At 69.6% G+C, this 55,262-nt stretch carries 59 protein-coding genes, 2 tRNA genes and 4 pseudogenes (1 of these 65 running past the window's edge); 29 read left to right on the top strand and 36 right to left on the bottom strand.

The annotated features are described in order from the left end of the window. The 4 genes and pseudogenes from Mam01_RS08620 to Mam01_RS08605 form a co-directional block, all read right to left on the bottom strand. Positions 1-192, bottom strand: a pseudogene (locus Mam01_RS08620) (substrate-binding domain-containing protein) (its annotated part extends 105 nt beyond the left edge of the window); the annotation flags it as partial. A 98-nt stretch (positions 193-290) separates the two neighbouring features. After that, positions 291-1,457 (bottom strand): endo-1,4-beta-xylanase, encoded by a 1,167-nt coding sequence (locus Mam01_RS08615; RefSeq protein ID WP_204284857.1) that lies wholly within the window; start codon positions 1,455-1,457, stop codon positions 291-293. 396 nt (positions 1,458-1,853) lie between these two features. Beyond that, positions 1,854-2,699 carry a hypothetical protein gene (locus Mam01_RS08610; protein ID WP_239101147.1) on the bottom strand — a complete coding sequence of 282 codons (846 nt, stop codon included), beginning with the start codon at positions 2,697-2,699 and terminating at the stop codon, positions 1,854-1,856. Between the two features lie 159 nt (positions 2,700-2,858). Then, positions 2,859-3,326: a lamin tail domain-containing protein gene (locus Mam01_RS08605; protein WP_204284856.1), complete on the bottom strand. Its 468-nt coding sequence runs from the start codon at positions 3,324-3,326 to the stop codon at positions 2,859-2,861. A 335-nt stretch (positions 3,327-3,661) separates the two neighbouring features. Here Mam01_RS08605 and Mam01_RS08600 point away from each other — a divergent pair, with 335 nt between their 5' ends. Further along, complete coding sequence (locus Mam01_RS08600) at positions 3,662-5,122, top strand: MDR family MFS transporter (protein ID WP_239101145.1); 1,461 nt, start codon at positions 3,662-3,664, stop codon at positions 5,120-5,122. A gap of 57 nt (positions 5,123-5,179) precedes the next feature. Here Mam01_RS08600 and Mam01_RS08595 read toward each other — a convergent pair whose 3' ends face one another. Both Mam01_RS08595 and Mam01_RS37255 read right to left on the bottom strand, forming a co-directional pair. Further along, entirely contained in the window at positions 5,180-5,332 is a 153-nt protein-coding gene (locus tag Mam01_RS08595; RefSeq protein WP_275408925.1) for a helix-turn-helix domain-containing protein, read from the bottom strand. 3 nt (positions 5,333-5,335) lie between these two features. Then, a pseudogene (locus Mam01_RS37255) lies at positions 5,336-5,398 on the bottom strand (transcriptional regulator); the annotation flags it as partial. Here Mam01_RS37255 and Mam01_RS37250 point away from each other — a divergent pair. The 3 genes from Mam01_RS37250 (at position 5,378) to Mam01_RS08585 (ending at position 6,378) form a co-directional block, all read left to right on the top strand. Next, positions 5,378-5,503: a hypothetical protein gene (locus tag Mam01_RS37250; protein ID WP_275408922.1), complete on the top strand. Its 126-nt coding sequence runs from the start codon at positions 5,378-5,380 to the stop codon at positions 5,501-5,503. The pseudogene Mam01_RS37255 and the gene Mam01_RS37250 sit on opposite strands and share 21 nt — an antisense overlap. A gap of 20 nt (positions 5,504-5,523) precedes the next feature. Further along, complete coding sequence (locus Mam01_RS08590) at positions 5,524-5,907, top strand: MFS transporter (protein ID WP_204284854.1); 384 nt, start codon at positions 5,524-5,526, stop codon at positions 5,905-5,907. 153 nt (positions 5,908-6,060) lie between these two features. Beyond that, positions 6,061-6,378: a hypothetical protein gene (locus tag Mam01_RS08585; RefSeq protein ID WP_204284853.1), complete on the top strand. Its 318-nt coding sequence runs from the start codon at positions 6,061-6,063 to the stop codon at positions 6,376-6,378. A gap of 127 nt (positions 6,379-6,505) precedes the next feature. Here the strand turns inward: Mam01_RS08585 and Mam01_RS08580 are convergent, their stop codons facing one another. Then, positions 6,506-6,721 (bottom strand): hypothetical protein, encoded by a 216-nt coding sequence (locus Mam01_RS08580; RefSeq protein ID WP_204284852.1) that lies wholly within the window; start codon positions 6,719-6,721, stop codon positions 6,506-6,508. A 687-nt stretch (positions 6,722-7,408) separates the two neighbouring features. Between Mam01_RS08580 and Mam01_RS08575 the strand changes: the two genes are divergently transcribed. Beyond that, positions 7,409-8,314: a Sco1979 family transcriptional regulator gene (locus Mam01_RS08575; RefSeq protein WP_204284851.1), complete on the top strand. Its 906-nt coding sequence runs from the start codon at positions 7,409-7,411 to the stop codon at positions 8,312-8,314. Positions 8,315-8,676: 362 nt separating this feature from the next. Further along, positions 8,677-10,524 carry a pectate lyase-like domain-containing protein gene (locus Mam01_RS08570; protein ID WP_204284850.1) on the top strand — a complete coding sequence of 616 codons (1,848 nt, stop codon included), beginning with the start codon at positions 8,677-8,679 and terminating at the stop codon, positions 10,522-10,524. A gap of 60 nt (positions 10,525-10,584) precedes the next feature. On the opposite strand, the gene Mam01_RS08565 is transcribed toward Mam01_RS08570, so the two are convergent. The 9 genes from Mam01_RS08565 to Mam01_RS08525 all read right to left on the bottom strand — a co-directional run bounded on the left by Mam01_RS08565 (position 10,585) and on the right by Mam01_RS08525 (position 20,610). After that, entirely contained in the window at positions 10,585-11,319 is a 735-nt protein-coding gene (locus Mam01_RS08565; protein ID WP_204284849.1) for an alanyl-tRNA editing protein, read from the bottom strand. A 134-nt stretch (positions 11,320-11,453) separates the two neighbouring features. Beyond that, positions 11,454-12,737, bottom strand: coding sequence for a DUF4407 domain-containing protein (locus Mam01_RS08560; protein ID WP_204284848.1), 1,284 nt, complete (start codon positions 12,735-12,737; stop codon positions 11,454-11,456). Positions 12,738-12,837: 100 nt separating this feature from the next. Continuing rightward, entirely contained in the window at positions 12,838-14,067 is a 1,230-nt protein-coding gene (locus Mam01_RS08555) for a hypothetical protein (protein WP_204284847.1), read from the bottom strand. Then, positions 14,064-16,106 (bottom strand): hypothetical protein, encoded by a 2,043-nt coding sequence (locus tag Mam01_RS08550; RefSeq protein ID WP_204284846.1) that lies wholly within the window; start codon positions 16,104-16,106, stop codon positions 14,064-14,066. The genes Mam01_RS08555 and Mam01_RS08550 overlap by 4 nt, the downstream gene beginning before the upstream one ends. A 7-nt stretch (positions 16,107-16,113) precedes the next feature. Continuing rightward, positions 16,114-17,091, bottom strand: a complete 978-nt coding sequence (locus Mam01_RS08545; RefSeq protein ID WP_204284845.1) for a hypothetical protein — start codon at positions 17,089-17,091, stop codon at positions 16,114-16,116. A 95-nt stretch (positions 17,092-17,186) separates the two neighbouring features. Continuing rightward, the gene (locus Mam01_RS08540; protein ID WP_239101144.1) at positions 17,187-17,930 is read right to left on the bottom strand and encodes a Crp/Fnr family transcriptional regulator; all 744 of its coding nucleotides are present in this window, start codon (positions 17,928-17,930) and stop codon (positions 17,187-17,189) included. 278 nt (positions 17,931-18,208) lie between these two features. Beyond that, entirely contained in the window at positions 18,209-19,054 is an 846-nt protein-coding gene (locus Mam01_RS08535) for a PIG-L family deacetylase (protein ID WP_239101143.1), read from the bottom strand. A gap of 10 nt (positions 19,055-19,064) precedes the next feature. Then, positions 19,065-20,294 carry an MFS transporter gene (locus Mam01_RS08530; RefSeq protein WP_204284844.1) on the bottom strand — a complete coding sequence of 410 codons (1,230 nt, stop codon included), beginning with the start codon at positions 20,292-20,294 and terminating at the stop codon, positions 19,065-19,067. Positions 20,295-20,469: 175 nt separating this feature from the next. Next, entirely contained in the window at positions 20,470-20,610 is a 141-nt protein-coding gene (locus Mam01_RS08525; RefSeq protein ID WP_204284843.1) for a hypothetical protein, read from the bottom strand. A 64-nt stretch (positions 20,611-20,674) separates the two neighbouring features. On the opposite strand from Mam01_RS08525, the gene Mam01_RS08520 reads away from it, so the two are divergent. Then, the gene (locus Mam01_RS08520) at positions 20,675-21,544 is read left to right on the top strand and encodes an MBL fold metallo-hydrolase (protein ID WP_204284842.1); all 870 of its coding nucleotides are present in this window, start codon (positions 20,675-20,677) and stop codon (positions 21,542-21,544) included. 11 nt (positions 21,545-21,555) lie between these two features. Here the strand turns inward: Mam01_RS08520 and Mam01_RS08515 are convergent, their stop codons facing one another. From Mam01_RS08515 to Mam01_RS08495, 5 genes are all read right to left on the bottom strand, one after another. Beyond that, positions 21,556-22,650, bottom strand: a complete 1,095-nt coding sequence (locus Mam01_RS08515; RefSeq protein WP_345530710.1) for an MFS transporter — start codon at positions 22,648-22,650, stop codon at positions 21,556-21,558. A gap of 140 nt (positions 22,651-22,790) precedes the next feature. Continuing rightward, positions 22,791-23,915, bottom strand: a complete 1,125-nt coding sequence (locus tag Mam01_RS08510; protein WP_204284840.1) for a calcium:cation antiporter — start codon at positions 23,913-23,915, stop codon at positions 22,791-22,793. 335 nt (positions 23,916-24,250) lie between these two features. Next, complete coding sequence (locus Mam01_RS08505; protein ID WP_204284839.1) at positions 24,251-25,126, bottom strand: NUDIX hydrolase; 876 nt, start codon at positions 25,124-25,126, stop codon at positions 24,251-24,253. Between the two features lie 76 nt (positions 25,127-25,202). Further along, positions 25,203-25,430: a hypothetical protein gene (locus Mam01_RS08500; RefSeq protein ID WP_150933782.1), complete on the bottom strand. Its 228-nt coding sequence runs from the start codon at positions 25,428-25,430 to the stop codon at positions 25,203-25,205. A gap of 320 nt (positions 25,431-25,750) precedes the next feature. After that, positions 25,751-26,587 (bottom strand): M15 family metallopeptidase, encoded by an 837-nt coding sequence (locus Mam01_RS08495; RefSeq protein ID WP_239101142.1) that lies wholly within the window; start codon positions 26,585-26,587, stop codon positions 25,751-25,753. A gap of 177 nt (positions 26,588-26,764) precedes the next feature. On the opposite strand from Mam01_RS08495, the gene Mam01_RS08490 reads away from it, so the two are divergent. Genes Mam01_RS08490 through Mam01_RS36455 form a run of 4 tightly spaced genes read left to right on the top strand, consistent with a single transcriptional unit; the run spans position 26,765 to position 30,141 of the window. Further along, positions 26,765-27,595: a prolipoprotein diacylglyceryl transferase gene (locus Mam01_RS08490; protein WP_239101141.1), complete on the top strand. Its 831-nt coding sequence runs from the start codon at positions 26,765-26,767 to the stop codon at positions 27,593-27,595. Beyond that, positions 27,592-28,179, top strand: a complete 588-nt coding sequence (locus Mam01_RS08485; protein ID WP_204284838.1) for a hypothetical protein — start codon at positions 27,592-27,594, stop codon at positions 28,177-28,179. The genes Mam01_RS08490 and Mam01_RS08485 overlap by 4 nt, the downstream gene beginning before the upstream one ends. A 2-nt stretch (positions 28,180-28,181) precedes the next feature. Next, on the top strand, positions 28,182-29,744 hold the full coding sequence (locus Mam01_RS08480; protein ID WP_239101140.1) for a radical SAM protein: 1,563 nt from the start codon (positions 28,182-28,184) through the stop codon (positions 29,742-29,744). A 22-nt stretch (positions 29,745-29,766) separates the two neighbouring features. Then, positions 29,767-30,141, top strand: coding sequence for a hypothetical protein (locus Mam01_RS36455; protein ID WP_239101139.1), 375 nt, complete (start codon positions 29,767-29,769; stop codon positions 30,139-30,141). A 10-nt stretch (positions 30,142-30,151) separates the two neighbouring features. On the opposite strand, the gene Mam01_RS08470 is transcribed toward Mam01_RS36455, so the two are convergent. Continuing rightward, positions 30,152-30,817: a helix-turn-helix domain-containing protein gene (locus Mam01_RS08470; protein ID WP_204284837.1), complete on the bottom strand. Its 666-nt coding sequence runs from the start codon at positions 30,815-30,817 to the stop codon at positions 30,152-30,154. 93 nt (positions 30,818-30,910) lie between these two features. Here Mam01_RS08470 and Mam01_RS08465 point away from each other — a divergent pair, with 93 nt between their 5' ends. Beyond that, the gene (locus tag Mam01_RS08465; RefSeq protein WP_204284836.1) at positions 30,911-31,786 is read left to right on the top strand and encodes an aldo/keto reductase; all 876 of its coding nucleotides are present in this window, start codon (positions 30,911-30,913) and stop codon (positions 31,784-31,786) included. Between the two features lie 406 nt (positions 31,787-32,192). Next, positions 32,193-33,374, top strand: a complete 1,182-nt coding sequence (locus Mam01_RS08460) for an ATP-binding protein (RefSeq protein WP_117408895.1) — start codon at positions 32,193-32,195, stop codon at positions 33,372-33,374. A 103-nt stretch (positions 33,375-33,477) separates the two neighbouring features. Here the strand turns inward: Mam01_RS08460 and Mam01_RS08455 are convergent, their stop codons facing one another. Continuing rightward, the gene (locus Mam01_RS08455) at positions 33,478-34,335 is read right to left on the bottom strand and encodes a MauE/DoxX family redox-associated membrane protein (RefSeq protein ID WP_204284835.1); all 858 of its coding nucleotides are present in this window, start codon (positions 34,333-34,335) and stop codon (positions 33,478-33,480) included. A gap of 4 nt (positions 34,336-34,339) precedes the next feature. Beyond that, on the bottom strand, positions 34,340-35,290 hold the full coding sequence (locus Mam01_RS08450; RefSeq protein WP_239101138.1) for a hypothetical protein: 951 nt from the start codon (positions 35,288-35,290) through the stop codon (positions 34,340-34,342). A 274-nt stretch (positions 35,291-35,564) separates the two neighbouring features. Between Mam01_RS08450 and Mam01_RS08445 the strand changes: the two genes are divergently transcribed. Next, on the top strand, positions 35,565-36,065 hold the full coding sequence (locus Mam01_RS08445) for a SigE family RNA polymerase sigma factor (RefSeq protein ID WP_150933790.1): 501 nt from the start codon (positions 35,565-35,567) through the stop codon (positions 36,063-36,065). A 28-nt stretch (positions 36,066-36,093) separates the two neighbouring features. Here Mam01_RS08445 and Mam01_RS08440 read toward each other — a convergent pair whose 3' ends face one another. Beyond that, positions 36,094-37,095, bottom strand: a complete 1,002-nt coding sequence (locus Mam01_RS08440; RefSeq protein WP_204284834.1) for a thermonuclease family protein — start codon at positions 37,093-37,095, stop codon at positions 36,094-36,096. A 136-nt stretch (positions 37,096-37,231) separates the two neighbouring features. Next, a complete protein-coding gene (locus tag Mam01_RS08435; RefSeq protein WP_204284833.1) occupies positions 37,232-37,729 on the bottom strand; it encodes a MarR family winged helix-turn-helix transcriptional regulator in 498 nt (165 codons plus the stop codon). A 97-nt stretch (positions 37,730-37,826) separates the two neighbouring features. Between Mam01_RS08435 and Mam01_RS08430 the strand changes: the two genes are divergently transcribed. Both Mam01_RS08430 and Mam01_RS08425 read left to right on the top strand, forming a co-directional pair. After that, complete coding sequence (locus Mam01_RS08430) at positions 37,827-38,390, top strand: YceI family protein (protein WP_150933793.1); 564 nt, start codon at positions 37,827-37,829, stop codon at positions 38,388-38,390. Between the two features lie 311 nt (positions 38,391-38,701). Beyond that, a tRNA-Ser gene (locus Mam01_RS08425) sits at positions 38,702-38,791 on the top strand. On the opposite strand, the gene Mam01_RS08420 is transcribed toward Mam01_RS08425, so the two are convergent. Then, the gene (locus tag Mam01_RS08420) at positions 38,756-39,217 is read right to left on the bottom strand and encodes a tyrosine-type recombinase/integrase (RefSeq protein ID WP_204284832.1); all 462 of its coding nucleotides are present in this window, start codon (positions 39,215-39,217) and stop codon (positions 38,756-38,758) included. The two genes, Mam01_RS08425 and Mam01_RS08420, sit on opposite strands and share 36 nt — an antisense overlap. A 319-nt stretch (positions 39,218-39,536) precedes the next feature. Here Mam01_RS08420 and Mam01_RS36450 point away from each other — a divergent pair. The 3 genes and pseudogenes from Mam01_RS36450 to Mam01_RS08410 form a co-directional block, all read left to right on the top strand. After that, positions 39,537-39,800 (top strand): annotated as a pseudogene (locus tag Mam01_RS36450) (nuclear transport factor 2 family protein); the annotation flags it as partial. A 27-nt stretch (positions 39,801-39,827) separates the two neighbouring features. After that, positions 39,828-40,110 (top strand): annotated as a pseudogene (locus Mam01_RS08415) (YnfA family protein). Positions 40,111-40,340: 230 nt separating this feature from the next. Continuing rightward, complete coding sequence (locus Mam01_RS08410) at positions 40,341-40,883, top strand: hypothetical protein (protein ID WP_204284831.1); 543 nt, start codon at positions 40,341-40,343, stop codon at positions 40,881-40,883. A 36-nt stretch (positions 40,884-40,919) separates the two neighbouring features. Here Mam01_RS08410 and Mam01_RS08405 read toward each other — a convergent pair whose 3' ends face one another. After that, the gene (locus tag Mam01_RS08405) at positions 40,920-42,836 is read right to left on the bottom strand and encodes a hypothetical protein (RefSeq protein WP_204284830.1); all 1,917 of its coding nucleotides are present in this window, start codon (positions 42,834-42,836) and stop codon (positions 40,920-40,922) included. 21 nt (positions 42,837-42,857) lie between these two features. Between Mam01_RS08405 and Mam01_RS08400 the strand changes: the two genes are divergently transcribed. After that, the gene (locus Mam01_RS08400) at positions 42,858-43,184 is read left to right on the top strand and encodes a hypothetical protein (protein WP_204284829.1); all 327 of its coding nucleotides are present in this window, start codon (positions 42,858-42,860) and stop codon (positions 43,182-43,184) included. Between the two features lie 294 nt (positions 43,185-43,478). Here the strand turns inward: Mam01_RS08400 and Mam01_RS37610 are convergent, their stop codons facing one another. Together Mam01_RS37610 and Mam01_RS08390 are read right to left on the bottom strand one after the other, a co-directional pair. Continuing rightward, positions 43,479-43,847: a hypothetical protein gene (locus Mam01_RS37610; protein ID WP_204284828.1), complete on the bottom strand. Its 369-nt coding sequence runs from the start codon at positions 43,845-43,847 to the stop codon at positions 43,479-43,481. Positions 43,848-44,715: 868 nt separating this feature from the next. Continuing rightward, on the bottom strand, positions 44,716-45,084 hold the full coding sequence (locus Mam01_RS08390; RefSeq protein WP_204284827.1) for a bleomycin resistance protein: 369 nt from the start codon (positions 45,082-45,084) through the stop codon (positions 44,716-44,718). Positions 45,085-45,400: 316 nt separating this feature from the next. Here Mam01_RS08390 and Mam01_RS08385 point away from each other — a divergent pair, with 316 nt between their 5' ends. Both Mam01_RS08385 and Mam01_RS08380 read left to right on the top strand, forming a co-directional pair. After that, positions 45,401-45,763, top strand: coding sequence for a nuclear transport factor 2 family protein (locus Mam01_RS08385; protein ID WP_204284826.1), 363 nt, complete (start codon positions 45,401-45,403; stop codon positions 45,761-45,763). Between the two features lie 54 nt (positions 45,764-45,817). Continuing rightward, positions 45,818-46,006: a GNAT family N-acetyltransferase gene (locus Mam01_RS08380; RefSeq protein ID WP_204284825.1), complete on the top strand. Its 189-nt coding sequence runs from the start codon at positions 45,818-45,820 to the stop codon at positions 46,004-46,006. Between the two features lie 52 nt (positions 46,007-46,058). On the opposite strand, the gene Mam01_RS08375 is transcribed toward Mam01_RS08380, so the two are convergent. Further along, entirely contained in the window at positions 46,059-46,625 is a 567-nt protein-coding gene (locus tag Mam01_RS08375; protein WP_204284824.1) for a hypothetical protein, read from the bottom strand. A gap of 35 nt (positions 46,626-46,660) precedes the next feature. Between Mam01_RS08375 and Mam01_RS08370 the strand changes: the two genes are divergently transcribed. After that, positions 46,661-47,434, top strand: a complete 774-nt coding sequence (locus tag Mam01_RS08370) for an SDR family NAD(P)-dependent oxidoreductase (protein WP_239101136.1) — start codon at positions 46,661-46,663, stop codon at positions 47,432-47,434. A 43-nt stretch (positions 47,435-47,477) separates the two neighbouring features. Here the strand turns inward: Mam01_RS08370 and Mam01_RS08365 are convergent, their stop codons facing one another. Continuing rightward, the gene (locus Mam01_RS08365) at positions 47,478-47,939 is read right to left on the bottom strand and encodes a MarR family winged helix-turn-helix transcriptional regulator (protein ID WP_204284822.1); all 462 of its coding nucleotides are present in this window, start codon (positions 47,937-47,939) and stop codon (positions 47,478-47,480) included. A 403-nt stretch (positions 47,940-48,342) separates the two neighbouring features. Here Mam01_RS08365 and Mam01_RS08360 point away from each other — a divergent pair, with 403 nt between their 5' ends. Next, entirely contained in the window at positions 48,343-48,696 is a 354-nt protein-coding gene (locus Mam01_RS08360; RefSeq protein WP_204284821.1) for a putative quinol monooxygenase, read from the top strand. Positions 48,697-48,727: 31 nt separating this feature from the next. On the opposite strand, the gene Mam01_RS08355 is transcribed toward Mam01_RS08360, so the two are convergent. Continuing rightward, positions 48,728-49,108 (bottom strand): barstar family protein, encoded by a 381-nt coding sequence (locus Mam01_RS08355; protein ID WP_204284820.1) that lies wholly within the window; start codon positions 49,106-49,108, stop codon positions 48,728-48,730. Positions 49,109-49,117: 9 nt separating this feature from the next. After that, entirely contained in the window at positions 49,118-49,531 is a 414-nt protein-coding gene (locus tag Mam01_RS08350; protein WP_204284819.1) for a ribonuclease domain-containing protein, read from the bottom strand. Positions 49,532-49,761: 230 nt separating this feature from the next. Here Mam01_RS08350 and Mam01_RS08345 point away from each other — a divergent pair, with 230 nt between their 5' ends. Continuing rightward, complete coding sequence (locus tag Mam01_RS08345) at positions 49,762-50,277, top strand: DUF4142 domain-containing protein (RefSeq protein WP_204284818.1); 516 nt, start codon at positions 49,762-49,764, stop codon at positions 50,275-50,277. A 64-nt stretch (positions 50,278-50,341) separates the two neighbouring features. Here Mam01_RS08345 and Mam01_RS37245 read toward each other — a convergent pair whose 3' ends face one another. Further along, on the bottom strand, positions 50,342-50,464 hold the full coding sequence (locus Mam01_RS37245) for a hypothetical protein (protein ID WP_263641824.1): 123 nt from the start codon (positions 50,462-50,464) through the stop codon (positions 50,342-50,344). Positions 50,465-50,799: 335 nt separating this feature from the next. On the opposite strand from Mam01_RS37245, the gene Mam01_RS08340 reads away from it, so the two are divergent. Continuing rightward, a tRNA-Arg gene (locus tag Mam01_RS08340) sits at positions 50,800-50,872 on the top strand. Positions 50,873-52,174: 1,302 nt separating this feature from the next. Here the strand turns inward: Mam01_RS08340 and Mam01_RS08335 are convergent. Next, complete coding sequence (locus Mam01_RS08335; RefSeq protein ID WP_204284817.1) at positions 52,175-52,633, bottom strand: hypothetical protein; 459 nt, start codon at positions 52,631-52,633, stop codon at positions 52,175-52,177. 644 nt (positions 52,634-53,277) lie between these two features. On the opposite strand from Mam01_RS08335, the gene Mam01_RS08330 reads away from it, so the two are divergent. From Mam01_RS08330 to Mam01_RS08320, 3 genes are all read left to right on the top strand, one after another. Beyond that, positions 53,278-54,108: a peptidoglycan-binding domain-containing protein gene (locus Mam01_RS08330; RefSeq protein ID WP_204284816.1), complete on the top strand. Its 831-nt coding sequence runs from the start codon at positions 53,278-53,280 to the stop codon at positions 54,106-54,108. Between the two features lie 41 nt (positions 54,109-54,149). Continuing rightward, positions 54,150-55,046 carry a peptidase inhibitor family I36 protein gene (locus Mam01_RS08325; protein WP_204284815.1) on the top strand — a complete coding sequence of 299 codons (897 nt, stop codon included), beginning with the start codon at positions 54,150-54,152 and terminating at the stop codon, positions 55,044-55,046. A 17-nt stretch (positions 55,047-55,063) separates the two neighbouring features. Next, positions 55,064-55,262, top strand: a 199-nt coding sequence (locus tag Mam01_RS08320) for a hypothetical protein (protein WP_204284814.1), incomplete at its 3' end; no start/stop codon positions are given.

Below are 55,262 nucleotides of genomic sequence, written 5' to 3'. Positions count from 1 at the left end.
CGCGGCGGGCACCCGGACGGTGGTGAGCGCCGGGGTCGTGCAGGAGGCGGCGTGGATGTCGCCGAAGCCGGCGACCGCCAGGTCTTCCGGCACCCGCAGCCCCTTCTCACGCGCCGCTTCCATCGCGCCGATCGCCAGCTCGTCCGAGGTGGCGAACACAGCGTCCAGGTCCTGGTCGCCGGACAGCAGCTCGCGGGCCGCGGTCGATGCTCAGCTGGCGCAGGAGTTCTCCCCAGGAGTATGGCGTTGGGGCCGCCCTGCGGAGGGCGACCCCAGGTCTGTCGGTTCGGTCAGTGACCGGCGCCAGGGCCGGTCCGGCGCGGGGCGCCGGCGGCGAGTGCCAGGTCCTGCTGGATCACGTAGTACTGCGACTTGGGCTTCAGGTCCGCGTCGTACAGCAGCGCGGCACCCTCCTGCGGGTTGTCGAACCAGCCCGGGATCCAGGAGTACGTGTCGCCGAAGCCCCACGGGGTGAACGAGATGCACTCGCGCACCGCCAGGCAGGCCTTCAGGGCGCGGGACCAGTAGCTCTCCTGGGCGTACGGAGCCAGCGGGTCGGTCGGGGTGTTCACGTTCGGCGCGGCCTGGGTGAACGTACGGACGTCCACCTCGGTCTCGGCCACCTTCAGGCCGAGGTCGGCGAAGCGCTGCAGGTTGTTCTGCAGGTCCGGGAAGCCGTACTGCGTGTCGAGGTGGCCTTGGAAGCCGACGCCGTCGATGGGCACGCGCTGGGCCTTCAGGGTCTTGACGAAGTCGTACACCGCGTTGCTCTTCGGCCCGGTGAACTCGAGGTTGTAGTCGTTGTAGAACAGCAGGGCCTTCGGGTCGGCCTCGTGCGCCCAGCGGAAGGCGTCGGCGATGTAGCCGAGGCCGCCCCACGCCTTGTACCAGACGGTCTGGCGGGGCTTCCCGTCGTCGTCGAACGCCTCGTTGACGACGTCCCACTGCCAGATGTCGCCCTTGAAGTGCTTCGCCTGGTCCTGGACGTGCTTCTTGAGCAGGGCCTTCAGCTCGTCGTTGGACAGGGTGGTGGTGTAGCCGTCCGAGGAGAGCCAGGTGGGCAACTGGCTGTGCCATACCAGCGTGTGTCCGCGGACCAGCTGCTTGTTGGCCTTCGCGAAGGCGACCAGCCGGTCGGCCGGCGCCCAGTCGTAGGTGCCGCGGGTGGGCTCCACGAGCTGCCACTTCATCACGTTCTCCGGGGTGACGCTGGAGAACTGCTCGGCCGTGATCCGCGTGTAGTCGGTGTTGCTGCCGAGTTCGTCCATGTTCACGGCGGTGCCGATGCGCAGGCCGGTCCGGTCGCCGAGGGCGCGCAGCGAGTCCGCCGGGTAGCGGACGGCCTTGGGCGGTGCGGCGGCGGCGCCCGGCTCGGCCGAGGCCGAGCTGGTGAGAGCCACCCCGCCCAGCAGGACCGTGGCGCTCAGGACGCCGATGGACAGTGCGGAACGAACCACAGGAACTCCTCGGGTTGAGAACAGGGATGTGATGGCTCTGTGGATCAGGTCAGCCCCGCCGGGCGGGTGGCGGCAAGTCGTGACTCCATCTATGGGCGACGGGGGTGACCGAAAGTTTCGAGGCTGTTACGAAAGTAATGCAGACCATAGGAAGTTGCCAGTTGTACGTCAAGAGATCCGATCACCAGTGACTTCGCGGCCCATGGATGCTGCGGGGCGGAGAAGTGCGAGAGTGGGCTCTACGCCCGCGCCCAAGCTGATGGCGGGTTTTTCGAAACTTTTCGGTTCCGCTGCCTTGGCTGGAGAGATGCGGCAGGGCATGTCGTCAGGGTCACCGCGGTGGCGGGGGGCGCTCGAAAGAAGCCGCTCGGGCGGGCCGCAAGCGGGATCACGGTCTCAGGCGGACGTGGGGTCCGGGGGTGATCCAACGCTGCCGGTGTAAATTTCAAAGCCGCCGCCGCACGCTGGTCGAAAGCCGAGTCCCTGGAGCTCGGGCTCGTCGATCGCGGTGACCACGCGTAGGGCACCGGCCTCGGCTGCCTCGAAGACCGTGAGACGGATCAGCGCATCCCGTACCTCTGATGGGACCTCAGGCCGGATGTGCACCAGGTCGAGACGGGCGACGGTGTGCTGTTCGTCCTCCCAGGACGCGGCCGCCTGGCCGACGAAAGGTCTCCAACGGGCATTGTCGACGGAGGCCTGGAGCCAGCAGACGAGCTTTCCCTCGGCGATCGACTGCCTGGGGGTGGTCACATCCATTCCCGCCTCGGCCAACCAACAGCCGGCCGTGGCAGCCGCAACCTGTGCCGGAGGCGATCCGGAGGTCTTCTGCGACCGTGGGAGGGAGGGCACCGCGTCGTCGAGTGGAACCGGACTGATGGAGAACCCTGCGGGGCAGACGTCCGGAGCTTCATGGGTGTCCAGGAGAACGTACCCGTCGCGAACCAGCCGGCGGCCAGGACGAACCAGCCCTGTCCCGAGTTCCTCCGAGAGAAGAGCGGCGACGTCTGCGGCCCATGCATCCGGTGAGGTCACCGACAGGCCGGTCCAGGGACTCTCCGGCGCCGTCGGGAACGCAATCTTGAGGGCGTACGTGTTCGGATCTCGTCGCCAGCGGAAAAGCACCAGCATGCAGTCGGGCTCCGCGATCACGCCGACGACGGAGTACCCGTCAATTGTGGTGTCGGCGCGTAGCAAGCATGTCGTGACCGCTCTGACGACCTCCTGCCGAGACCACTGCATCGCCACGTATCAAGGCTCCCACAGCTTCCCGGACTGGATCGGTGTCCGCATGACCGGTCCCGAGCTGCGCGCCGGTGGCGCGCCTCGGCGTACTGGCCAGGGTCCCAGGCCGAGCGCTTCCACGGGGCGCGTGCCTGAGCGCCCGCGTGTCCCGGGCTTTCAGCAGGTGACGTAGGCCGCCTTGGGGTTGTTGTACGAGCAGGAGTCGATGAGCTTGCCGCCGGCGTTGTGCAGGTAGGCGGTGTCCTTGTCCTGGTTCCAGATGTAGGCGAAGGTGTTGCCGCTCCGGCCCCAGTAGAGGGTGGTGGAGGTGTTCTTCCCCTTGCCGGTGCGGAGGGTGACCGTCTTCCCGGGCTTGAGGGTGAACGCCCCGAACGTGTAGACGTGACCTGCCTGCTTTGTCTTGTCGCGCATCGTCCAGCCCTTGAGGCTGACGACCTTCCGGGTGGTGTTCCTGATCTGTACGTACTCGCCGTTCAGGCTGCTGTTGGAGCCGGTGTCCGGCGAGCCGGGCGAGTCGTAGTAGATCTTGGTGATCTGGACGGCAGGTGTGGCGGCCTGGGCGGGGGCGGCGAGCAGGGGAACGGTGACGGCCGCTGCCAGCAGGCCAAAGGGGACCTGACGCACGATGTGCTCACTCCTGAGATATGGGATGCGACAGAGTGTTGACGCCTCGCTCGCGGATCCGGTTGACCTCTACCGCTCGGGTGAGGCCGCGTACGGCGTGAGCGCCTTGGAGGCGCGCCCCGGGCGGCTGCGTAGGGACCGGCAGCGGGCCGTCGGTGTCCGTCTCAGGTGAAAACCATGTGACATTTCATGGCACGTGCCGTAACTCTGGGCATGGGCGATGAGTTTTGTCGGTGGCGTCCGTCAGGCTTTCCATGAACGCAACTTCTTGCGGGGCCCAGGGCTGAGCCCCAGCTATGCCCGCGTCATGTTCCGACGATCCTGATCGAGGTACCGTGTCAATCGCACAGACTGATTCACCCGCCAAGCCTGTGGCCCCCGCCGCCTCGGGGCGCACCCCGGCCGTGATCCGGTTGCTGGTGCTCGCCACGTTCGTGGTCATCCTGAACGAGACGCTCCTGATCAACGCGATTCCGCGGCTGATGGGCGCACTGCAGATCACGGAACAGACGGCGCAGTGGTTGTCGACCGCCTTCATGCTGACCATGGCAGCCGTCATCCCGATCACCGGGTGGTTCCTGCAACGGGCGTCCACCCGTGGTGCGTACGCCACCGCGATGGCGTTGTTCCTGCTCGGCACGACGCTGGCCGCCGTCGCGCCGTCGTTCGAGCTGCTGCTGGGCGCCCGCATCATCCAGGCGTCCGGGACGGCCGTGATGATGCCGCTGCTGATGACGACGTTGATGCAGGTTGTGCCTGAGTCGGACCGCGGCCGTGTGATGGGCAACGTCACGCTGGCCATCTCGGTCGCGCCCGCCATGGGCCCGGCGGTCTCGGGGGTGATCCTCCAGTTCGGGTCCTGGCGGCTGCTGTTCGCCGTGGTGCTCCCCATCGCCGCGTTGATCACCTGGGGCGGCCTGCGGCAGCTCAAGAACGTCGGGGAGCCCCAGGCCGGCACCATCGACTGGCTGAGCGTGGTGACCGCCGCCGCCGGCTTCGGCGGCCTGGTCTACGGGCTCAGCCGGTTCGAGGGTGGCGACGTCCGCGTGGCCGCCTCGATCGTCGCGGCGGGCCTGGTCGCCATCGTGCTCTTCGTCGTCCGCCAGCTGTCGTTGCAGAAGCGCGGCGTGCCGCTGATGGACCTGCGCACCCTGCGCCACCGCACCTACACGATCGCGCTGATCATGATGTCGGTCTCCTTCATGGCGATGCTCGGCGCGATGATCCTGCTGCCGCTGTACCTGCAGAACGTCCGGCAGCTCAGTCCCCTGGAGACCGGGCTCCTCGTGATGCCGGGCGGCCTCGCGATGGGGCTCCTCGGCCCGATCGTCGGCCGCCTGTTCGACCGGTTCGGCGGCCGGGTTCTGGTCGTTCCCGGCGCGGTCGGCATCATGATCGCGCTCGCCGGCTTCACCCAGGTCACGATGACCATGCCGTTCTGGCAGCTCCTGGGTCTGCACGCACTGCTGATGGTGAGCCTGGCCGCGACCTTCACCCCCGTGTTCACCCTCGGGCTCGGCGCGGTTCCCCCGCACCTGTACTCCCACGGCAGCTCGATCCTGAGCACGCTGCAGCAGGTCGCCGCGGCCTTTGGCACCGCGCTCGTGATCACCGTGATGAGCGCGCGGGCCGACGCCCTGAGGTCCGCGGGAACGACGGAGATGCTCGCCAACCTCGGCGGCATGAGGCTTGCCTTCGTCATCGGCGCGGTGCTGTCCCTGGCCGTGGTGGTCACCGCCGTGCTCCTGCCGGCCCGGGCGGACGCCGGAGCCGAGTTCCACGGACACGGCCACTGAGGCCGGCCTGACGGAATCCCTTGCCGGGTGGGTCGTGCCCGCTCGGCAGGCGGCAGCTCACAGGCGGACGACGTCTGCCACGTCGGCGCTTCCGACGCTGCGCCTGATCGTCTCGATGAGCCGGGCGATGCCCTCCTCGTCGCGCCGGTAGTGGGTCCACTTCCCGACGCGGGTGGAGCGGACGAGGCCCGCCCGTTCGAGCGTGGCCATGTAGGTGGAGACGGTGGACTGGGCGACCCCCGTCTTGGCCTGGATATGGCTGACGCAGACGCCCACGAGCTGGTGGCCGGCTACCTCGTCTCCGTCTACGGGTTGAGCGTCGCCGTCGGCGCCCTCGTGCTGACCGCGGGCATCGTCCGCTGGCGGCCGACAGGTCCCTGAACGCCTCGTTGATCGGCATCATGGCGCTCCTCACTGTCGTCATGGCCGCCCTCGCCCTCACCGCGGAGAACCGGGTCGCGACGATCGTCTCGCTGCTGCTGATGGGCACCATCGACCTCGCGAGCGCGCCCGGCCTGCAGGTGCGGACCATGAAGTACGCCCAGGATGCGCCCACCCTGGCCTCCGGCGCCGACATCGCCGCCTTCAACGTCGGCAACGCGCTCGGCGCCTGGCTCGGTGGTCTGGCGCTCGCCGCCGGGTACGGGTACGTCTCCCCGCTGTGGGTCGGCGCCGGCCTCGCCCTCGCCGGGCTCGTCGTGGTGACTGCGGGTTCCCTGCGCGGCCGGTCCGTGAGACAGGCCGATCCAGGGCTTCCGCTTCAGCCGCCGTACGCGGAGTGCTGAACGGCGCTTTCACCCGGAAGGGCGCCGCGGTTCCGAAAGGCTCGCCCGAAAAGGCTCGGTCCGGCATTCTGTCCGTACGGATGATTACGTACGGACAATGCTTTTCCACAACGGATGGACCGGCCAGGTGAATGCGGCCGGGACGGAGGACTGATGGGATTGTCTCCTGAGGCCCGGGCGTTCACCGCCGGACTGCTGGTGAGTAACAGCGCTCCCCACCTGGGGACGGCGGTGACGGGACGCCGGCACCTCACCCCGTTCGGCCGGAATTCCGGCCCGGCGGTCAACCTTGTTTGGGGTCTGGTCAATCTCACCGGTGGCCTGTTACTGCTCCGTACGGTGGCGCAGGCCGAAGGGACGGACCAGAAATGGTATTCGCGGCTCGTCGCATTCGAGAGCGGCTGCGCCGTCTTCGCGATGTGGATGGCGGTGACGGAGAAAGCCCTTTCGGTGATTCGCACTCGGGATTGACGGCTCGCTCCGGGTGGCCTGGTCGACGGCGTCCAGCCGGTCAGCCGGACGCCGTCGACCGCTCCCGGCGGCGGATCGGCACCGGTGCCTTGCCCCGCTTGGCCGATGCTCCGAGAGCCGAGCGCCGTCAGGAACCCGTCAGCTTGTGCAGGAGAGCCAGAGTGGTGAGGGCGACGCCGATCGGGAGCGCGAGCGCCGGGCTGACGGTCACGGTCACCCCGGTCTGCACGGAGACGAACACGAGGAGGAGGGCGCGGGAGGACAGCAGCGCTGGAGGGTGTCCGTCACCGGGCCCGCTGGCCTCCACGCGCCCGCGCGCCAGCCGGCATCTCCGTGGGCCCACAGGCTGATCGGTCGTCGCGCCGGGGTGGTCCGTCGTTTCCGACGGTGTCCTGTCCCGGGGACTCACGAGGCCGCGCCCGAAGCCGTGGCCGGCCTCGCGGCCCGTGATCTCAGCGGAATGGCCGGTGGGACCCACCGGCCGTGGGTCGCAGGGGGTATCTTCGTCATCGTTCATGTCCTTTCGTGCGGTGGAAGCGCGGGACCTGATCAGGAACGGCCCTCTGTCTCGTACACGGAGGGCCGTTCGTTTTCGTATGGCCTCTATGAGGCGCCATGCTCGATGGCGCTTATCCTCGCCCAGCGATCACCTCCGTGCAAGGGCCATCCGCACGTGATTATGACCGACCAGATGCACGTGCAGATGCTTTTTATCGGGTAGTGAGGCGTTCCTCATGGTCGACTGGAGTTTCGGTCCGTACGGTTAGGGAGTTTCGTTCGAGAGAGATTCCCTTGCTGCCTTCTGTCTGGTGCTCTCCTGCCGTTGTGCCCGCCCCTGGGGGAGCCCTGTAGAGTTGCACATGCGCATGAGCGGCTATTTGCACATGCATTGTGGATCCCGCGACGGACTGGGCTACCATGGGCGCCGGACAATTCGATGGCGTACTGTCCGGTCCGGGACGGTTCAACGTGCGCAGACCCTCATCGAGGCGTGGTTTCCCCGGTCAGGCATCTGCGCGGGAGAGAGTTCATGGCGGCGGTACTCGCAGGAAGCGGATGGCCGGCCGACGGGAATCCCGGTCAATCGGGAAGCGGACCGACCGTCCTGCGCATCACACTGGGCAGCCAGCTACGTCGGCTGCGTGAGGCGAAAGGTATATCTCGCTCTGAAGCGGGACATCTCATTCGAGGTAGTGAATCCAAGATCAGTCGGCTTGAGCTGGGCCGGAGCCCTTTCAAGGAGCGGGACGTCGCCGATCTCCTGACGCTCTACGGCGTGACGGACGCCGAGGAGCGCGCGGCGTTCCTCGGCCTGGTGAAGCAGGCCAACAATCCGGGCTGGTGGCACAAGTACAGCGATGTCCTGCCACCCTGGCTCAACGTCTATCTGGGACTGGAGGCGGGAGCCTCGGTCATCAGGACGTACGAGCCGCACGCCGTCCCCGCTCTCCTGCAGACAGAGGACTACGCCCAGGCGCACATCAGGCTCGCCCAGCCGGACGCGATGCCGCTGGAGGTCAAACGCCGAGTCGAGGTGCGGCGAGAGCGTCAGCGGATTCTGGCGGCGGCTGAACGGCCGACGTTGTGGACAGTGATCGAGGAGAGCGTTCTCCGGCGCCCGGTCGGAGGTCCTGAGGTGATGCGGGGCCAGTTGCGGCACCTCATCGAGATGGGGCAACGCGACCATGTGACTGTCCAGATTCTTCCGTACGGCGCTGCCGGCCATGCTCTGATCGGCCAGGCGTTCACGATGCTGCGGTTCACCGAGCCGGACCTTCCCGATCTGGTCTATCTCGAACAGCTCAGCAGCGCGCTCTACCTCGACAAGCGCGAGGACCTCGACATCTACACGAAAGTGATCGAGAGGCTGTGCGTGGAGGCCCGGCCTGGCCACGAAAGCGTCGCACTGTTGCGGGAGCTGCACGACCGTCTTTGACGCCTCCGACGAGAGCGTGTTCCGGACGGACCGCGACGCCGGACCGCGCCTCGCGCGGGCAAGAGGGGCGGCCGAGGACATAGCGCCAGAAGGGGTTCGCGGGGTACAAACGACTCATCACATTCTTCGCGGCTTGATACAAGCCCGCCCACCCAAGAGAGCGCTCTCACGAGCCTTCGCGGGGGGCCGGCCGGTGTCAGGCCGTCCACCCCCTGAGTAGGCAGGTCGATGACGATCGTGAGCCACCCCGGCACCGGAACGGGCCACCGCGCCCGTCGAGGGACCCCCCACGCGGTGTCCTCCTACCCGCCGTCCACCCCCACGTCCTCCGCATTCGGCATTCAGCGGGAAGGACGAACCGCATGACCGGCCGTCACCGGATCGGCCTCGTGTTCTCCACCGGCCTGCTGATGACGGCCGCCGCGCTGTCCGCGGCACCCCCGGCAGCCGTGGCCACCCCGCAAAACCCGGGCGTCGCGAACCTGGGCCCGAACGTCACCGTCTTCGACCCGAGCATGCCGGTCGCCGACATCCAGGCGACCCTCGACGCGGCCAACGCCGCCCAGGTGGACAACGAGATGGGCACGTCCCGGCACGCCTATCTCTTCCGGCCCGGCACGTACGGCACGGCGGAGCACCCGCTGCAGATCAAGGTCGGCTACTACACCGAGATCGCCGGTCTCGGCGCCTCCCCCGGAGACGTCGTCATCAACGGCAAGGTCGAGGTCTACAACCGCTGCCTGGAGAACAACGGCACCGGCAACTGCCTCGCGCTCGTCAACTTCTGGCGCACGCTGTCCAACCTGTCGATCAACATCAACGGGGCCGGGCAGGACGACTGCCGGAAGGGGGCGAACTTCTGGGCCGTCTCCCAGGCCGTCTCGATGCGCCGTCTCAACGTCACCGGCGGCACGTTGTCGCTGATGGACTACTGCACCGCCGGCCCGCAGTACGCCAGCGGTGGCTTCATCGCCGACTCCAAGCTGCCCTCCGTCATCAACGGCTCGCAGCAGCAGTGGCTGACCCGCAACACCGAGATCGCCGGCTGGTCCAACGGCGTGTGGAACCAGGTCTTCTCCGGGGTCGTCGGAGCGCCCGACGAGAGCGGGTTCCCCAACCCGCCGTACACGACGCTCGACACCACGCCGGTCAGCCGTGAGAAGCCGTACCTGTTCGTGGACGCGCAGGGCAGATACAACGTGCGGGTGCCCGCGGCGCGGAAGAACACCCGGGGCGTCTCCTGGGCGAACGGCCCGACCCCGGGCCGTACGCTGCCGATCGGCGACTTCTTCGTCGCCAGGCCGTCGGATTCCGTGCAGACCATCAACAGCCAGCTCGCCCGGGGCAGGCACCTGCTGCTCACGCCGGGCGTGTACGACATCGCGCGGAGCATCGAGGTCAGGCGTCCCGGCACGGTGGTCCTCGGCCTCGGGCACGCCACGCTCACCGCCGTCCACGGCTCGACTCCGATCGACGTCGCGGACGTCCCCGGCGTCGTCGTCGCGGGCGTGACCATCGACGCCGGAACGGAGAGGTCGCCGGTCCTGCTGCGCGTGGGCAGGGAGCACGGCGGGCACCGGACCTCGGCGAACGACCCGACGACCCTCTCCGACGTGTACTTCCGCGTCGGCGGGCCGCACGTCGGCAAGACCGACGTCGCGCTGCAGGTCGACAGCGACGACGTGCTCATCGACCACACGTGGGTGTGGCGCGCCGACCACGGCGTCGAGGGCTTCACCGACACGCAGCGCTGGCAGACCAACATCGGCCGCTACGGCGCCGTCGTCAACGGCGACCACGTGACGGCGACCGGCCTGTTCGTCGAGCACTTCCAGCGCTACAACACGGTCTGGAACGGCGACGACGGCACGACGATCCTCTACCAGAACGAGCTGCCGTACGACCCGCCGACCCAGGCCGACTGGATGAACGGCAAGGTCGAGGGGTACGCCGGTTACAAGGTCGGCGACCGGGTGCGGACGCATCGCCTGTACGGCGCGGGTGTTTACGTCTTCAACCAGAACAACCCGTCGATCCACACCGAGAACGGCTTCGAGGTGCCCCGCACCCCGGGCGTGCGGCTGCACCACATCATGACGGTCAACCTCAGCGCGGGCACGATCGACCACGTCGTCAACGGCGTGGGCGACGCGGCCGACACGACCAAGGTCGGCGCGCCGGTGTACGTCACGGACTACCCGGCCCCGTAAGGAACGAAGAACAGCGGAAAGGTGCGGGCCGTACGCGGTCCGCACCTCGCGGGGGACGGCTCAGTCGGAGACCGCGATGCGCAGGCGACGGAAGCCGCGGCCCTTGCTCTCGATCTTGGCGACCCTGATCCTGCCGATCTGCTTGGTCGAGGCGACGTGCGTGCCTCCGTCGGCCTGGGTGTCCAGCCCGGTGATGTCGATGATCCGTACCTCCGGGATGCCCTCGGGCACGAGGTTCGTCGCGGTGCGGATGATGTCGGGGATCGCGAAGGCCTCCTCGCGCGGCAGCACCCGTACGTCGATGCGGCGGTCGGCCGCGATCTCGGCGTTGCAGGCGTCCTCGACGGCCTCCTTGAAGCCCGGCGGCACCTCGGGGAGGTTGAAGTCCATCCGCGCGGTGAAGGGCTCCATGTTCCCGCCGGTCACGAGGGCGCCGTAGTCGCGGAACACGACGCCGCAGAGCACGTGCAGGCCGGAGTGGGTGCGCATGAGGGCCGAGCGCCGTTCGTCGGCGACGGCCGCCCGTACGACGGTCCCCGCGGGCGGGATCGGATCGTCCTGCGCCGGGATCAGGTAGAGGTCGTCTCCCTTGCGGACGCCCTCGATCCTGGTCTCGACGCCCTGCCACAGCAGCACGCCCTGGTCCGGGGGCTGACCGCCGCCGCCCGGATAGAAGGCCGACCGGTCCAGGACGACACCCTCGGGCGTGGCCTCCAGCACGACCGCCTCGAAGGACCGCAACTCCTGGTCGGCGAGTTCGAGCCGGCGCGTACGCCCATGTAGATCGAACGTCATCCCAGGAAGTCTACTTCTCCCTGCCGCGGAGTACGGGGCACTGGGAGGGCGGCGACCCGCCAGGTCCTCGCCTGACCACCCGCACGTAACACCGGAGAGGCCGGGCCTGCCGCGTGCCAGGCCCGGCCGGGCGGTCACTGATCGCGCGATCCGTCGCTACTCGTGCCTCGGCGGATCCTGGCGGCTAGCTTGTCGACCTCCTCCGTCTGGTGGAGGGTCTCCAGCCGGGTCTCGAGGTCGACCTGCTGCCGTTTCCGCTGGAAGCGCCTGTTCTCCTCGTGGAGCTGGTGCTCGTACTCGCCGACGACCTTCCTGTCCTCCGCCTGGCGCTTCGCTTCGGCCCTGTCCAGGTCGCTTCGCCGCTTCCTGTCAATCAGTTCGTCGTACGAGGTGGATCCGTTGATCAGCTTGCTGATCACGGGAAGGCAGTCGAACAGGACGAAGAAGATGCGCAACAGCCAGTGTACGAATGTAACGAAGCCGCTCTGGCTGGACAGCGTTCCCAATGCCTCCCAACGTTCGAGCAGGTCGATCCGCTGGTAGGACTCCTTCTTCTGCCGGACCGTGTCGGCGATCTTCTTGCTGATCAGGCGGCTCTCCTCGGCCTCGTTCTTGTTCTTCTCACCGGCCAGCGCGTTCAACTGGGTTTCGAGGCCGAGCAGCGTCTTCTGGCGCTGGTCGATCCTGCTGTCCGAGGCGAACTTGTCGGCTTCGGCGCGCAGCTTCCGGCAACTCGGCCCGACGCCGAACCGGCCTGTCAGCCCTTCGCCGGAAGTGCCGTTGCACTCCTTCCTGGCCGCGTTCTGGCGGTCCCGGAGTTCCCTTCTGTCGCGGGCGAGCCCGTCGCGCGCCTGCTTGACCTGGTCCTTGAGCTCCGTCAGGTTGGCCCCGGTCGCCACCGACGCCTGGCCGCCGGAAAGGACGTACTCGGCGCAGTCGGGGGCGGTCACGTTCTGGTTCTCCCCCGGTAGGGGGTTGCACCGCGTGAGCCTGCTCTCCAGCACCGTCACTTCCCGCAGCCGCGCGCTTCGGATCTCCTGATCCAGTCTCGTCTGGAAGATGGTCAGCGTGAGCGGCTCAGCGATGATCAGCCCGAGAACGACGGCCACGAAGATACGCGCGACGGCGCTGAGCGACCGGCGGCGAGCGCGTTCCTTGCCGTGCATGCCGCTGATCAGGAACCGGTCCAGATTGGCGACGGCGCACGACCAGGCAAGGGCGAAGGGCAGCAGGAAGAGCCAGAATACGCCGGTCACCAGCGTCGCCGCGCCGAGCAAAGACGCTCCGGCGACCAGTGCCGTACTGGCCACGATGCCGCCCAGGCTCGTGTAACGGGCGCGCTCCTGGCCCACCTCGCGAATCAGGCGCTCGTCGACTCCGGCCAGCCACCGGAGGAAGCGACCCGCCCTCCCGCGCACTGCGGAGACTCGTACGGGCTGCGGAGATGTGCCGCCACCCCGCCGCGTGGAGGGGATTCTCAGCGAGTGTCCGTTGAGAGGAGTCTGGCGGGTGGCCGTGTCAGGCACGCATGTCCTCCTCCATCAGCGGGTCGTCACGGAACGGGTGCTCCTGGCCGTCTCCGGCGCGTCTGCTGTGTCCGTCTCCGTCGACCGGATGGCGTGGTTCCGCCGGACCGGTCGGCTCCACCGCCGCCTGGTTCGTGCCTGCCAGGCTGTTCCCGTCCACCGGCGCGGTCGCGTCGCCGGCCTCCAGCATGCGCAGGAGATCCTCGCCCGCTGCCTGGTCGAACAGCCCGCGGTGGATGGCGGCCCGGATAACCTCGATACGGCCTTCCGCGCGCTTCACCTGCATCTCGTAGCTGACCTTCCGGCTCCAGCGCAGGTCGTCCAGTGCCGTCGCCACCCGTGCGAGAGCGTCCTGCCGGGCGTCCTTGGCGAAGCCAGCGAGGTGCTCGGTGTAGTCGGCCGGGCTCAGATCGGGTGCCGACAGCAACAGCGTTTCGTGGGCTCCTGAGCCGCTCTGCAGGTACTCCCGCATCTTGGCCGCGTCCTCGATCTGGTGACTGCGGTCAGCGGACGCCTGGGTGCGAGCGAACTGCCGGTCCTGGCTGATCCTGTGGTGCTGGTAGTCCTGCTCCTGCAGTTCGTACTCGCGTTCGCGAAAACGGGCCTCCGTCTTCAGTTCGTGGTCTCCCCGCAGGTCGTAGCGCTTCACCTCGCGGTCCCGCTGGCTTTGGGCCACCTCCTCCGGCTTCGCCACGTGCACGTGGGACAGCACGATCTCCATGCCGGAGACGAGCGGCGGGGTCATCGTGCAGTACGCGTACAGCTGTGCGGCGACGTCCCCCCGCACCTGCTCGACGGCGTCGAGTTCATACGGCAGCCCGAGCTCGAACAGGCGCTGGTGAGCGCACAGGTAGTTCGTGAGCGCTCCCGCGACGTCCTGATGCCCGTCGCGAACGACGGCCTCAGGATCGCGAACCGTGCAGGCGAAGGTCGCGGAGACCGTGAACTCGGTGGCTCCCGCCGACTTGATGGGGACCTGGACGGTGACCGCCCGGCCCACGGTCATGTCGACGACGCTGACGCTCGTCGCCTCCAGCACGTGGGGCTCGTTTCCGTGGATGTAGCGCTCGTCGCCGCGCACCAGAGACGCGCCGTGCTTGAAGACCAGCACCTGGTGGGGCAGCGTGCGTGGGAGATCGCTCACCGATCGGCGCGCCGCTTGCAGAAAGGACGGCTTCATCACCGGTTCGAGCGTCTGCTGTTGGACGATCGGATATGTCATAGCTCTCCTCGAGGAGGATGCGAAGGGGGGTCGGTCTCGGAGCCGAAGAACAGGTGGAGCAGGGACAGGAAGACCTCCAGCCGATGCCTGGGGAGGTCCCGTGTCATGACGTACGTGCGGAAGTCCCGCGCGAGCAGCGGACACTCCCTCACGGGCAGCGCACGTGCCAGCGCGGCCATCAGCGCCTTGACGACTTCGGTCTCGCCGGCGTCCCGCTCGTCGAAGCAGGACAGGGTTTCGTGCAGCGTGCTGATCGACGTCCTGCGGTAGGGGCGGTTGACGAGGAGGGCGGCCCAGAGCCTGCCGAGGACGTCGGCGCTGTCGGGTCGCCTGCGTAACTGCAGGGCCGCCACCGGCGTCCCGAGATCGCTGTCACGTGCGGACAGCACCATCAGCACGGTTCGCAGCAGAGGACGGGCGGCTTCTCCCACCCTGCTCTCGGTCCGTACCCGCCGGTCCAGCCAGTCGAGCACCGCCAGAGCGTTGCCGGTCGCGGTGGTCAGGGTCTCGAAGAGCAGGACCAGCGCCTGTCGCGCGCTGCCGCTGGTCCGGTCGTCGGCCTGGACGAGGTACCAGAGCCGCCGCACCGCCTCCGCGGGGAAGCGGACGGCAATCTCGCCGGAGAAGGCGAGGGCCGAGGTGGTGCGTACGTTCTCGTTCTTCGACCTCGACCATCGGATCGCGGTGCGCAGAGCGTGCGCCGGAAGCCCTTCGTTGAGGCACATCCACGACAGCGTGTTGGCTGCCACCACCTGGCCCGTCCATCCCCTGGAAGCGCCGGCCCACGGACGCAGGAAGGTGTCGTGGACGTAGGGGAAATCCTCCGCCGCCAGCAGCGCCAGTCCCTGGGCGATCTCGACGCGCAAGCCTACGTCGGGTTCCACGACGATGTCGTCCAGCCACTCGGCGACCGGCTCCCAGACCCTGGCCCCGTGCCTGTCCCACAGCTCGGACACCACGTGGCCTCGGTAGCCGTAGGTGCGGAAGGTGAGCCGCCGCTCCGGTATCCCGGTCGCGTCGGTGCCGCGCTCGACCACGAGCAGCGAATCACCCGAGACGCGCCTCCGGCGGGTCTCGGGCATCGGGGCCGCCTCCGCGTCCCCTTCTGGTGGGTGCGGCTGGGAATCCGTTATGGCCGCCAGACGGCCATGCAGGCGTTCGAAAGTGCGCTCGGGCAGGTTGGCGGTGAAGACCGCCGCGGTCATTTCGAAAATCTGCTTCTGGTTCGGCCCCTGCTCGAACCAGTCGCCGACCCGTCGGCGTGCGACCGCTTCCAGCCCGTCCAGCGCCGTGTCCAGACGCTCGCCACGGGCGAGCGCCCGAGCCAGCGCGACCACGTCGGCCACGATGTGTTCGGCCGTGATCGCCTGGGCCGCCGCCTCCAGGGGCGCTCCCGTCAGGCCGTACGCCCGGAGTATCCGATCGGGCGGCGGCTGGCCCCAGGTCACCTGCCGCACTGGCGGCATCGTGTGGGCGGCCCCCGTGATGACCAGATGGGCCTCCGCCTCCTGCAGCCTCTTCTCCAGCGCGCGGACGTGGAAGTCGGTCACCTCCGGATCCTGTCCGTCGGCGGCCCAGCCGCACAGCAGGTAGCCGTATCCCTTCCGGTAGTCACGCGCGGCGAGTTCCTCCAGCGTGTAGCCCGGGCTCAGGTCCACGAGCGTCCCGGCGACGGTGAGCAGCAGGTTGATCGCGCCGCTGCGCTTACCGCTCCGGCGCTGGCTTCGGCCGGGCTCGACCAGCGCGAGCACCCGGACACGCCCTTCCGTGAGCAGCTCGGCGGCTTCGACGTAGCAGGGAGGGGGGACGTACCTGTCGCGCGATCCGGTGATCTCCGCTTCCGTCAGAGGGCCGGACCTGCGCCTCGACCAGTCGGCCCCCTCACCGGACACGCCGACGGTGCCCGCGCGGACCCGCTGGTAGAAGTGGTTGATGACGGTCTGGCCCTGGTAGAACTGGCGTACCCGGTCGCGCGTCTCCTCTTCGCCGGGCGCGACCGGCTCGCCTCCCTCCTCGGGAGTGGCTTCCTGATCGGACATCTGCGCGTCAGTTGCCGATGCCGATGGTGCCGTTGGTCACGTTGACCGGGGCATGGAAGAGGTTCACCGCGATCTGCTGTGCGGCGAACTGCCGCAGCAGCCGATCGGGCAGAGCATCGTCACGGACCATCTCCTGAAGGGTCCGGTAGAGCTCCTCGCGTGAGTAGGGCTGCTCCGTCTTCCCCTTCTCCTTGCGGAACCGGCGCAGCCGGTCGAGCAGGCCACCCGTCGCGGCCACGGCGGCCTCCGTGCCGTACGCGCCGACTCTCTCGAGACCGCCCGCCGCGATCACCGGCCACAGCGCGTCGGCCACATCCTGCAGGTTCCCGGTGTCCATAGTCACTCCCTTGCTCTGGCTGCCGCTGGGGGCGGCAGCCCCCGTCATCGGCTCCGTCCTGGATCCCGCTGAGCGCTCCGGCACGAGCATCCAGGCGCGTTCGTCGCGCTCCTTGGTCCGTACGGTGACCTCGGTGAACAGACCGGGGCGATAGCCGGTGTGTCCCTGCGCGACGACGTCCTCGAAGATCCGTTCCGAGAAGACGACCACCAGGTTCGCCTGGGGCGCCGAGGCGAGCGCGCGTCGTGCTTCGTTGGCGTCGAGCAGGCGGCACACGGTCACCGCGGCCTGGCCCACATAGCCGTTCCGGCCGGGGACGACGACTCCGTGGTGCATGGCCAGGCGGAGCCGCAGCCGCACCTCGTCGCGCAGGTGCCGGTTGTGCCGTCGTAGCGCGGCCTCGAGTTTCCACACGAAGTCGTCGACCACGCGCAACTCCGGATCGTCCGGGGAAGGCAGGCACAGCCGGCCATCCCCCTGCTCCTGGCACGACCATCGGTCCATCGACAGCCCCGCCTCCGCCGCGGCCTCCTGCAGGACTTCTACGAGGCCCGACTGCACAGCCTCGTGCCGCATGTCGTCGCCCCGGCCGTAACCCTCGGCATCGGCGGCCACCAACAGCCTCCGGCCGAAGTCGGCACTGCCCATCACTTGTCACCTTTCGTGTCCGAAACCCCTGTTGCGGTACCGAGTCTCGTCAGCATGGGAGCCGAGAACCCCGTACCAATACGGGATCTCAGTGATTAATCGGAACTGGTGCCGTCCTGGCCCCTGGCGTAGCGCGACAGGCCGGCCACATCGTTGATCACGTAACGGCGGTAGCCCGACTGGATCAGCCCGGCCTTCTTGAGTCTCTGTACGGCCTTGCCCACCGCGTCTTCCCGGGCGCCGACGAGCCTGCCGAGTTCGGTCTGGGACAGCTCGACACCGATGTCACGCCCGGTCGGCGCCGGTCGGCCGTGCCGATCGGCGAGTTCGACGAGCACGCGGGCGAGGCGGGTGGGAACGTCATAGCCGGTCATGTCGAGGCGCCGCCTGTTGGCCCAGTCCAGCCTTTCGGCGACCATGCGGGTCAGCGCGCTCCACGCCGGGGGAGACGAGTCGAGGAACGAGAGGAAGTCGCGAGCCAGGATCGTGTGCACCAGCACAGGGGAGCAGGCGGTCACCGTGGCCGAACGGGGCAAGCGGCGCAGGGAGGCCATCTCCCCCACCACGTCTCCGCTGACCCTGATGCCGAGCATGGCCTCGCTTCCGTTCGCCAGATGAGCGGAGACCTTGACGCACGCGGTCGAGGCCGGACGGATCCCGGCACTGCGCAGGAGCAGGATCTCCGTACGCGAGGTGTCGCCCTGATGGATGAGGACCGTTCCAACGTCATGACGCCGACTCTGCCCGAGGGAAAGCAGCACGCGCCTGTCCCGGGGGCTGAGCCACGACATCAACGTTCCTGCCGGCCACCTCTCGGGCAGGTCGTTGTCTGCCGTCATGAATACACCTTGGGTGGATTGCTCAGGAAAGCCGAATTCGCTGATTTCCGTCGCAACCGTAGTGGCGGTCTCCGGCAGGGGCCACGGCTTAACGAGAAAGCGATATTTACGTGTCTATCCGTATATCCGGCATCGTATAAATCGCTCTAAAGATGAATAAGTCAGACAGAACGACCTACGCGTCGTTGATTGGCAATGCCTCTTCTGCCCACGGGGTGGGCGTGTGGCATCGGCGCACCGGTCTCCATGCGACCGATGCGCCGATGACGGCGGTCGGCTCAGCGGAGGCCGGCGAAGAGGTCGTCCTCCTGGTCGGGGGTGGCCACCCGGGACGTCTTCCTGATGAAGAACTCGTGCGCGAAGGCCTGGTGCTGGGCCTCGGGGGACATCTGCAGCACGGGGATGTTCTCGCCCTGGCTCGCGTGGGCCCGCAGGGCCTTCATCTTGTTCTCCACGTACGGCGAGACCTCGACGACGGAGGTGATCAGCTCCTCGGGGGTGCCGAAGTCGTCGGGGATCTCGAAGTCCTTCGGAGCCGTGCCGTTTTCCTGCATGAACTCGAACATCCGCTGGATCCGCTCACGCGGCACGGCGATGTAGTACAGCTTGTCCGGGATGCCGGTCATTTCTGCCGCGGCGACCGCGATGCGGTGGGCCTGGATGTGGTCGGGGTGCCCGTAGTTGCCGTTCTCGTCGTAGGTGACGATCACCTGGGGACGGTAGCGCTCCATGAGCGCGGCGAGCCGCGCGGCGGCCGTCTCGACCGGGACGTTGGCGAACGCGTCGGCGTGGCCGTTGCCCTCCCAGCCGACCATGCCGGAGTCGCGGTAGCCGAGCAGTTCGAGGTGGTCGATGCCAAGGTGGGCGACCGACTCGCGCAGTTCGGCCAGCCGCTGCTCGGCCACCGCCGCGTCGTCGTGCCCGGGCTCGCCCGGCTTGACGCCGCCGGGCCCGTCGCCCTGCTCGCCGTTGGTGCAGGTCACCAGGACCGTACGGATGCCCTCCTGGGTGTACTTCGCCAGGACGCCGCCGGTGCCCATCACCTCGTCGTCGGGGTGGGCGTGCACGGCCATCAGGGTGAGCTCCGAGTCCATTCCATCCCCCGTGGTGTCGTTTACCGTCACCTGGACGACCCTATATCCCGGCTTGATCCTCGGTGCGTGGCGAACCGGCGAGGCGGGAGACCGGGGTCATGCGGCTCGCCACGAGCCACCAGACGAGGAGCAGCGCCAGGGCCAGCACCACGGCGAAGGGCGGCAGGGTCCAGACTCCGACGCCCTGCGCGATCGCCCCGGCCAGCCAGGGGAACACGGCCCCGCCGACCACCGACACGCCGTTCAGCAGCCCGATCGCCGTGGGAACCAGCCGGGGCACGGTGAGCCGGGGCGCCACGGCCATCGTCGTGGGGAACACGGGCCCGAGCCAGAAACCGAGCAGCACGAAGCTCACGCCGGCCACGGCGGGGCCCGGCGCGATCCAGGCCAGCACCGCGCTCGCGGTGATGCCGGCCAGGCACACGAAGGTCATCCCGGTCGCGGTCATGCCGAGTCTGGTGGCGGCCGGGCTGATGAGGAAGCGGCCGAGGGCGAGCCCGAGCCAGTAGCCGGAGACGGTGTATCCGGCGATCAGATCGCTCTGCCCGTGCTCCTCCACCAGGAAGCTGAACCCCCAGTTGCCCACGCCGATCTCCAGGCCGACGTACACGGCCAGGAACACGGCACCCAGCAGGACGGCGGGCTGCCGTATGACGGCGGTCAGCAGGCCGGGGCGCTCCGCCTGCCCCCCGTCCGCGGCGGGCGGCGGGATCTCGCGGGCGGGCAGGGTCAGCCGGAACCCGGCCAGCAGCGGCAGGCTCACCAGGGCGAGGACCAGCCACACGGCCGTCCACGGCAGGAAGGTCAGGATCCAGGTGGCCAGCAGCGGCCCGAGCAGCGCGCCGACGCCGAAGAACGCGTGCAGGCGGTTGAGCAGCGTCGTCGCCCCGGGCCGTTCGGTGAGATAGGCGTTGAGCACCGATTCGAGGATGCCGGTGCCGTACCCGGCCAGGATCTGCACCGCCACGAAGGCAGCGAACGGCGGGCGTACGGCCGTGTAGAGGCCGGCCAGGGCGAACACGCCGCCGCCCACGACAAGCGAGGTGCGCACCCCGAAGCGGTGGATGAGCCAGCCGGCGGTCGACCCCGCCAGCATGAACCCGGCCGAGAAGGTGAAGAACTGGGTGCCGACGGTGGCTTTGTCGAGGCCGTAGTCGTCGATCTGCGCGGGCAGCAGCACCCCCCCGACGCCCGCGCTCAGGCCGACCAGGACGAAGGTGGCGTAGGCGAGGGCGACCGGCACCCACGATTCACGCCGCAGAGCGGACACCCGACCTCCCGCGATTGACGAGCAGCCTGCCGACCACCCGCGGCGCGGGAGCATCGGTCCGTGATCACCGGTGATCCCGTTGGGCGAACATGTTACTTGCCACACCCGTCAGCACTGAAGGGCCTTTTGGGGAGTTACGGCGTCCGCCCCCCGGTGGGCCTTCCCGGCCAGAGGGTCACTCCCGTGAGATCGCCGCGAGGTTGAGCACCCGCGACTCGTTTCCCGGCTCGATCAGAGTCTTCTCGGTCGCCGTCCGCCCGGTCTCGATGTCGTAGATCCGCAGGCTCGTCCGTACGTTGCACGGCCCGGCAACCACCCCCCACTTTCGGGTTATTTGTGGTGGTTTACGTAGCCTGAAGTCCTGGGAGAGGGGAGACACCATGCCCGATCCAGCGGACGCGACCGTGTTCTTCGTGGGCAACGCCACCATGATCATCAGATCTCACGGGTTCACCCTGCTGACGGATCCGAACTTCCTGCACCGGGGGCAGTGGGCCCGTCTCGGCTACGGCCTGCGCACCCGCCGCCGTACCGAGCCCGCGATGGGGGTCACGGAGTTGCCACCCGTGGACCTGGTCGTCCTGTCGCACATGCACGGCGACCACTGGGACGACATCGCCCGCCACGGCCTCGACAAGGACCTGCCGATCGTCACCACCCGCCACGCGGCGCACCGGCTGAGGCGCCAGGGATTCCACCGGGCCGTCGCCCTGGACCCCTGGGAGTACCACTTCGTGCGCCGCCACGACGCCACGCTGACGGTCACCGCCACACCCGCCCGGCACGCCCCCGGCCCGGTCGAGAGGCTGATGCCGCCGGTCATGGGCAGCGTGCTCGACTTCGCCCACGCCGGGGAGGTGGACCTGCGCATGCACATCAGCGGTGACACGATCATGGACCCGTGCCTGGCCGAGATACCGCGCCGCTTCCCCGACATCGACGTGGGCGTTGTGCACCTCGGCGGCACCCGGATTCTCGGCGTCACGGTGACGATGGACGGTCACCAGGGCGCGGAGTGGCTGAGGCTGATGCAGCCGGAGTCGGCCCTGCCCGTGCACTACGACGACTACGAGGCGTTCGCCTCGCCGCTCAAGGACTTCCAGCAGCACGTCCGCCGGGCGGGGCTGTCCCACCTCGTGCACTACCTCATGCGCGGCGAGACCTACCGCCTGCCCGTACGGCAGGCCGGCCTGCGCCCCCATCGCCCGGTGACCGGTCCCGGCCGGGGCACCGGCCCGCCGTACGGCTGAGCGCGCGGCCGTCACGCGCGCTTTCGGCGGCGTACGGTGAAGGCGATCACGAGGTAGGGCACGGCGGCGACGGCGAAGAGCGGCCCGGGGCCGGCCCACACCGATCCGGCGGCGTAACCGCCGTACACCGCCAGGGAGACGATCTCGACACCGACTCCGGCCATCGAGGTGACGGTGGCCCGCGCGCCGTCCGAGATCTCGTCCTGGAGTCGCGCGTCCAGCGTCGCCGAGGCCCACTGGACCAGGCCGAAGGCGACCGCCACCAGCGTGACCGCCGCGGGGTGGCGCGCCGCGACTCCCGCGGCCCCGGCGGCCAGGCAGACGGCGGCGAGCACCAGGGCCGGTGCGAGCGCGCCCTGCCCGCGGCCGGCGAACCACCCGCCGGCCATGCCGCCGACGCTCACCAGCAGCACGAGCAGCGGGACCGTCCCGGCGGACACTCCGGTGGCCTGGGCGAGCAGGGGCACATACTCCTCCATCGCCCCGATGACCGACATCACCGACAGGACCGTGATCGCACGGCGGATCACCGGCCCCTCGCGCACCTGGGCGAGGCCCTCCCGCAGGACGGCGAGAGGGTTCGTCAGGTGGGGGATCTCGCGGTGACGGCGCGACTCGGGGAACGTCAGCGCCACGGCGGCGCAGAGCGGTGTCACCAGAACACTGGCCAGACCCACCGCGCGGAGACCGCCCGCGGCGAGCACGGGCGCCGCGAGCGCACTGGCGGCCGCGACGGCCGTGGTGCCGATGGCGGCCGACCGGCCGACGAGCACCGGATAGCGGTCCTGCCTGCCACATCGCCCGAGCTCCTCGTACACCAGGGCCTGGACGGTGCCCGAGCGCAGCGAGCCCCCCGCGCCCCACAGCACGAAGCCCAGCGCGAACGACCAGTAGGAGGGGACGAACGTCCACAGGGCGTACCCCGCGCCCGTGAGGAGGGGCGCGGCGGTGAGCAGCGCCCGGCGCGAGACGAGGTCGGCCCAGACACCGGACGGGATCTCCAGCACGAAGCCGGTGACGGACCAGATCACGAACAGCGAGGAGATCTGGGCGGGCGACAGCCCGTTCTCGGCGAACAGCAGGGCGTACACCGGATAGAGGACGATGAAGTCCTCAAGGAACGCGTAGGCGTACAGCCGGGCCGCGAGGGCCCGTTCGGGTGAGCGTCAATGTCGCCAGGTCATGCCCCGCACCTTATGTCTCCGCCGATCTGCCGCGCATCGGGTTTATGCGGCGCGGGGCTCGCTCACGGGCTGACGGCCAGGAGCAGGAACGCGGCGAACAACGTGAGGTGCACTCCGGCCTGCAGCAGGGTGGCCCGGCCGGGCACCACGGTCAGGGTGGCCACGATGACGGTGAGGCCGAGCAGCACGATGTGCGTCGGGCCGAGACCGAGCAGCAGCGGCCCCTCCAGCCAGAGCGACGCCGCGGCGATCGTCGGGATGGTCAGGCCGATGCTCGCCATGGCCGAACCGAACGCCAGGTTCAGGCTGACCTGGACCCGGGCCCGCCGCGCCGCGCGTACGGCCGCGAGGGTCTCCGGGAGCAGCACCAGCAGCGCGATCGCCACGCCCACGGCGGCCTGCGGAAGCCGTGCCGTACGCGCGACCGTCTCGATGGCGGGCGCCTCGATCTTCGCCAGTCCGACCACGGCGATGAGCGCCGCCAGCAGCAGCGCCAGGCTGACCATGGCCGCGCGGTTGGAGGGGAACGCCGCGTGCTCCGCCTCACCTCCCTGCTTGCTCCCCTGCCTGCCGCCGCGCTCGCCGGTGGTCTCGACCGGCAGGAAGTATTCGCGGTGCCTGATCGTCTGGGTGAGGACGAACAGGCCGTACAACGCGATCGAGGCGAACGCGGCGAACGCGAGCTGGGCGGGGGCGAAGGCGGGGCCCGACACGGTCGTGGTGAAGGCGGGCAGCACGAGGCTGAGCGTCGCGAGCGTGGCGACGGTGGCCAGGGCCGCGCCGGTTCCCTCGGCGTTGAAGACCGCCACCCGCCGCCGCAGCGCGGCCATCAGCAGCGACAGGCCGACGATGCCGTTGCAGGTGATCATCACAGCGGCGAACACCGTGTCGCGGGCGAGCGACGACGCGGCCGGGCCTCCGGACACGGTGAGACTGATGATCAGCGCCACCTCGATCACCGTCACCGCCACCGCGAGGACCAGCGACCCGAACGGTTCGCCGACCCGGTGCGCGATGACCTCCGCGTGATGTACGGCCGCGAGCACCGCGGCCGCCAGGAAGACCGCCGCGATCGCGACGACGAGGGGAGGAATCGTCCGGCCCCAGGCCAGGGCGAGCACGATCACGGCGAGGATCGGAGCGGTCGTCGTCCAGGTGGTGGCCAGTCGGCGGAAGAACAGATTCACGCCCTTCATCCTGCCCAAATGGGACGATTTACGATGATTTGCTCATTTCTCTCTCTGGCGCGGGGCTGAAGCCTGGGCCGCCGCCGCCGCCGTCGCCGTCGCCGTCGCCGTCGCCGCCGTCGCCGGTGCGGGCGGGCGCCGTGCCGTCCCGGACGCACGGCGGTGCAGGCCCGCGCCGTACGGCGGTGCGGTGTCAGCTCTGTGCGGTGTCAGCTCTGTGCGGTGTCAGCTCTGTGCGGTGTCAGCTCTGTGCGGTGTCAGCTCTGTGCGGTGTCAGGGCTGTGCGCTCTCAGAACTGTGCAGTGTCAAAGCTGTGTGGTCTGAGCCGTGTGGTCTCAGAGCTGGCCGAGCAGCCAGCGTGGTCCGGTGACGTGGGCGCCGAGCGCCGTGACCCGCTCGCGCAGCCCGCGGTCGGCGGTGACGACGAGTGCCGTCTCCCACGGCCGCACGCCGCGTACCGTCTCCACGATCGCGTCGTCGCCGCTGCCCCCGGCCAGTACGACCGTCATGTCCCCGTTCACCGGCCCGGGGTCGGCGGCCTTGGCCGCGGCGCCCTCCAGCACCGCGAACATCCGGGGGAACCACCGCGTGAGCGCCGGCACGCCCTGCGGCATGTCGCCCACGCCACGCACCGTCAGCGCGATCAGCTCGTTGAGCAGGCGGTTCGCGGCGCCCGCGCGGTCCTTCCACCAGCCGTGCTCGGCCCGCGCCCCGATGATGTTGGCCATGTCGAGGACGACCACGACCGGGCTCAGCGCGGCCCGGATCAGCGGCCAGGAGCCGGCGAAGCCCGGATGCAACTGCCTGGCGGTGACCTCGTCCGCGGCCACCCACCGCATGTCGAGGCTCTCGCCGTTCGCGGGTGCGGCGTCGAGCAGCCCGTCCGCCTCCGCGATCACCGTCTGGAACGACCACCCGCCGTGGTCGTCGACGTAGAGTCCGCGTACCCGGACGAGATCGGCGCGGAGGGCCGCCTCTTCCCGCGCCTCGCGCAGCGCGCCGGTGACGGCGTCCTCGTGGCTGTCGCGGGCCCCGCCGGGCAGGCCCCAGGTGCCGCCGTGATGGCTCCACCAGGCCCGCTTCTGCAGCAGCACGTACGGCATGCCGTCCAGCGTGTGGTGGACGGCGAGGAGGCCGGCGGCGCCGTGTAGCCCCCAGTGCTGGTGTCCCAGCGAGCACAGGGCCCAGCCGTCGCCGTCCATCGCCGCCATGCTCTTATTTTGTCGCACGCGACCTGGGGAGCCCCCGGTCGTCCTGGTGTGGAGTCGTGTGCCCGTCGGTACGGCGTCACCAGTGGTCGACGGGCACCTCCACCCCGGCGGACAGGTCGAAGAGGGTCACGCCGTCGGCGAGGCGGATCACCTGGATCTGCGTCGCGAAGCGGAGACCGCGAAGGCGTATGGCGGCCTCGTGCGCCCTGCGCGGGAAGTGGTAGCGGTCGGCCGCGCGGCCACCGCCGGGAACCGGCCGGGCGGAACGGACCTCGAACCGGTCAGGAGGCCACAGAGGGGGCAAAGGCGCAGATTGCTGCCAAGTGGACATGTCTCTCCTGTCTCGCCGTTGAGAACAAGCAGTCGACCGGTCCGGCGCGTATGATCGCCACAGCGTGACGGCGTCGTAGGCCGATCGTTATTAAGTGGTAAGCGATCCTTCCCAAGCCGGAGTCCGTCGCCCGTTAGCGTTTGAGCCCTCACTCGTGATTCCCCTTTGTCCGGAGAATCAGGAGATGTCATATCTGGAGAGACGCCCGCTTCTGCGGCCGGAGAAGCGGGCGTTGTCCTCCACCCCTGGCTCCGCCATCCACCCCAGCTCATCCCCGTCGATCGTCGGTGGCGTCAGCGGCCGTTGACGGAGAAGTGCTGGTAGTCCCGGGCGCCCGACCAGGTGCCGCCCCAGCCCCAGCCGATGCTCGCGAAGGCGCGCACCACGCGGTCACCCCTGTTGATCACACCGGGCTTCTTCAGCGGTCTGTCCACGAACGCGTCCGCGTTGCGGTGCGCGTTGCTCCCGTCCGCCTCCACGTACGGGTTCTCGCGCGGGTTCAGGTCCACCGCCAGCCCGTACGCGTGGTTGGACCAACTGCCCGATCCCGTGGCGTTGCGGCAGTTGAAGGCCGAGGTGTTGTCCACCTCGATGGAGTCGAAGTCGCTGCCCTTGTAGACGTCGACGGGCTCCATCCGCCGGATGGGATAACGCATGTCGTACAGCTTCCCGAAGACCGACGCGACGTCCTCGGCCACCGATTTGTTGACCACGAGTGTGCCGGTGTGCGCCTTGTCGTCGAAGCCCCAGTAGGTCATCGTGATCTTCCGCAGGCCGCTCGGCGCCACCGGGCAGCCGGGCCGCCAGGAGTGCCGCAGCTCGTCCCGGGACACTTTCTCGATTTTCGAGGAGAAGGCGGGCGGGCCGCTCGGGCTCGGTGCGCCGCCGTCCTCCGGAGCGGACGGGGTGGGCGTGGCCGAGGGCGTCGCGGACACGGGGTCGGTGGACACGGGCGTGGCGGCCACCGGGGAGAGGGACGCCGCCGGTGACGTGACGGCGGCGGGCACCGACGTCCGGGCGGGTGCGGAGGCGGCGCCTCCGGCCTCGGGGCCTGCCGCGCCGCCACAGCCGGTCACGCCCACCAGCGTCGCTATCATCACCGCTGACCTGCGGTTCTTTAAGAAGCCCATAGGCGCAGAGTACCCGCGGCCGCAGGATGCGCCGACGGTTGTGCACAACCTGTGGATAACAAGCCCCCGAAAACGCTCACCCGCCTTCTTGGATGGGAGACTCCCAGGCGTGCGTACCAGGCCCGGCCCGGAAACCGGGGATCGGAAACGTCGGAAGCCGCCGCTAGGGTGGCGTCCGTGATCGAGGAACTGCGCTTCGGCGGGGTGAGCGTGCCGGCCCACGCTTTCTTCGTGGGTCTCGGCGTGGTCCTCGCCAGCGTGGTGTTCGTCCTGGAGGCGCGACGCAGGGGAGCGCTCCGGGAGGAGTCGCTGGTGGCGGTCACCGGCGCGCTCGTCGGCGGAGCGGTGGGCATGCGGCTCTCCGGCTGGGCCGAGCACCTCGACCCCGCGCTGAACCCCGGGATCGTCGAGGCGTGGATGTTCGGCGCCCGGAGCATCCTCGGCGGGCTGACCGGCGCGTACGTCGGCGTGCTGGTGGCGAAACGGCTGATCGGCTACCGGGAGCGGACCGGTGACCTGTTCGCCCCCGCCGTCGCGATCGGCATGGCCGTCGGCCGCCTCGGCTGCTTCCTCACGGAGGCCCCCGGCCGCCCCACCGCTCTTCCCTGGGGCGTCCACGCGCCCGCGACCGTCCCCGAATGCCCCGGATGCCTGGCCGGGCAGGCCATGCACCCCTCGTTCCTCTACGAGGTCGTCTTCCAGCTCGCCGCCTTCGGCGCGCTGCTGTGGGCACGCGGCCGCGTCGACCGCCCGGGCGAGCTGTTCACCCTCTATCTGGGCGCGTACGCCGTGTTCCGGTTCCTGGTCGAGTTCACCAGGGCGAACGAGACGGTCTGGCTCGACCTGACCCGCCCGCAGTGGTTCCTGATGCCGGGCCTGGCGCTGCTCGCCGTCCGGCTGACGTATGGCTATCGCAAGGGGTTCTACGACAGGCTGCTCCCGGGGCGGGGTGAGCGGCCGCTCTTAACAGGAGTACGGCTTTCGCCCGCCGGCGAGGAGGACAGATGAGCACACCCCCCGAGCCGCCCGAGCGGCCCCAGGACCCCCGTCCTGGCGACCCACCCCCGCCCCCGAACCAGCCTCCGCCCCCCAACCAGCCCCCGCCCCCGAACCAGCCCCCGCCCCCGCACCAGCCTCCACCGCCCGGCCAGGCGCAGGGTGGCGCACCTGCTCCCGGCGGGCCATATGGCCCGGGCGGTGGTTCCGGTCCCGGCGGGCCGTACGGCCCGGGTGGCGGTGCGCCCTACGCGTGGCCGCCACCGCCGGCGCGGCAGGAGAACACCACCGGAGTGGTCGTCGCGCTGACGTTCGCGGGGGTCGTGCTCGAAGTGATCGTCAACGCGGTCCTCGCCGTCGCCACCCTGGCGGCCGCCGACGGCCTCGGCTCTCACAAGGAGTTGGCGGTCGTGGGCGGGGCCGTGATCCTGGCCGCGATCGTCTTCGGCGGCGGGACGCTGCTGATCCGCCACCGGCAGCCGTGGTCACGGGGGCTCGGTCTCGGCCTGATGATCGGGTGGGCGCTCGTGACGATCCTCAGCGCCGGTTTCTGCACCGGCGTCAACACCTCGCTCTACACGAACGGTGGACTGTGACCATGGGGATGCCGCTGCGGGGAGACCGGATCCTCCGCTACGTCAACGCGTTCTGCCCCCTCTGTCACGAGGAGCGGCCGGACCGCCCGCTGGCGGAGGTGCCGCGGCTGTCCGGCTGGCTCGCCGCCCGTGACGGCCGTGTCTACCTGGAGCGCGGCTGCCGGGTCCACGGCATGGTCAGGACCCTGTACGACGAGGACCCGGAGATCCTCGCCTACCTTGAGGAGTGGACCGCTCCCACCAAGGCCCACCTGCCCGACGTCGCGGGCAACTTCGACCCGATCCCGGAGGCGTACCTGCGGGGTCTGCCGGAGATGCAGACGCAGCACACGTGCATCCTCCTGGAGGACGTCGCGGAGGCGTGCAACCTGCGCTGCCCGACCTGCTTCACCGAGTCCTCGCCCGACCTGCGGGGAGTCGTCCCGGTCCGGGAGATACTCGCCAACGTCGACCAGCGGCTGTCCCGGGAGAACGGCCGGATCGACGTGCTCATGCTCAGCGGCGGCGAGCCGACGCTGCATCCCGATCTGCCCGAGTTGCTCGCCGAACTGGTGGCGCGGCCCGTCACCCGCATCCTCGTCAACACGAACGGCCTCCTGGTGGCCAGGGACGACGCCCTGCTCGACCTGCTCAGCGAGCACCGCGAGCGCGTCGAGGTCTACCTGCAGTACGACGGCGTGTCCGCCGAGGCGTCCCGGCACCACCGGGGCGGCGACCTGCGGCGGCAGAAGGCGGAGGCGCTGCGCCGGCTGTCGGAGCGGGAGATCTTCACGACCCTGGTGATGACGGCCGCGCTCGGCGTCAACGACGGTGAGATCGGCGACGTGGTGCGCCTGGCCCTCGACACGCCCTACGTCGGCGGCGTGTCGATCCAGCCGCAGTTCGGCTCGGGACGGTCCGGCGTGATCGACCCGATGGACCGGCTCACCCACACCGGCGTGCTGAAGCGCCTCGGCCCCCAGACCGACGGCCTGGTCACCTGGCGGGACCTCACGGCACTGCCCTGCTCGCATCCGCACTGCTGCTCGGTCGGCTACATGGTCAGGGACGACGCCGACCGGTGGCGCTCGCTGACGGCCCTGATCGGCCACGACCGCCTCAAGGAGAACCTCGGCCTGGTCTCGAACCGGATCGTCGATTCGGAGATCCCCCGCGAGCTTCGCATGGCCGTGCAGGAGTCGCTGCTGGGCCTGTTGTCGGAGCAGTCGTCGCTGTCCCACCCCGAGATCGGGAAGATCTGGCGTGACATCTGCGAGAACTGCGACCTCGGGCTGACGACCCTGCTGACGCTCGCGTCGTCGGTGCTGCCCGGCCGGCAACGGCGCCTGCGCAAGCTGCTCGGCGAACGGGTCGTCCGGATCACGATCAAGCCGTTCATGGACATGTCCACCATGCTGGAGGAACGCCTGACCCAGTGCTGCGTACACGTCGGCACCCGCTCCGACCAGGACCAGTGCGCGCCGTTCTGCGCGGTCCAGGCCTGGCCGGCGCTCGCGCGTCAGCGCCTGTCGGCGGTCGCCTCCGCCGACCCCGGCGTGCGACTGCCGCTGGTGGAGATCACGTGAGCCGCCGTGCCGCGGGGCCGGCGTGAACCCCGGCACCGGGCCGCGGGCGGGTGACCGGCCGGACGACCATCCCACCGGCGTCGCCTACGAGCAGGCCCTCGCCGCCCACGGCCGTACGCCCGGCCAGGCCCCGGGGGACGGGCAGGGGCAGGGGCAGCCGTACGATCCGCTGAAGCTGTGCGTCTACGCCACGGTGGCGCTGCTCGCCTGGCTGTTCGGAGCGTGGGCGGTGCTGGCCTTCGCCGTACTGGGCGTCGCCGGATACTGGCGGGCCCGCCGCGCGGGGCTCACGAAGAGCAAGTGCTATCTCCGCGACACCCGGCTCGTCCTCGCCTACCTGGGGCTGATCGCCCTGGCCGCCGCCGTGGCCCTCGTGCTCCCGCACCTGCCCCGCTGAACGCGCACGTCTATCCGGTGAGCCCGAGCTCGCCCGCGCGGAGCCCGGCCTGGAAGCGCGAGCCGGCGTCCAGCGCCTCCATGAGCTCGGCGACCCGCCTGCGGTACGTACGCACCGACAGGCCGAGGTGCCGCGCCGCGGTCTCGTCGGTGTGCCCCGCGCCGAGCGCGCGCAGGACGGCCCGGCTGTCCTCGTCGAGGTGCGGCACGTCGCCGCGCAGGTAGGCGGTCAGCTCGGTGGCCGCGTCCCAGGCGGCCGTGAAGAGGGCGTACACGCCGCTCACCAGGGTGGGCGAGGTGGTGACGGTGTACTCGCGGGGGCCGGGTTGGTCCCGGCCCGCGAGGATCATCACGCGCCGGTCGATGACGATCGTCTCGTGCGGCAGCGGGGTGGAGCTGATCCGCACCTCGATTCCCCTGGCCACGGCCTCGCGCAGGTGCGTCCGCGAGGCCTCGTCGACGAGGGCGACGGGGGTGTAGAGCTTCCTGACGGCCAGGCCGGAGGCGCCGGGGCCGGGCATCCGCCCGGCCACCGAGTGCCGGGCCCCGGGCTGCGACCAGGTCGCGAGGTCGCGGGCCGCGCACACGAACTCGTGCCGTACGCCGGTGAACAGATGACCGGCCCGGGCCACGAGCTCCGCGTCGCCGCGGACGGTGATGACCTGTTCGGCTGTCATTCGCCCATTATGACCCTCTATGAGCTCGGCCGGAGGCTGGCAGCTTGCTGCCACCACGTTGGCCGCCGCCCCCGGTCGCGCGAGGCTGACGGCATGACGACTGACACGAACGCCGCGCTCGGCGGCGAGTTCCTCCTCGGCGGCGACCTGCCCGTTCACCGGCTCGGCTTCGGGGCGATGCGGCTGCCCGTCGGCACCTTCGACGGCGCCGTCCGCGACCCCGAGACGGGCGTCGCCGTGCTCCGCCGCGCCGTCGAACTCGGCGTGGACCACATCGACACGGCATGGTTCTACCGGCGTGGGGGCGTGGCCGCCAACGACCTGATCCGCCGGGCGCTCGCGCCGTACGCGGACGGTCTGGTGATCGCGACCAAGGTCGGCCCGCTGCTCGACGACACCGGGCTGCCGACCGGCGAGGCCGGTCCGGGCGGGCTGCGCGGGCTGGTGGAGGACAACCTGCGCAGCCTCGGCGTGGAACGGCTCGACCTCGTGTACCTGCGGGTCGGCGGCATGGGCGCCCCGGGCGGCGCCTCGATCTCCGACCGGTTCGCGGCCCTGGCCGAGCTGCGCGAGGAGGGGCTGATCCGGCACCTGGGCGTCAGCAACGTCGACGCCGCCCAGCTCGACGAGGCCCTGGCCATCGCGCCGGTGGCCGCCGTGCAGAACAGCTTCCACGTGCAGGACCGGGGCGACGCCGAGCTGCTGGCCCGGTGCGAGAAGGACGGCATCGCCTTCGTGCCCTTCTTCCCGCTCGGCGGCGGATGGCGGCCCATCGACCAGACGCGTCTGGCGGCGGTCATGGAGCGCCACGGCGCCACCGCCTCGCAGATCGCGCTCGCGTGGCTGCTGGAGACCTCGCCCGCGCTGCTCGCGATCCCCGGTACGGGCGTCCTCGATCACCTGGAGGAGAACATGGGGGCGGCACGGATCCGCCTGACGCCGGAGGACCTCGCCGCCCTGGAGGACTGAAAGCCCTTCAGGGCCGGAGCCGCCGAGCTGGCTGGAGCTGCCGGGCGACGGTGTTTGGCGGAGCTTTTTCGTCGAACGCTCGCGCACATGTTCGATGAGGCGCTACAGTCTTGGGCATCGGATCGAACACGGGTTCGGTCGAGTCCCGGCAGGTGAGGAGTGTGCGATGGCTGTGCCGACGGTGTCCGCCGCCCCCGCTCCCACTCCCGCTTCCGGCCTCGCCGGCCCGGCGGTGTTCGATCGCGGCGTACCGTCCCCGGCTCCGCCCGTCGTCGTCCCGGTCGTGCCGGCCCAGGCTCCGCCCGCCGCCGTGCGGTGCGTGCCGGGGCCGCGCCGGGCGACACGCCGTAGCGCTTTCTACGGAAATCTACGACGGCCGCTATATCCCGTCATAAAGTCCGAGAGCGTGGACCCCGTGCGCAACCCCTACGCCCCCGGCGCCGGACAGCGCCCCCCGGAGCTCGCCGGACGCGATCGCGAGCTCCAGCAGTTCGAGGTCGTGCTGGAACGGGTGGCCAGGGGCCGCCCGGAGCGGAGCATGGTCCTCACCGGTCTGCGCGGTGTGGGCAAGACGGTCCTGCTCAACACCTTCAAGTCCATGGCCATGCAGCGGCTGTGGGGCACCGGGAAGATCGAGGCCAGGCCCGACCAGTCGATCCGCCGCCCGGTGGCCGCCGCGATGCACATGGCCATCAGGGAGCTCGCGCCCCGGCACCGCGCCCCCGAGCGCATCGAGGAGTTCCTCGGCGTGCTCAAGGCGTTCGCCATGCGCGATCCCGCCGCCGCGAAGGGCACGTCCCACTGGTCGCCCGGCATCGACGTCCCGGCCGCCCGCGGCCGGGCCGACTCCGGTGACCTGGAGATCGACCTGACCGAGCTGTTCGTCGACGCGGCGGGCGTGGCGACCGACCTCGGCGTCGGCATCGCGCTGTTCATCGACGAGATGCAGGACGTGCAGGCGCCGGACGTCTCGGCCCTCTGCGCGGCCTGCCACGAGCTGTCGCAGAGCGGCGGCCCGCTGATCGTCGTCGGCGCCGGCCTGCCGCACCTGCCGAGCGTGCTGTCGGCGAGCAAGAGCTACTCCGAGCGGCTGTTCCGGTACGCCCGCATCGACCGGCTCGACCGCGACGCCGCGGACCTGGCGCTGATCGTCCCGGCCGGTCGCGAGGACGTGGAGTTCACGCCCGACGCGCTCGACGCGTTGTACGAGGCGGCCGACGGCTACCCCTACTTCGTCCAGGCGTACGGGAAGGTCGCCTGGGACCTCGCGCCCCGCAGCCCGATCACCGCCGAGGACATCAAGGTGTCCGCGCCTGAGGCGGAGGAGGAGCTCGCCGTCGGCTTCTTCGGCAGCCGCTACGAACGGGCCACCCCCGCGGAGCGCGACTACATGCACGCGATGGCCCAGCTCGGCGACGACCCGGTGCCGACGGCCGAGGTGGCCGAGGCGCTCGGCCGCAAGCCGTCGAGCCTGTCCCCGGCCCGCGACAGCCTGATCAAGAAGGGCCTGATCTACAGCGCCGAGCGCGGCGTGATCGGGTTCACCGTCCCCCATTTCGGGAGGTTCCTGCGTGCCCAGCCGGTCTGAGCGGCACGCCATCGACCTCTCTACGGCTTTCTAGAGGGGAAGCTAGAGAGCCGTAGAGAGCTGAAGTGAAGTCCTCGATGCGGGAATCTACCCCTGTATAGCGTCAGGCCGATACAGGGGTAGATTCCCGCAGAGAGGCGTCCGTACGGTCGCCGGTGGTGGCCGCGACGCGGCCGTCCGCCCCGACCACGGCGGCGCGCACGGCGGGACGGCGTCCGCTCAGATACACGGCGAAGACCACCTCCGCGCCCTCCTGGGCGGGAAACACGAAGAAGCGCCAGCACAGCTCGCGCCACATGTCGGACGGCTCGCCCGTCAGCAGCGCCCCCGCGTGCGCCCGCCACGCCGCACTGGCGCGCAGCCGGGACAGCGCCCGCCCGGGAGGCAGCGCCCGCTGCTCGCACGGCGCCCGGTGCCGTACGCGGGCGACGACCTCGTCGACCTCCGGCGAGAGGGTGAGCAGCAGCAGGACGAGGCCGCCGGCGACCCAGGCCGCCGTCCCCCGCGGCAGGACGGCCGGCTCCGTGAGCCCGGCCGAGGTGTTCCCGGTGTTGCCCACCGCGACGAGGACCGCCATCGCCGTCAGCGCGGCGGCCCGTCCGATCGACCGCAGCCCGACCGGCGCCGCGCTGACCTCCCCGAAACAGCCGCATCCGACGTCGGGCCGCCGCCTGCGCAGGTCCCAGAGGACATATGTCGCGATCGCGAAGAACACCACCGGCGACCAGCGCGTGGCGGGGTGGTCCACCACCAGCGATCCGCCCGCCAGGGCGAACTCGGTCAGCGCGCAGGCGATCATCGCGGGCCTGGCGAAGCGCTCCGGCGCGAGCGCGACCGGGCCCAGCCGGGTCAGGGCGCCCGGCGACGCCTCACGACCGGCCGTGGCCAGCTTGGCGACGCCGCCCAGCGTCAGCGTCAGGGCGAGGACCGGCAACGCGGCCGTCGCGATGATCGTAAGCACCGGGTCACCCCAATCCGACGCGCGCGTTGAAGCAGCCCTTGGTCAAGTCTCCCCCGAGCGCGACGTAGGACGACGCCGACAGTTCGACGATCCTCCCGCGCGGGGAGGTGCCGCATTCCAGGCAGCGGTCGCAGAACCGCCCGGCGAGGCATCCGCACGCCACGATCGGCAGCGCGTCGGCCCGCCCGTCGCACACGTTCCGTACGCGCAGCAGCGAGCCCAGCGCGAGGTACGGCAGACCCGCGCAGGAGACGCCCGCGTCGTCGCAGCCGGTGTCCCCGGGTTCGAGCATGGGATAGGCCGCGCCGTCCTCCGGAAGGTCCGCCCACACGGCCGTGCCCGCGACGCTCGCCTGGACCCCTCCGTACGCCGGGGGAGCCGGGGGCGACGCCGAGGCGTGGTACGGCGGCTGCGAGGTGGCGGGGAGATGCGCCAGCGACGTGCCCTGGTCGAGCAGGCCGATGGCGTCGAACAGATACCCGGGCTCCAGCTTCGGGTGCCGCACGCGGATGCGCCCGGAGGAGCGGTAGGGGACGACGATGGAGCGTTCCCGGCGATGGGGGCCGCAGTCGAGGTCCACGGTGAGATCCCGGGATCCGCGGACGTCGCGGATGACGCCGGTGATCCGCGTGACGTCGGCCCAGACGCGCTCGGCCACCGTGCCCGAGCGCAGCGCCCTGATGACCACCCGCGACCCGATGGGCACGTCGGCGGGCGCGACCGCGCCGCCGCGCCAGGCCGTCGCCCACGGCGCGATCACCAGGCGTCGCTGCCGGCCGTCGTCGGCCTCCACGATGATCAGATGTGGGCTGACGTCGATCACCTCGCCGTCGACCACGTCGTACGGCGCCTCTTCCTCCGGCGACCGCGGCGCGGGCCCGGGATCGCGCCCGAGCGCCGCCGCGGCCAGCATGCGCCGTCGCGCTCCGGCCCGGTGCGGTAATGACCCTTCCACGTCGTCCAGCCTCACATGCCGGGGTGGGATCGAGGGGCGGTTTTCCGGGCGATGGTGGCGTCCGGGAGCAATATTCCTCCTCCCGGTGCAAGGGCCTGCACCCGCCGTGGGCAAACCATCGCCCGGGCGGGATTACGGTCCGTCCGGCCGGCCGCTACCGGCTTGTCCGGTGTTTACGCAGGCCAGGGCGAAACCTGAATTCCGGCTCAGTCGGATCCGATGGCGTGGCTGCGATTCTGGCACGAGATGCCTCTCTGGCCCGGGTTGGTGATCACTGATCGTGAACCACGAGGAGTTCCACACGTACGTCCAGTCCCGCGGGGCGGCGCTGCTCCGGGTGGCCAACCAGCTGACCGGCAACCCCAGCGACGCCGAGGATCTGCTGCAGACCGCCCTCGCCCGCACGTACCTCGCCTGGGACCGCATCCGCGACCGGTCGTCGCTCGACGGCTACGTGCGGCGGGCGATGGTCAACATCAACATCTCCTGGTGGCGGCGGCGCAAGCTGGAGGAGTACCCCTCCGAGGCCCTTCCCGACGTACCGGCGCAGCAGGACGCGCGGCACCGGTACGACGAGCTGGAGCAGGCGCTCGACCGGCTCCCCACCCGGCAGCGTACGGCGATCGTGCTGCGCTACTACGAGGACATGACCGAACCCGAGATCGCCAGGACACTGGGGATCAGCGTGGGCACGGTCAAGAGCACGGTCTCGCGGGGGATGGCGAAGCTGCGCGGCGATCTGGTCGTCCCCGATCCCCGGGAACGGGTGAACTGACCGCCGCGCGGCTCTGGTATCACGCTGCTCAGGTCTCGCAGACCACGCCGTCGCCGTCACGGTCGTCGTACCAGTCGTACTCGACGTCGATGCCCCGGATGTACGGCCCGTAGCCGGCCTTGTTGGCCTCCGCGCAGGTGTCGAACTTGGGATCCGTGGATCCGTCGTCACCCGTCGCCGTGGGGGTGGGGGTCGGCGTGGCAGTCGGCGTCGGGGTGGGTGTGGGGGTGGTCGTGCCGCCGGTCAGCCCGTCGGGGTCGGGGCTGGCGGACGCGCCGGGCGCGGGGGACGCGCCGTCGGCGGGCTCCACCGCGATGTCTCCCGACGATCCGGGCGGGACCTGGATCGAGCCGCGCTTGTCGTAGGTGTCGGCCGCCCAGCAGGGCCCCGACCACATGCCCCGGCCCTCGGCCTGGGCGCGCATCTGCTCGGCGAACTGCCAGTCGGTGTAGCTGTGGTCGGGCAGGTAGGGCACGGCCTGGGCGAACCCGCTCCGGACCATGTCACCGTTGACGTACAGGCCCTTGGGCGACCACGTGTAGACGAGGATGCGGTCGTTCTCGGTCACCTGCTCGGCGGCCCGCACGTAGGCCGGCTTGCCGGCGGGAAGCAGCGCCTTGAGCCGCGCGACCGCGCCTTCGTACCAGCAGTCGCCCTTCTCCGGCGCGTCCGCCTCCAGGAGACCGATCCGTACGGTACGGCCGCTGGAGGTCACCACGTCGAGGGCGTCGCCGTCCACGATCTTCTTCACCGTCACCTCGACGGCGTCCTTCGGTACGGTCTTCGGCCGGGGGGTCTTCGTGGCCTTCGCGGTCGTGCTCGGGGTGGCGCTGGGGCTCGGCGTCGCGCTCGCGCTCGGGCTGGGGGTCGCGCTCGGAGTGGGGCTCGGGCTCGGCGTCGCGCTCGGACTGGGGCTCGGACTCGGGGTGGGACTCGGGCTCGCGGCGGCGAAGGCGCTGGTGGACGCGGCCGCGGGAACCGCGAGGACCGCGGTGGCGAGGACGGCGAGTGCGTGTGAGGGGAAACGCACGAGTGCTCCATTGGCTGGGGTACGGGGGACACGTCGGCTTCGTGGAGCCGTTTCCTGGATTACGGAGTCCACCAGAAAACGATCGTATGCGCCAGTCCGTCCGGTCAGTTCCCTCGAATCACGATCCCTGTTCGGGTCAGCCCGTCCTGGTCCGCGACGGCCTCCCGGCTCCGTCCGCTCCCGCGGTCGCGCAGGGCCGTACGACGTCGCGGATCACCCGCAGGGTCCCCAGGAAGTCGGCGAGTTGCTCGTCGGTCAAAAGGCCGGTGAACCACGTCTCGATGTCCTTGACGTGCTCGGGGAGCACGGTCCGCAACCGGTCCGCCCCCGCCTCGCTCAGCACCGCGTACGACGCGCGGCGGTCGCTCGCGCACGCGTGCCTCTCGACGAGTCCCTCACGCTCCAGGCGGTCGACGACGCGGGTGATCCCGCTGGTGGACAGCGAGGTCTGGGCCGCGAGGTCGCTCATCCGCAGCCGTCGCTCGGGCGAGCGGGCCAGCCGGATCAGGGTCTCGAAGTCGACCTCGGACAACCCGGCGGCGACCAGGGTGGGGGTGGTCTTTGCGGACACCCCGGTGAAGACCTCCGCGAACAGGCCCATCGCCGTGAGCCGCGGGTCGTCGAATGGATCCATGGTCCGAGTCTACGCCAGGATAGTTGACGCGAGGAATATCCTCCGGTAGAAAATTGCTCAGTAAGACATCCGCACCGCAACGATCTGGGGAGCAGCCATGAGCATCCGTGAGTGGGAGGGCCTGAAGGTCCCGACGGCCGGCGAGTTCACGCTCGACAAGGCGCACACGCGCGTCGGCTTCGTCGTCAAGCACATGATGGTCAGCAAGGTCCGCGGGCACTTCGCCGACTTCGACGGCAAGATCGTCATCGCCGAGAACCCGCTTGAGTCCACCGTCGAGGTCGCCATCAAGACCGGCACGATCGAGACCGGCGCGGCCGACCGTGACGGGCACCTGCGCAGCGACGACTTCCTGGGCGCCGACAAGTTCCCCGAGATCACCTTCCGCAGCAAGCGCGTGACCGGCCTGTCCGGCAACGAGTTCACGCTCGTCGGCGACCTCACCGTGCGTGACGTCACCAAGGAAGTCGAGCTCAAGGTCGAGTTCAACGGCGCCGCCAACAACCCGTGGGGTCAGGAGATCTTCGGCTACTCCGCCGAGACCGAGATCGACCGCGAGGACTACGGCCTGACCTGGAACCAGGCGCTGGAGACCGGCGGCGTCCTCGTCGGCAAGAAGGTCAAGATCGAGATCGAGGGCGAGGCCGTCCGTCAGGCCTGAGCCTGTGGACTGCGCCGGCCGAAATCCACACCTTGTGCACAGCCGTCATCCACAGCCTGTGGACGACGGCTGTGCCCTTGTATAAGACCAGCTCACCCGGCGGTCACGAACATCCTGGCGTACGCACCGGCGGTAGCCGGCGTACCGCCCGCCGACGCGCAGAGCGGCGCCGTTGCCCGCTTGAAGCGGTCCGATCCGGTGCCGTGTTGCGGCCCTGCAGCGGGTGGTCGAGACAACACCACACCTCACCCGGCAATCCGCTTTGCCGCGTTGCGCGATCGCCGGTACGCTGTGCTGAGCACGCGCTACCAGGAGGCTTCGCCTAGTCAGGTCTATGGCGCCGCACTGCTAATGCGGTTTGGGTCTTAAGCCCATCCGGGGTTCAAATCCCCGAGCCTCCGCAGTTCAGAGCCCCTCTCGTCCTCACCGACGAGAGGGGCTTTTTGATCTCCACAGGGCCTCAAGTTGCAGTTCCGGTTGCAGTTACTCTCAGTCCTCGCCCACAGGGCCGCCCCCATGCGCTCGCTGGCGTCCTTCACCTGGGGACTGGCGATGTGGGTGTAACGCTCGGTGGTCGTCACCCGCGCGTGGCCGAGGATCTCCTGTACGACGCGGATGTGGACGCCTTGCTCGACAAGGAGCGTCCCGGCGGTATGGCGGGCGTCATGGAGGCGGGCTTCCCTGACCCCGGCCTGGCGCAGGAGCGCCTTCCACATCTTGTAGTCCTCGCTGCGCTCCATCGGCCGGCCCCGCCTCGGGAAGAGCAGGTCGTGATCCTCCCAGAGCTCGCCAGCTGTGTCGCAGCGGGGGCAGACGGTGGGCGTCAAGGTATGGAAGAAGGCCCGTGCGAGCGCTGCTTCCTCGCCTGGTGTGACCGCGACGTGCTCGGCGCCGCCCCGAAGGTCGCCGCACGGGCGATCCGGGCGGCCGCCGTGCCGTGAGCGCGGAACGCGTCAGGCCCACCGGCTACTTCCCGGGGTGTATCCGCGCCGGCGCCTACGCCGCCGGGGACGGCAGCGGGAAGAGACGCCGGGAGGACGATGCCCGGCAGGCGCCGGAACGGCGATCATCGGGGATCTGCCTTTCTCCGGGACACGGGTGCGAGCGCTGACCCGTGCCCGGGCCCTCGATCCGCACGGGAGCGACATGACGACTACGACCGACCGCCAGGAACTGTTCCACGCCATGCTGACCCGGCTTCCCGGGGAGCTGTCCTTCGGCGAGGAGGACCCGGGGCGGATCCTGGACCGCTACTACACGCCGGACATCGAGCATCACAACGACGGCATCCCGCTCGACCGCGAGCGGCTCATCGCGCACGCGCGCCCCGCGCGCAAGAACGTGCTCGCCGTCCGGGTCGAGGTGCGCGAGGTGCTCGTGGCCGGCGACCGGGCCGCCGCCCGTTTCACCCTGGCGGCGTCCTCTACAGTCCCAGCCGTGACCGTCGCGCGTTCTCTCCTGCTGTTCGCCGTCGCCGCGCTCGCGGAGATCGGCGGGGCCTGGCTGGTGTGGCAAGGAGTGAGAGAACACCGCGGGCTGCTGTGGGTCGGGGCCGGATTCGTCGCCCTGGGCTCCTCGCCGCCTACGGGGCGTTTTCGTCGCGGGCTCGCTGGCATGGGGCATCGTGGTGGACGGCTTCCGCCCCGACCGATGGGACCTGATCGGGGCGGCCGTCTGCCTGCTGGGTGTCCTCGTCATCACGTACGCACCGCGCGGCTAGGTGTACTTGGCGCAGAGCCCTCGGCCACTTGAGTACAAGAACGGATGGCCCGAAGATCTCCCGTCCCCCACTCTCGAAATGTGGAGACGACGGATGTATCGAAGACGGCGGAATCAACGCTGCGCCTGCGGAACACAGGAGTAGCCGCGATCGCAGGAGCGGTCGCCGGAAGCATAATCGGGCCCGAGACGTCGGCGATCTTCGACCTCGAGGTCGGTGGGCTGGCGACCGTGGGCGCTCCCTTCGGCGCCGCCGCCGGCATCCTGGTCGGCGTCGCCGCGCGAGGACTGCTCCGGCAGGGCACTCCACCCTCCGTGCATGCTCAGCACCGGGCGTCCCGGGCGACCACGTCGGCGGCGGGATTCCTGATCGGGGGTGCGGTGTTGTCAGCGGTCCTCTGGGACGTGGCCCTCCGCGAGGCCCGGGAGCTGGACGCGATCCTCGTCCTGGCCTTGCTCCCGCCGATCGCACTTCTCATCATCAGCCTGGTAACGCTCGCGGTGGGCGTTCTCCGCCGGCGGGCCACCGCCCGATGGGCCGCGGTCGTCGTGTGCGTCTGCGCGTGCGCCGCCGCCTTCTCGCGGCTGCTGGCCGAACTGTCCATTCCGCTCCGCAGCCCGGACTGGGCGGGCTATCCCTTCGTTCCCGAGTGGAAGTCGTCCGTCCTCCAGACGGGGCTTCTCCTGGCGATCCCCATGGCCGTCACGGCCTTCCTGCTGTCCCCGGCGGCACGCCGCGACTTCAGCCGATCGACCGGGCCGGGTGCGGCCTGAACTGGTACAGCCGGACTTACCGCCCATACGGCCAGGTCACCGATGCTCTGGCAGGGGCTCTGGCGCAGTGAGAGCCCGGCTCACCGCTTCCGCGACCTTGCCGATGCCGTATTCCAGACGGCGGAAGTACGTGGCCCTGGACAGGTGGAGGCGATGCGCGAGGAGGTCGTGGCCTCCGGCACGGGTGAGGTAGTACAGGCGCAGGATCTCCCCGGCTTCGGCGTCCACGGCGGACGCCGACGACGCCAGGGCCTCCACGGCCTGCCGCATGAGGTCGGCGAGCGCGGGCTCCGGCCGCGGGCCCGCGGCGGAGGTCCGGGCCTGCGTGCGGATCCCCCGCAACGCGGTGCGGACGAGCTCGGCCGTCTGGCCGGGGCCTTCAGAACGAGGGTCCCGCATCCGCCGCAGCCACGCGGACATGTTCTGTTCGGTGAACGTGCGGGCGTAGAGGGCGCTCGGCCGGCCGCACCGGTAGACGTCGTGCCGCGTGTCGCCGATGCGGCGCAGGCCGAAGCGCGCCGCCATCTCCTGGTAGGGGATCCACGGCGTGGACACCACGAGCCCGCCGCCGGCCATCCCCGTGGTGAGAATGTGACGGACGAGTGCGGGCTGTGCCCGGGCGAACCGCGGCTCGACCGCCAGCATGCCGACGACCGATCCGCACCGCCCGAGGTTCAGCACCGTGTCCGCGTACTGCTGGAGCAACGGCTCCAGTGCCGGTGCGGCGTCGGGATCCAGCGGCGTGAGGTTGGTCATTCCCACCGCGTGGTCGTCGCTGTCCACCGCGAGGTGGAAACCATGGTCGGCGCCAGACAGCCACAGATCGCGCATCCGGTCCACCTGGCGTTCCGCCAGGCCCTCGGCCTCGCCCCACAACCGGAGCAGCCGGCCGATCGCCTCGTCGTCGCCGTCTGCGGCGCGCCGCACCGAGAACTCGCCGCGCTCGTCGGCGTACAGGTCGCGGCGCGCACGCCGCCTTCCGGACAGATAGAGGACCTGGTCCGCGATCCGGGCCCGCAGCGGCGGGTCGGCTGCGTGAGCCAGCTGACGGTGACGATGCTCGGCGGCGCGCGCGGCCATCTCGTCGCGGAGGACCGGGTGACGCCAGCGGTAGGCGAGGTCGAAGAGCGTCCGGTACGGCTCGGCGACGGTCAGCCCGTGACGGTCCGGGCGGATCACGCTCAGCCGTCTCAGCCGCGAGAAGGCCCGGGATGGCAGCCGCACCAGGGCGGTGAGGAGATCCTCGTCCGCACCGTCGACGGCGGCCACGATCGGCAGCGCCCCGGGAGGAATCCCCCGGGACTCCGCGCTCAGGCGACGCAGCACCTCGGTGGCCGCCGCATCGGCCAGCGCACCCTCCGGGCCCGGTTCGCCGCCTCTCAGGATCGCCCGGCACAGCGAATCCGCGATGAGCGGGATCCCACCGCTGAGCCGTACGACCAGGTCGCCGTGCGCCGGGTCCGGCACCCCGAGCGCGCGGGCCAGCCCGCGGATGCCCGCGGGCGACCAGGGCCGGAGCTCGACCGTGACGATCGGCCTGTGCGCCCATCTGGGCCGCGCGGCCAGGGGCAGCCGGCTGGCGATAAGAAACCGGCCGTGACCGGCTCGGTCCAGGAAACGCGACACCGCGTCCGCACGGCGGTCGGTGTCGACTCCGTCGACGGCGAGCGGTGCGCCGCCGCTCAGGTGGACCTCGTCCGGCGTACGGGAAAGGTCCACGAATCCGGATGACAGCGTCGCGAGCAGACGGCTCTTGCCGACCCCGAGCGGGCCGACGACGTTGACGATCGCCGACGCGTGCTCGGCGCCCACCTCGCCCAAAGCCGTGACGACACCACGGGCGGCCTCCTCGAAGGCGACCGGCACCGCGTGCGAGCCGCCCTGGGCGGAGGGGCGGAGGTTGAGACCCTGTTGAGACTTCGCCTGCGACGAGCGCCAATACGTTCGGATCACGTCGAGAACGGAGAGGTGATCATGTTCAGTGTCATCCGCGCACGCGCCGGAGCCGCCGCCGTCGCCATCGGTGCGATGAGCGTCCTCGCTGTGACCGCCCAGCCCGCCCAGGCCGCCGTCAACCCGGCCAACTGCCGGTTCAGCTACAACCTGTCCATCGGACGCGTGGCCGCCGACTGCTGGAACAGCACCGGATCGGGATGGTATCTCCAGCTCACCTGCGACCGCTTCAGCGGCAGGCCGCCCTACTACGTCAGAGGATCGATCATCTACGGCAGCGGCGTGTCGGCCGCGCAGTGCGACGCGCACATCTCCGAGATCGGAGACCTCGTGATCGTCAACCTCTGAGCCGGCGTCCACCGGATCGCACGGCGGCGGCTGCTGTTTCGGCCCGCTCATGCGGCCGAGCTGTACGTCACCGAGGTCTCACCCGGCGACGTGCAGGAAGAGCGCATGGATCTCCCTTCGGGAGGCACACCCGCGATGCGGGGCGACGGGGGGGAAGAGCGGTTCCAGCGCATCGTGAGCCGCCTGACAGGTGCTGTCAAGATCCACCAGCACCTCCCCCGTGTGAAGATGCTCGCCACTCGCCACGTGACGAGGCCGGCATCCCCGAATCTCCGGCAGCCGGCGCGGTCGTGGTCAGCCCGGTTCCATCCCGGGACGCCGGAACCGCCGTGGCAGGCCGGCCCGGCGGGCGTGGATCGTCGTCATCGCCAGCTCCAGCGTCTGTTCCGGGGGCGCTTCGGTGTCGATCTCCGTCGCGTCGGGCCAGGGCGCCGTCGTCACCGTCATCGCCGCCGCGATCGCCTGGTCCGCGTCCGCTTCCCGAACCGGTGTTTCGCCTTCGACCAGTTCGGACCGTTGTCGATCCGGCCCTGCCACGGCACCACCTGGGCCAAGCGGTGCAGGCCCGACCGGCTGCCGGCCGCCTACCGGCGCACCCACGGCATCCGCTACTTCCACGGCTGCTACAGCCTGGGCGATGACCTGCTGTGGGGCATCACCCACGCTGCCGCCCTTCCCCATGTACGCGGCTCTCCCGCGCTCGGAGTACTACGGCGGCTCCGTCCCGTCTGCGCCTTCGGCCGACGTCGCGCCTATCCCCACCCCAACCCTTCCGGGAGAAGGGCAGCCGGGGAACGCACGCAGACGGTTCCCACGTTCGCTGTCGTCCGATCAACAGGTTAGGCACCCGGCTCTGCCCCTGCGGCATCGCCACCGGCTACTCCCGTAGCTCTTCACCCGTGGCCTCCGGCCGGACCCCCGCAGACCCGACCAAGAGTTCCCCCACCTCAACTCGCCCGGCGGGGTGCGCACCGCAAACCAGCCCACATCCACCGGGTTAGAGCTGGTGGAGCGTCAAGAGGCGTACCGACACCGGTTCCTCGCGTATACCTTCCCGTCTCGCTTGCCGCGCCCGACCCATCCGGCAGTGCTCAGCCGACACGGCTTTGTCGAGGCTGCTCCCACCCTCCCCGGCGACCCCCGGTTCAGGCTGCCTGCAGCTTCACCCCGCCGCTACGACGACGAGGAGACGGACGGTCTCTCACCTCCGTTCGGACAAACAGCGCCTCGTGGCGCACGCGGGGGCGCTCCGGCTCCGGCATGGCGTGGAGCTAAGAGCGCGAGCCGCAGGTGGTTGAGGTAGGAGCCGCGCTTTCCTCCTGCCATCGACCCAGGCAGAGCCCAGCAGACCAACTCCTCAGTTCTAGTTGCAGTCACCCTCAGTCCTCGCCCCGCAGGGCGGCTCCGATGCGCTCGCTGGAGTCCTTCACCTGGACTGGCGATGGAGTCGTTGGTCGCCAGCGGCGTTCGTGCGCGCGGCACCATCGGGGTGGTCGTCCGGCAAATCGGGAGGGCCGACTACGTGATCAGATCACGGCATGGGCGAGCCGACGCGATGCAGTGTTCCGTCAGGGTCGACGTAGCCGAACTCCCGGAGTCCGTAGGGAGTGTCGTGAGGCTCGCCGAGGCGGCCGGTGACGTCCGCTGCGACCCATTCGGCGTACAGGGCATCGGCGTCTGAAACATAGATGTACACGGTCGCGGCAGTGCGGGCAGGATCGTGCTCGTTCCACTCGGTGAGATGGAGCGAAACCGACCCCCGAGCGACGAACCCATATCCAGGGTCATCTTCGGACTGCCGCACCGAAAACCCCAGGTGGTGGTAACGCTCAAGCGCGGCGGCCAGATCACGGACGGGGATCACGGGCGCCACGGCCTCGAAGACAACCTTGCTGTCCATGGCCTCTCCTACGGCTGTCGGCATGGGAGCGATGTGAGGCTATGCGGTGGCTCTGACAGTTTCACGGGTGGCTCAGGTATTTCTTGGCGCCTCCGGCTCCGGGATGCGCCGAACTGGAGAGGCGGAGGTGTGCGCGTCCGTGCAGGTCACGGGCCCTCTCTTGCTGCAGCGGCCTACCGCCGCGGCCTGGCGACCTGACAGCTCCCCCGCCGACCCGGGCGCGGCGACAAGATCCACACCATTGCGCTAGTTGTCGGCCATCCTTGGCGCCGTATCGTCCGGATCAGTGATCCTGTCTGCGCGAGAAGGGACCGGAATGTCCGACGATGCGGTGCAACGCGTTTTCCGATCAGTCGATTCGTTCGATCCTGACGAGTTCGGGCGACTGCTGGCCGAGGACGCCACGCTGGTGTTCGGCAACGCCGAGCCGCTGGAGGGGCGTGAGGCCATCGTCGCCGGGCTCCGGGAGTTCTACTCCACCATCGGCGGCCTGCGGCACCGGGTCGTACGGAACTGGCAGGTGGATGCCGACATCATCGCCGAGACCGAGGTGACCTACCGGAGGCTGGACGGCAAGGACGCGAGCGCCGTAGCCGTGTCGATCTGGCGCAGCCGCGACGACGGCCTGATCTCGGACTACCGCATATTCGTCGATCTCGCCCCCATCTACGCGGTCTGATGGCTGCGAAATCCGTTCGCCCTGGACCGGACGCCGCTGACATACTCCGGCAGCGTGACAGCGGACACTGGCCCGGACCTGACGGAAGCCGTACGACGAGGGTGTGACCGAGTCATGGTCTCGTCGTTCACCTTCCAGGCTCCTGGCTTCTGCCAGCGCCACGGCTACGTCGAAGCCGGCCGGATGCCCGGCATCCCCGGCGATCACGAGGACGTGTACATGCTCAAGCGGCTGACCTCGTAAAGGACCCGTGGACACCGGCACCCGGGATGACGTGGAGCGGGAGCGACGAGCCCTACTCCGCTCCCGGGAAGACCACCCTGGATTGCGGGCTGTTCAGCCAGTCCAGGTCCAGGTAGGCGCCGCTGTCCAGCTCGACCAGTGACATCGCCCGTGCGTGCGACAACCGGGCAGACGGCTCCGGCAGCCGACGCAGCAGGTGATCCAGCGCGTGGGGATCCGGCCCGTACACGTCGTCAGGGCGCAGATCGGGCATGACGAGACGCAGACGCCCGTCGGCCGCGTAGGAGAGAGCGCCGTTCCCGTTGACGGTCCATTCCAGGTGCCACACCCGAGCGCCTGCGCTCAGCCGCTCCAATCGCGAGGGTTCGTAGTGGGAGAAGAGCCCACCCTCAAGGTCAAGGAGCATGATCGACGGGCCTGAGTCGTCGATGAACACCCCGTCGCCCTCCACCTCGGATTCCTCGATGCCGAAGCCGGGCCCGGCGACCAGCGCGGCCACGTCGTCGATGCCGATCGGCTCGATGAGCGACTGGACGACCGTCCAGGACAACCCGACGTCAAGGAACTGGGCGACGTCAAGCAGACGCTGGTAGTGCGCGACGAGATCTTCATGTGCCATGGTCGAATGATCACAGGCTGATGGAGGGGGCGGCTGTGGGTTCTTCGTACGTTGTCACCGGGGGTGGGCGGGGCATCGGCCGGGCGATCGTCGAGCGACTCCTCGGCGATGAGAACACCGTGGCCGTGATCGAACTCGACCCGGTGGCGCTCGAGTGGATCCGTACTCACCCCGCCGGTTCCCGGCTGATCGCGGTGGCGGGCGACGCCGCCGACGAGACCGTCACCGAACGGGCCGCCGACCTGGCGCAGGCGGCGGGCCCGCTCGCCGGCTGGGTCAACAACGCCGCCGTGTTCCGCGCGGCCTCGCTCGACTCCCCGTCGGCGAGCGAACTCCTGGCTCTCATCGGGGCCAACTTCGACCCCGTGGTCGCCGGCTGCGTGACGGCGATCCGCCGCTTTCTCGACGCCGGTACGGCCGGGGCGATCGTCAACGTCTCGTCCCATCAGGCGCAGCGGCCGGTGCGTGGCTCCCTGACGTACGCGACGGCCAAGGCCGCGACCGAGGGGCTCACCCGGGCGCTCGCCGTCGACTACGGCCCGCGCGGCATCCGGGTCAACGCCGTCGCTCTCGGCTCGATCAGCACCGAACGGTACGAGGCGTTCCTGCGCCGCCAGGAGCCCGCGGTGGCCGCGCGGATCGAGAACGAGATGGGACTGCTGCACCCGCTCGGCAGGGTCGGCCGCCCGGAGGAGGTGGCCGCCGCCGTCGCCTACCTGCTGTCCGGCGACGCGAGCTTCGTCAACGGCGCGACCGTTCCCGTCGACGGCGGACGGTCGGTGCTCGGACGCGACCCCGAAGAGGCGTGAGATCGGCCCAGTCGTCACGACAAAGCCGCGTTTTCCGCCTCGGTCAGGAGAGGGTGCGGCGGCGCTGGTGCTCGACGATGTCGATGAGTGTGGCCTTGAAGGCGGAATAGACGTCACGGCCGAGGCGATGGGCGTGCCGCTCCTGCAGGGCGGCCATGATGCCGTCGGCGGCACGCATCTGGGCCAGGCCGCGCTCGGTCGGGCACACCAGCTTCGCCCGGCGGTCGGCCGGATCGGGGCGGCGCTCGACGTACCCGAGGGCCACGAGTTCGTCCACCAGCGTCCCGATCACCTGCTTGTGCTGTCCGGACAACCGCGCCAGTTCGGTCGCCCGCAGCCCTGCCGCGTCGATGTAGGCGAGCACGGCGCCGTGGCGTGGGTGCAGGTCGTCGAAGCCCTGTGCGGCGAGCGTCGAGAACAGTTCCCTCTGTATGGCGAACAGCAGTCGCCCGGCCAGCACCCCGAGGTCGGGGCTGGTCGCGTTCCGTTCGGCTCGGGTGACCACCGCCACCTCCTCTGGCTGCTGTCGGGAGCGGCCTGCCGCCGCCGTTGACCGAATGCCAATCGTAGGGTGACCGGCCCGGCCGCGAGGTTCTGGGCCGTACGTACGCCTGCCGTTCCGGGCGAGGTCCTCGGGGGTCGGCCCGACTCGCCGATATCAGTAATTTCCAGTGACTAATGATCCCACGCGGGGATGTCGTCGACTGCCGCGGCCTGGTCGGCTCCGGACGGTCGTCGCCGCCGGGAAATATCGAACCAACTGGTCTTTCTCCCCTATGACCAATGGCCGGATGGAAGGAGCTTGTACGTCTGTGAGGCGTGACCTACGCTGCCAATGGTAATAATCACTGACTATCTGGAGGTCCCGGCTCGGTGCCCCCGCCGTACCGGCCTCGTCAGGAGCGAAGATGTCCGTCATCGAGCTGACCACGTTCACTGTGAAGCCGGAGAAGACCGCCGCCCTGCTGGCCGCGCGGCCCGGCATGCTGCGAGCCTTCCGCGAGGACCGCCGGGGCTTCCTCGACGCCCGCCTCGTACGGGTCGCCGACGACACGTGGCTCGACTTCGTGGAGTGGACCGACGACGCCGCGTGGGACGAGTCCAAGGCGAAGGCGGCGAACCGGCCGGAGATCGCCGAGTTCTTCGCCGCGATCGACGAGCTGGTGAGTGTACGGCGGGGAGTTCGCTATGACGACGCGGCAAACGGAGCGCGTGTGGTCAGGACCATCGCCTCCGGCCCGGAGCCCTCGCAGGCCGGTTAGCCGTACCTGCTCGTGACCGCCGTACGGCCGATCAGGGCAGGGCGTCGGTCAGCCGGCGACGGAGCGGCGCCTCGTTGGCCGGATCGGTGCACAGCGTCAGGGTCAGCCCCGCTGTGCCCGCCTCTCCGGCCGCTCCGGCCAGTACGGCCAGCAGGGTGGCGAACTGCTCGGCGGGTTCGGCGGCGAGCAGGTCCTCGGCGTGTTCGACGACCAGATGGACGTTCCCGATGTCGCGGAGCGAGTCGGTCAGCGCGTCCCAGTTGTGGCCGAAGTAGCCGGGGAGGCGCAGCACCCGTGCCACCTCCGCGAAGAAGGCGGCACGGGTGCGGCAGGCCCGCCCGTCGACGACCGCCGGGGCCCGGCCGGTGGTGATCGTGAGCCATGCGGGCAGCGGACGCGGGGCGGAGGCCATGAGAGATTCCTAGAGCCGGTAGAAGTCGGTGTAGTGGTTCGGCGAGAACCAGGTCACGCCGGTGCTCCGGTTGACGACGATCCGGTAGGCGTCCCGCGCGGCGCCGCGCGCCCGGGAGTACACGTCGTACTCGTAGTAGGTGGCGCCGCTCGGCAGCTGACCCTCTCTGTTGTAGAAACGGCCGCCGGTGTAGTTGTACCTGCCGTCCGGCCAGGAGTACCAGCCGGCGCTGGTCGGGTATCCCTTCCCGGCCCAGATCGAGTTGGCCGAGCGCGCGTCGGCGCAGCGCGAGATGGTGCAGGAACCGTAGACCGCCGCCTGGGCGGGAACGGTGCCGGTCACCGTGGTCAGGGACACGACGGCGGCGATCAGGGCGATGAACCGGGCCGGCCAGGATGACCGGAAGCGTCGCGGAGTCCGCACGAGACCTCCTTGCAGAGGCGAGGGGGATGGACAATCGCCAGCATCACCCCGAAATCGGGTCCGACCAAGGTAAAGATCGCCAAAGGTATGGTGAACTCCCGGCCGCGTCGCCGTACACGCTCGGTTCCTTGTGAACGGGCGGGTGGGTATGACACCTGATAACGAGTATGCCCGGATGGTCGAGTACCGATCAGCCGGTGCTCGCCGCCGGGCGAGGATCGGGGGATCCGATGCTGAGATCGCTCATCGCCACGGTCACGACCGTGGTCGCGACGCTGTCAGCGGTCACCGCCGCACACGCCGCTCCGCCGGATGCCAGCGACCAGGACAAGGCGTTCCTGGTCAGCGCGCATCAGGACAACCTCACGGAGATCGAGGGCGGGCAGACCGCCGAGAGGCAGGCCGAGAGCCAGGCGGTCAAGGACGCCGGAAGCCGGTTAGTGAAGGACCACACCACCCTCGACGAGCAGGTCACGAAGGTCGCCGCAAAGTACGGGGTGGACCTGCCGGGCCGGCCGTCGGAGAAGCAGCAGGCCGAACTGCGGAAGTTCGCCGCCAAGAGCGGCGCCGCGTTCGACCGGGCATGGGTCCCGGCGCAGGCCGAGGATCACCGCGCGACCCTGGTGGCGCTGGACAAGGAGGCGTCGACCGGTTCCTCCGAGAAGGTGCGGCAGCTCGCCCGGGACGCCAAACCGGTGGTGAAGGAGCACCTCGACCTCATGGAGAGCATCCAGAGTGGGGGATGAGGGCCGGTGCCGGCCGTGACGGACTGGCCGGCACCGCCGGCCAGTCCTGTCGCGGGGATGGTGCTCACCGGAGCAGCGTCACGACCAGCCAGATGACCAGTGCCCAGAAGACCAGACCCGCGATCACGGCCGCGACGAGTCCGCGAAGGCGGTACCGCCTGCCGGGCGGGCCTGGTGGCTCGTTCACGTTCCCTCCCGCGGAGGCGGCCCGGTGTCCGCCTGCGTGCCCTGTCGTATACCCCCGGTCACACGCGCTTTCCGCCGCGTACCAAGGTGTGACGGTGACGGAGAGCGACGGCGTGACAAGGGTTCCCCCGAGGACCAGTGTGCGCATCGGCGGCGCGCCAAGGTAGCCATGCGGCCGGTTCCGGTCAGCCGTTCGTCGCGGCTCCCGCCGGGCGCGAACGGTCCCGCGTACGGGCGGCTTGACCGTGTGCGGGGCGGATTATTGGCACAAGCAGGGGTGAGGGGTCTGGTAGAGTTACACGCGTTGCCGAGCACAGCAAGTGAACAGGCAGCCAAGCGGCCGTAGCTCAATGGATAGAGCATCTGACTACGGATCAGAAGGTTAGGGGTTCGAGTCCTCTCGGCCGCGCACAGTCACAGAAGACCCGCGACCAGGGAAAACCTGGTCGCGGGTCTTTGTGTATGTCGGAACACTTCGCGATCTTGCTAACGTCCTTGCTAACAGCTCGTCTCAAACGTCTACCGTCGGTGTGCGGTCTGCTGTCAGCATCTATGCTGCCCGCTGGCGCCGCCCTGCGTCGTTGGTCACGAACAACGAATGCGGCGTACTGGGCCGAGAAGGTCAGGCGAATCCGCGAGCGTGACGTGGAAACGACAGGTTGCTCGCCGCGGCGGGTTGGCTCGCGATGCGCGTCTGGGAACACGAAGACCCTCAAGACGCTGCCGCAAGGGTCGCCTGCACAGTGACAGTCCGAAGATCCTCCGACCGTGCCACCTGGGAGCATTAAGCGATCACACGCCATGCCCACGCCTCCGGGGCGTACAAACCTTCTTGCCACGGTCCATGTCGGTATCCATCTGCCGCCGGCTAAAGAAGGACGGTGGCGCGGTGCTCCGAGAGGCGAACTAGGTGACAGATAGAGCAGGTGCAGCACCTGGCGCCCCGGATCACGGTGCGGTCAAGGCCCGATCTGGGTGAATGGAGCCTTCATCCGATATCCGCTTCTCGGTATGAGAGGTCGACCCCCGCTCCAACGGAGCGCTCTTGCTAACGCGGCTGCTAACAACAGCCGTGGACAGGTCTGGACGATGCTGGACGGAATGACCTCATCAACGCCGCCTGACCAGGTCCAACGAGATGACGGTGGACGGCCCTGGACGATCGTGTAATAACTCGTAATGAAGGGCTCAGTCTCGGAAAGTGATGGGCGCTCGGTGCGACTGGCTCCAGGAGTGACCACAGTGGGGCCAGTAGTTCCTCGGAGATCTCGTTGGCGCGGAGTACCAGGTCGTAGGGCTCCTGAGCCACCGGGGATGAAGTCGAGCCCGAGGGCGCGAGCGGCGGTGAGGATGCCCATGCCGGCATCCGCTTGGCCGCGAGCAGCTCGGCCTTCTCCGTGCTGGTCAACCCCGGATCCAGCGCCCGGTCGATGCGATCCTGCCGCCGCCACGTGTAGATCGTCTACGTGCTGATGTCCAGATCGCGGCCAGGCCGATGACCTTACGTCCAATCTTGATCAGGTTCAGTACCTTTCGGCGGAACTCCGGCGGGTAGCCACGCCGTCCTATGCCACTTTTCTCTCAGCGAGTGGCACAAGAATCCAACAATGTACGTCCACTTAACCTGGGAACACCAAAGCTCCAGAAATCCCGGCGCGGTTCAATGCCGGATGGGTTCAGTGACCGGGTGGCCTCGGCGCTTGGGGCTTCGCTACCCGCAGTTGCCAAAGGTCTTGCGGCCACCGGTCGCCTCGGCGAAGTCCGGCCGGGTGTCTCGGGTGCTGCCCCAATACGAGACGCACTTGCCGCGCGCCTTCACCTTGACCGGCCCGGCGTAGTACTTGAATTTGCCCGCGTCGGTCTTCGGCTTGCTGCCCTTCACCGTCAGGGTGGCGGTGGTGTAGGTGGCGGTCCGGTAGAAGGCGGTCTTGATGCTGACCACGCAGTTGTAACCGGTCCTGCGGTTGTACATGAGGTAGACGTAGCCGAAGGTGTCACGTCCGGACTTGAGGGGACGGGAGCCGTCCTTCACCCGGGCGAACCCCGCCCCGCAGACGCCCTCGGGAGTGTAGGGGGCGGAGGCCGCGTACGCCGTGTATGCCGGATTGGCCGCGAGAACGCCTACGGCCAAGGCCGTCACGGCGACGACCTTCGTAACAGACCTAATCACTTGTCTACCCTCCGATGGTGGACCGGGGCGCATGCCACAGCGGATCACCCATCGATCTTGGCTTATCCCCGTACTTCCCGGCAATGGCAAGGCCTGGCCGAAAGGCCGGTGCCCCATATCGCGGCGAGAGCCCAGGCGGCCTCGCACCAGCTCGCCGGGCCCAAGGCGCGCCTCCTCGGCATGCGGCTGGCCGGGGCGGAATTCACCGGTCCGTGGATCTCGCCGGGCCCCGAGGTGTTGGAGGACCTCTTGGGGTGCGCGGGCGATCCAGTGCCTGATCGCCGCGTAACAACGGATTACAGCTGCTCGAAAAGCGGCCAAGGCGAGGGCTCAGGAGGCCATCGCCGCATCGAAATGTCTCCACGCTTTCGGGGATTGCCAGAGCATCTGAGTATGCCTTCCCGACTGACGTTCCGTTCCGGTCGGCGCAGTAGAGCGCTCGAAACGGCCACCGTCGGTGCTCGCTTCGCGGCGCCCGCGCGTCTCGCTCGCCATGGAAACACCTGTCAGGCGGCGCGTACGCCTGTACGGGGAGCACGTCGAACAGGCTGACAACACGATCTCGTTGTGGACGGCGCGAGCGATCCGAAACCGTGGATCCGCCAGCAGGAATCACCTGTCAGCGCTCGCCACCAGGAGAAACGATGAAGCCGCCGTCATGCGCCGCCGCCCTGCTCGCCTGCCTGACCGGAGTGTCCGGGATGCCGGCGGCGCGGGCAGCCGACGTCAGGGCCCTTCCACGCGTGAACATGGAGGCCACTGTCAAGGCGGCCCAGATCGACCCGCGGCGGTCTGACGACAAGCCGACCCCGGGCGCCAGGGCCGGCGTGCTTCTCGTCGAGCGGGCGCTGCGCGACCGGCACCTGCTCGACGCGAAGTGGGTGGACGGTTACTTCGGCACCACGACGGTCGTCGCCTTCGCGAGGTTCCAGAGGTCGCTCGGCCTCACCGGTCTCGCCGCCGACGGCCTTCCGGGCAAGGCGTCGCTCGCCAGGCTCGGAGCCGGCCGTTTCACGGTCACCCACACCATCGGGCCGGGTGCTCGGGTCTCCGTCGGTGGCGTCGTGGTCGACACCCGCACGCGGAACATGCTGGTCGAGGCGGAGCGGCTGCTCGGCCGCGATCTCGTGCTGTTGCAGGGGTCGTACAACCGCGGCGGCGACCCCACGTCCGCGGGCACCCACGACGGTGGCGGAGTCGTCGACATCTCGGTCGAGGGGATGCGTTCCGCCACCCGCGTCGCCGTCGTCCGTGCGTTGCGACGTGTCGGCTTCGCGGCCTGGGTGCGTAACCCCGATCAGGCCGACTGGCCGTGGCACATCCACGCCGCCGCCATCAACGACACCGACCTCTCCAGCCAGGCCCAGCACCAGATCGGTGACTACTACCTCGGCCTGAACGGGCTCGCCGGCCGCGGCCCGGACGACGGCCCGAAGGTGACCATCCGCACCTGGGAGGAGTACCAGCGCCGCTGACCACCCGAAACCCAGGCTGCACCGACACGAAGGAGAACATCATGGGAACGCTCAACAAGATCCTCACCACGGCGGCCGCCGCGACCGTGCTCGGCGGGGCGGTGCTCGCCACCGCTTCGCCCGCCTCGGCTGCCACTCGCAACGGCGTGTGCGAGGCGGGTGAGTTCTGTTACTACTTCAACAGCGGCGCCAAGGGGTCGCTGTCCGACTTCACCGGATCGGTGGCCGACTACGGCACCCGGCAGCCCTCCTGCTTCGACTTCAAGGGACCCGGCGCCGGTAAGGGCAAGTGCGTCAAGAACGCCGCCGCCTCGGTCTGGAACCGCAGCGGTAAGACCGTCCGGGTCTACTTCAACAGCAACTACGGCGGCAGCGTCTACCAGGACTTCGCACCCGGCGCCAGGGGCAACCTCAAGCCCGGCCTCAAGAACCAGAACGCCTCCCACCAGTTCGGCCCGTCGTCGTCGACGCGCGTCAACATGTCGTACGCGCTGTACACCACGGGCGGCGGCTACATCAGCTGCGGCTTCGACGGTTACGTCCACACCTCCGGCCGGCATGAGGGCATCGACATCAAGCGCAGCGTGGGTTCGGCTGTCCACGCCCTGGTCAACGGTCAGATCATCAACGTCGTGTACGGGCGCAACGGCGGCAAGGGGCTCTCCACCATCGCTGTCTACAACGCCTCGTCGAACAAGACGATCATCTACCTGCACTCCGCTCCGCTGTCCTCGCTGCGTGTGGGCCAGCAGATCGCGCGCGGCCAGATCATCGCGAACGAGGCGTGGCACGGGGTGTCGTCCAGGAAGGCCGCGCACACCCACGTCGAGATGCGCCCCGGACGGCAGAAGCTCGCAGCCAAGAGCGTCGGCGACCCGAATCTGAGCAACCCGAACCCGAACTCGTTCTGGGTCTCCCAGGGCTACAACGTCCGCTGACGCAGAGGAAGGCAACTGTGTCTCCACGAACCGCACGGCTGATCTCGCCTCTGGCCGCGGCGGCCGCCGCGACCGTGCTCGGTGGGGCGGTGCTCGCCACCGCTTCGCCCGCTTCGGCGGCCACTCGCAACGGCGTGTGCGAGGCGGGTGAGTTCTGTTACTACTTCAACAGCGGCACCAAGGGATCGCTGTCCGACTTCACCGGATCGGTGGCCG

Origin of the sequence: Microbispora amethystogenes, assembly GCF_016863015.1 — a bacterium.
In the GTDB taxonomy this organism is placed as follows: Bacteria; Actinomycetota; Actinomycetes; order Streptosporangiales; family Streptosporangiaceae; genus Microbispora; species Microbispora amethystogenes.
Note: the sequence above shows the minus strand (reverse complement) of the source record. Positions and strands in the feature narration are given on the sequence as shown.

What these genes read in the sequence shown, in the direction of transcription:
- Mam01_RS08610 (WP_239101147.1), bottom strand. Translation starts at nt 2,699, where the DNA reads ATGCAGTGGTCTCGGCAGGAGGTCGTCAGAGCGGTCACGACATGCTTG.
- Mam01_RS08595 (WP_275408925.1), bottom strand. Translation starts at nt 5,332, where the DNA reads ATGGCCACGCTCGAACGGGCGGGCCTCGTCCGCTCCACCCGCGTCGGG.
- Mam01_RS37250 (WP_275408922.1), top strand. Translation starts at nt 5,378, where the DNA reads ATGGCTGACGCAGACGCCCACGAGCTGGTGGCCGGCTACCTCGTCTCC.
- Mam01_RS08590 (WP_204284854.1), top strand. Translation starts at nt 5,524, where the DNA reads ATGGCGCTCCTCACTGTCGTCATGGCCGCCCTCGCCCTCACCGCGGAG.
- Mam01_RS08585 (WP_204284853.1), top strand. Translation starts at nt 6,061, where the DNA reads ATGGGATTGTCTCCTGAGGCCCGGGCGTTCACCGCCGGACTGCTGGTG.
- Mam01_RS08575 (WP_204284851.1), top strand. Translation starts at nt 7,409, where the DNA reads ATGGCGGCGGTACTCGCAGGAAGCGGATGGCCGGCCGACGGGAATCCC.
- Mam01_RS08570 (WP_204284850.1), top strand. Translation starts at nt 8,677, where the DNA reads ATGACCGGCCGTCACCGGATCGGCCTCGTGTTCTCCACCGGCCTGCTG.
- Mam01_RS08565 (WP_204284849.1), bottom strand. Translation starts at nt 11,319, where the DNA reads ATGACGTTCGATCTACATGGGCGTACGCGCCGGCTCGAACTCGCCGAC.
- Mam01_RS08555 (WP_204284847.1), bottom strand. Translation starts at nt 14,067, where the DNA reads ATGACATATCCGATCGTCCAACAGCAGACGCTCGAACCGGTGATGAAG.
- Mam01_RS08550 (WP_204284846.1), bottom strand. Translation starts at nt 16,106, where the DNA reads ATGTCCGATCAGGAAGCCACTCCCGAGGAGGGAGGCGAGCCGGTCGCG.
- Mam01_RS08545 (WP_204284845.1), bottom strand. Translation starts at nt 17,091, where the DNA reads ATGGGCAGTGCCGACTTCGGCCGGAGGCTGTTGGTGGCCGCCGATGCC.
- Mam01_RS08540 (WP_239101144.1), bottom strand. Translation starts at nt 17,930, where the DNA reads ATGACGGCAGACAACGACCTGCCCGAGAGGTGGCCGGCAGGAACGTTG.
- Mam01_RS08520 (WP_204284842.1), top strand. Translation starts at nt 20,675, where the DNA reads ATGCCCGATCCAGCGGACGCGACCGTGTTCTTCGTGGGCAACGCCACC.
- Mam01_RS08505 (WP_204284839.1), bottom strand. Translation starts at nt 25,126, where the DNA reads ATGGCGGCGATGGACGGCGACGGCTGGGCCCTGTGCTCGCTGGGACAC.
- Mam01_RS08495 (WP_239101142.1), bottom strand. Translation starts at nt 26,587, where the DNA reads ATGGGCTTCTTAAAGAACCGCAGGTCAGCGGTGATGATAGCGACGCTG.
- Mam01_RS08485 (WP_204284838.1), top strand. Translation starts at nt 27,592, where the DNA reads ATGAGCACACCCCCCGAGCCGCCCGAGCGGCCCCAGGACCCCCGTCCT.
- Mam01_RS08480 (WP_239101140.1), top strand. Translation starts at nt 28,182, where the DNA reads ATGGGGATGCCGCTGCGGGGAGACCGGATCCTCCGCTACGTCAACGCG.
- Mam01_RS08470 (WP_204284837.1), bottom strand. Translation starts at nt 30,817, where the DNA reads ATGACAGCCGAACAGGTCATCACCGTCCGCGGCGACGCGGAGCTCGTG.
- Mam01_RS08465 (WP_204284836.1), top strand. Translation starts at nt 30,911, where the DNA reads ATGACGACTGACACGAACGCCGCGCTCGGCGGCGAGTTCCTCCTCGGC.
- Mam01_RS08435 (WP_204284833.1), bottom strand. Translation starts at nt 37,729, where the DNA reads ATGGATCCATTCGACGACCCGCGGCTCACGGCGATGGGCCTGTTCGCG.
- Mam01_RS08430 (WP_150933793.1), top strand. Translation starts at nt 37,827, where the DNA reads ATGAGCATCCGTGAGTGGGAGGGCCTGAAGGTCCCGACGGCCGGCGAG.
- Mam01_RS08400 (WP_204284829.1), top strand. Translation starts at nt 42,858, where the DNA reads ATGTTCAGTGTCATCCGCGCACGCGCCGGAGCCGCCGCCGTCGCCATC.
- Mam01_RS08390 (WP_204284827.1), bottom strand. Translation starts at nt 45,084, where the DNA reads ATGGACAGCAAGGTTGTCTTCGAGGCCGTGGCGCCCGTGATCCCCGTC.
- Mam01_RS08385 (WP_204284826.1), top strand. Translation starts at nt 45,401, where the DNA reads ATGTCCGACGATGCGGTGCAACGCGTTTTCCGATCAGTCGATTCGTTC.
- Mam01_RS08375 (WP_204284824.1), bottom strand. Translation starts at nt 46,625, where the DNA reads ATGGCACATGAAGATCTCGTCGCGCACTACCAGCGTCTGCTTGACGTC.
- Mam01_RS08360 (WP_204284821.1), top strand. Translation starts at nt 48,343, where the DNA reads ATGTCCGTCATCGAGCTGACCACGTTCACTGTGAAGCCGGAGAAGACC.
- Mam01_RS08355 (WP_204284820.1), bottom strand. Translation starts at nt 49,108, where the DNA reads ATGGCCTCCGCCCCGCGTCCGCTGCCCGCATGGCTCACGATCACCACC.
- Mam01_RS08345 (WP_204284818.1), top strand. Translation starts at nt 49,762, where the DNA reads ATGCTGAGATCGCTCATCGCCACGGTCACGACCGTGGTCGCGACGCTG.
- Mam01_RS08330 (WP_204284816.1), top strand. Translation starts at nt 53,278, where the DNA reads ATGAAGCCGCCGTCATGCGCCGCCGCCCTGCTCGCCTGCCTGACCGGA.
- Mam01_RS08325 (WP_204284815.1), top strand. Translation starts at nt 54,150, where the DNA reads ATGGGAACGCTCAACAAGATCCTCACCACGGCGGCCGCCGCGACCGTG.